Annotated in this window: 57 protein-coding genes and 4 tRNA genes (2 of these 61 only partly in view); 31 read left to right on the top strand and 30 right to left on the bottom strand. The window is 66.9% G+C overall.

The window, feature by feature from the left end:
* The 3 genes in view from AC5P8Y_RS01615 to AC5P8Y_RS01605 are tightly spaced (at most 10 nt apart) and all read right to left on the bottom strand, a layout consistent with a single transcriptional unit that may run on beyond the window.
* Positions 1-1,097, bottom strand: partial view of a PepSY-associated TM helix domain-containing protein gene (locus AC5P8Y_RS01615; protein ID WP_049402314.1) — the 5' portion only. The gene continues 463 nt to the left of window position 1, outside the view; 1,097 of the gene's 1,560 nt are visible here — the first part of the coding sequence; it begins with the start codon at positions 1,095-1,097; its stop codon lies off the left edge, out of view.
* 10 nt (positions 1,098-1,107) lie between these two features.
* Positions 1,108-1,371: a hypothetical protein gene (locus AC5P8Y_RS01610; RefSeq protein WP_033835141.1), complete on the bottom strand. Its 264-nt coding sequence runs from the start codon at positions 1,369-1,371 to the stop codon at positions 1,108-1,110.
* A complete protein-coding gene (locus AC5P8Y_RS01605; RefSeq protein ID WP_005410439.1) occupies positions 1,371-1,667 on the bottom strand; it encodes a hypothetical protein in 297 nt (98 codons plus the stop codon). The genes AC5P8Y_RS01610 and AC5P8Y_RS01605 overlap by 1 nt, the downstream gene beginning before the upstream one ends.
* A gap of 428 nt (positions 1,668-2,095) precedes the next feature.
* Here AC5P8Y_RS01605 and thrS point away from each other — a divergent pair, with 428 nt between their 5' ends.
* From thrS to AC5P8Y_RS01560, 9 genes are all read left to right on the top strand, one after another.
* Positions 2,096-3,997, top strand: coding sequence for a threonine--tRNA ligase (gene thrS / locus AC5P8Y_RS01600; RefSeq protein ID WP_005410438.1), 1,902 nt, complete (start codon positions 2,096-2,098; stop codon positions 3,995-3,997).
* A 48-nt stretch (positions 3,998-4,045) separates the two neighbouring features.
* Entirely contained in the window at positions 4,046-4,588 is a 543-nt protein-coding gene (gene infC / locus AC5P8Y_RS01595; RefSeq protein WP_005410437.1) for a translation initiation factor IF-3, read from the top strand.
* Positions 4,589-4,852: 264 nt separating this feature from the next.
* Positions 4,853-5,050, top strand: coding sequence for a 50S ribosomal protein L35 (gene rpmI, locus AC5P8Y_RS01590; RefSeq protein WP_005410436.1), 198 nt, complete (start codon positions 4,853-4,855; stop codon positions 5,048-5,050).
* Between the two features lie 11 nt (positions 5,051-5,061).
* On the top strand, positions 5,062-5,421 hold the full coding sequence (gene rplT / locus AC5P8Y_RS01585) for a 50S ribosomal protein L20 (RefSeq protein WP_005410435.1): 360 nt from the start codon (positions 5,062-5,064) through the stop codon (positions 5,419-5,421).
* Positions 5,422-5,613: 192 nt separating this feature from the next.
* Entirely contained in the window at positions 5,614-6,609 is a 996-nt protein-coding gene (locus tag AC5P8Y_RS01580; RefSeq protein WP_005410434.1) for a phenylalanine--tRNA ligase subunit alpha, read from the top strand.
* A 120-nt stretch (positions 6,610-6,729) separates the two neighbouring features.
* Entirely contained in the window at positions 6,730-9,111 is a 2,382-nt protein-coding gene (gene pheT, locus AC5P8Y_RS01575) for a phenylalanine--tRNA ligase subunit beta (RefSeq protein WP_005410433.1), read from the top strand.
* A 27-nt stretch (positions 9,112-9,138) separates the two neighbouring features.
* Positions 9,139-9,438: an integration host factor subunit alpha gene (locus AC5P8Y_RS01570; protein ID WP_005410432.1), complete on the top strand. Its 300-nt coding sequence runs from the start codon at positions 9,139-9,141 to the stop codon at positions 9,436-9,438.
* Positions 9,419-9,775, top strand: a complete 357-nt coding sequence (locus AC5P8Y_RS01565; protein ID WP_005410431.1) for a MerR family transcriptional regulator — start codon at positions 9,419-9,421, stop codon at positions 9,773-9,775. The genes AC5P8Y_RS01570 and AC5P8Y_RS01565 overlap by 20 nt, the downstream gene beginning before the upstream one ends.
* A gap of 68 nt (positions 9,776-9,843) precedes the next feature.
* A tRNA-Pro gene (locus tag AC5P8Y_RS01560) sits at positions 9,844-9,920 on the top strand.
* A 65-nt stretch (positions 9,921-9,985) separates the two neighbouring features.
* Here the strand turns inward: AC5P8Y_RS01560 and AC5P8Y_RS01555 are convergent.
* Genes AC5P8Y_RS01555 through AC5P8Y_RS01545 form a run of 3 tightly spaced genes read right to left on the bottom strand, consistent with a single transcriptional unit; the run spans position 9,986 to position 11,372 of the window.
* Positions 9,986-10,426 (bottom strand): GNAT family N-acetyltransferase, encoded by a 441-nt coding sequence (locus tag AC5P8Y_RS01555; protein ID WP_049402316.1) that lies wholly within the window; start codon positions 10,424-10,426, stop codon positions 9,986-9,988.
* Positions 10,423-10,866, bottom strand: coding sequence for a DUF6713 family protein (locus AC5P8Y_RS01550; RefSeq protein ID WP_495201829.1), 444 nt, complete (start codon positions 10,864-10,866; stop codon positions 10,423-10,425). Before AC5P8Y_RS01550 ends, AC5P8Y_RS01555 begins: the two co-directional genes overlap by 4 nt.
* Entirely contained in the window at positions 10,863-11,372 is a 510-nt protein-coding gene (locus AC5P8Y_RS01545; protein ID WP_005410428.1) for a DUF3011 domain-containing protein, read from the bottom strand. Before AC5P8Y_RS01545 ends, AC5P8Y_RS01550 begins: the two co-directional genes overlap by 4 nt.
* Positions 11,373-11,615: 243 nt before the next feature.
* On the opposite strand from AC5P8Y_RS01545, the gene AC5P8Y_RS01540 reads away from it, so the two are divergent.
* Positions 11,616-12,011, top strand: a complete 396-nt coding sequence (locus AC5P8Y_RS01540; RefSeq protein WP_033833235.1) for a hypothetical protein — start codon at positions 11,616-11,618, stop codon at positions 12,009-12,011.
* 24 nt (positions 12,012-12,035) lie between these two features.
* Here the strand turns inward: AC5P8Y_RS01540 and AC5P8Y_RS01535 are convergent, their stop codons facing one another.
* Complete coding sequence (locus tag AC5P8Y_RS01535) at positions 12,036-12,728, bottom strand: aspartate/glutamate racemase family protein (protein WP_111108819.1); 693 nt, start codon at positions 12,726-12,728, stop codon at positions 12,036-12,038.
* 85 nt (positions 12,729-12,813) lie between these two features.
* Between AC5P8Y_RS01535 and AC5P8Y_RS01530 the strand changes: the two genes are divergently transcribed.
* The 5 genes from AC5P8Y_RS01530 (at position 12,814) to AC5P8Y_RS01510 (ending at position 15,130) form a co-directional block, all read left to right on the top strand.
* On the top strand, positions 12,814-13,125 hold the full coding sequence (locus AC5P8Y_RS01530; RefSeq protein ID WP_049402320.1) for an ArsR/SmtB family transcription factor: 312 nt from the start codon (positions 12,814-12,816) through the stop codon (positions 13,123-13,125).
* Positions 13,125-13,475: an SRPBCC family protein gene (locus tag AC5P8Y_RS01525; protein WP_033833233.1), complete on the top strand. Its 351-nt coding sequence runs from the start codon at positions 13,125-13,127 to the stop codon at positions 13,473-13,475. Before AC5P8Y_RS01530 ends, AC5P8Y_RS01525 begins: the two co-directional genes overlap by 1 nt.
* Positions 13,476-13,512: 37 nt before the next feature.
* A complete protein-coding gene (locus AC5P8Y_RS01520) occupies positions 13,513-14,121 on the top strand; it encodes an ATP-dependent Clp protease proteolytic subunit (RefSeq protein WP_033833232.1) in 609 nt (202 codons plus the stop codon).
* Between the two features lie 99 nt (positions 14,122-14,220).
* Complete coding sequence (locus AC5P8Y_RS01515; RefSeq protein WP_049402321.1) at positions 14,221-14,862, top strand: LysE family translocator; 642 nt, start codon at positions 14,221-14,223, stop codon at positions 14,860-14,862.
* A gap of 94 nt (positions 14,863-14,956) precedes the next feature.
* Positions 14,957-15,130, top strand: a complete 174-nt coding sequence (locus AC5P8Y_RS01510; RefSeq protein ID WP_005410424.1) for a DUF1328 domain-containing protein — start codon at positions 14,957-14,959, stop codon at positions 15,128-15,130.
* 22 nt (positions 15,131-15,152) lie between these two features.
* Here AC5P8Y_RS01510 and AC5P8Y_RS01505 read toward each other — a convergent pair whose 3' ends face one another.
* From AC5P8Y_RS01505 to AC5P8Y_RS01490, 4 genes are all read right to left on the bottom strand, one after another.
* Entirely contained in the window at positions 15,153-15,485 is a 333-nt protein-coding gene (locus AC5P8Y_RS01505; protein ID WP_005410423.1) for an SMR family transporter, read from the bottom strand.
* Between the two features lie 13 nt (positions 15,486-15,498).
* A complete protein-coding gene (locus AC5P8Y_RS01500) occupies positions 15,499-16,071 on the bottom strand; it encodes a TetR/AcrR family transcriptional regulator (protein ID WP_033833229.1) in 573 nt (190 codons plus the stop codon).
* 88 nt (positions 16,072-16,159) lie between these two features.
* Positions 16,160-16,393 carry a DUF1653 domain-containing protein gene (locus AC5P8Y_RS01495; protein WP_005410421.1) on the bottom strand — a complete coding sequence of 78 codons (234 nt, stop codon included), beginning with the start codon at positions 16,391-16,393 and terminating at the stop codon, positions 16,160-16,162.
* 12 nt (positions 16,394-16,405) lie between these two features.
* Entirely contained in the window at positions 16,406-16,690 is a 285-nt protein-coding gene (locus AC5P8Y_RS01490) for a hypothetical protein (protein ID WP_005410420.1), read from the bottom strand.
* Between the two features lie 403 nt (positions 16,691-17,093).
* On the opposite strand from AC5P8Y_RS01490, the gene AC5P8Y_RS01485 reads away from it, so the two are divergent.
* The 3 genes from AC5P8Y_RS01485 to AC5P8Y_RS01475 all read left to right on the top strand — a co-directional run bounded on the left by AC5P8Y_RS01485 (position 17,094) and on the right by AC5P8Y_RS01475 (position 18,375).
* Positions 17,094-17,300, top strand: coding sequence for a hypothetical protein (locus AC5P8Y_RS01485; RefSeq protein ID WP_005410418.1), 207 nt, complete (start codon positions 17,094-17,096; stop codon positions 17,298-17,300).
* A gap of 130 nt (positions 17,301-17,430) precedes the next feature.
* On the top strand, positions 17,431-18,003 hold the full coding sequence (locus tag AC5P8Y_RS01480; protein ID WP_033833228.1) for a DUF3011 domain-containing protein: 573 nt from the start codon (positions 17,431-17,433) through the stop codon (positions 18,001-18,003).
* Between the two features lie 168 nt (positions 18,004-18,171).
* Positions 18,172-18,375: a hypothetical protein gene (locus AC5P8Y_RS01475; protein WP_005410416.1), complete on the top strand. Its 204-nt coding sequence runs from the start codon at positions 18,172-18,174 to the stop codon at positions 18,373-18,375.
* Between the two features lie 96 nt (positions 18,376-18,471).
* On the opposite strand, the gene dxs is transcribed toward AC5P8Y_RS01475, so the two are convergent.
* The 7 genes from dxs to AC5P8Y_RS01440 all read right to left on the bottom strand — a co-directional run bounded on the left by dxs (position 18,472) and on the right by AC5P8Y_RS01440 (position 25,137).
* Entirely contained in the window at positions 18,472-20,379 is a 1,908-nt protein-coding gene (gene dxs, locus AC5P8Y_RS01470) for a 1-deoxy-D-xylulose-5-phosphate synthase (RefSeq protein ID WP_012480865.1), read from the bottom strand.
* A gap of 105 nt (positions 20,380-20,484) precedes the next feature.
* Positions 20,485-21,150, bottom strand: coding sequence for an HNH endonuclease (locus AC5P8Y_RS01465; protein ID WP_005410414.1), 666 nt, complete (start codon positions 21,148-21,150; stop codon positions 20,485-20,487).
* A gap of 515 nt (positions 21,151-21,665) precedes the next feature.
* Complete coding sequence (locus AC5P8Y_RS01460) at positions 21,666-23,456, bottom strand: acyl-CoA dehydrogenase C-terminal domain-containing protein (RefSeq protein WP_049402547.1); 1,791 nt, start codon at positions 23,454-23,456, stop codon at positions 21,666-21,668.
* A gap of 65 nt (positions 23,457-23,521) precedes the next feature.
* Positions 23,522-23,998 carry an LEA/WHy family protein gene (locus AC5P8Y_RS01455; protein ID WP_033833225.1) on the bottom strand — a complete coding sequence of 159 codons (477 nt, stop codon included), beginning with the start codon at positions 23,996-23,998 and terminating at the stop codon, positions 23,522-23,524.
* A gap of 169 nt (positions 23,999-24,167) precedes the next feature.
* Positions 24,168-24,719 carry a lipocalin family protein gene (locus tag AC5P8Y_RS01450; protein ID WP_033833224.1) on the bottom strand — a complete coding sequence of 184 codons (552 nt, stop codon included), beginning with the start codon at positions 24,717-24,719 and terminating at the stop codon, positions 24,168-24,170.
* 193 nt (positions 24,720-24,912) lie between these two features.
* Positions 24,913-24,988 (bottom strand) — tRNA-Phe (locus AC5P8Y_RS01445).
* Positions 24,989-25,061: 73 nt separating this feature from the next.
* A tRNA-Phe gene (locus AC5P8Y_RS01440) sits at positions 25,062-25,137 on the bottom strand.
* Between the two features lie 336 nt (positions 25,138-25,473).
* Here AC5P8Y_RS01440 and curA point away from each other — a divergent pair.
* A complete protein-coding gene (curA, locus tag AC5P8Y_RS01435; protein WP_111188175.1) occupies positions 25,474-26,505 on the top strand; it encodes an NADPH-dependent curcumin/dihydrocurcumin reductase in 1,032 nt (343 codons plus the stop codon).
* 37 nt (positions 26,506-26,542) lie between these two features.
* Here the strand turns inward: curA and AC5P8Y_RS01430 are convergent, their stop codons facing one another.
* Positions 26,543-27,385, bottom strand: a complete 843-nt coding sequence (locus tag AC5P8Y_RS01430; protein WP_033833223.1) for a bifunctional transcriptional activator/DNA repair enzyme AdaA — start codon at positions 27,383-27,385, stop codon at positions 26,543-26,545.
* Between the two features lie 132 nt (positions 27,386-27,517).
* On the opposite strand from AC5P8Y_RS01430, the gene AC5P8Y_RS01425 reads away from it, so the two are divergent.
* The gene (locus AC5P8Y_RS01425) at positions 27,518-28,279 is read left to right on the top strand and encodes an SDR family oxidoreductase (protein WP_043035603.1); all 762 of its coding nucleotides are present in this window, start codon (positions 27,518-27,520) and stop codon (positions 28,277-28,279) included.
* 6 nt (positions 28,280-28,285) lie between these two features.
* Here the strand turns inward: AC5P8Y_RS01425 and AC5P8Y_RS01420 are convergent, their stop codons facing one another.
* Entirely contained in the window at positions 28,286-28,771 is a 486-nt protein-coding gene (locus AC5P8Y_RS01420; protein WP_043035605.1) for a hypothetical protein, read from the bottom strand.
* Positions 28,772-28,932: 161 nt separating this feature from the next.
* On the opposite strand from AC5P8Y_RS01420, the gene AC5P8Y_RS01415 reads away from it, so the two are divergent.
* Positions 28,933-29,103, top strand: coding sequence for a hypothetical protein (locus tag AC5P8Y_RS01415; protein ID WP_005410406.1), 171 nt, complete (start codon positions 28,933-28,935; stop codon positions 29,101-29,103).
* Positions 29,104-29,164: 61 nt separating this feature from the next.
* Here AC5P8Y_RS01415 and AC5P8Y_RS01410 read toward each other — a convergent pair.
* Positions 29,165-29,240, bottom strand: a tRNA-Ala gene (locus tag AC5P8Y_RS01410).
* A gap of 237 nt (positions 29,241-29,477) precedes the next feature.
* Between AC5P8Y_RS01410 and AC5P8Y_RS01405 the strand changes: the two genes are divergently transcribed.
* A complete protein-coding gene (locus tag AC5P8Y_RS01405) occupies positions 29,478-31,808 on the top strand; it encodes a TonB-dependent receptor (protein ID WP_111108814.1) in 2,331 nt (776 codons plus the stop codon).
* 88 nt (positions 31,809-31,896) lie between these two features.
* Here the strand turns inward: AC5P8Y_RS01405 and AC5P8Y_RS01400 are convergent, their stop codons facing one another.
* The 3 genes from AC5P8Y_RS01400 to rnd all read right to left on the bottom strand — a co-directional run bounded on the left by AC5P8Y_RS01400 (position 31,897) and on the right by rnd (position 35,592).
* The gene (locus AC5P8Y_RS01400) at positions 31,897-33,969 is read right to left on the bottom strand and encodes a DUF4034 domain-containing protein (RefSeq protein WP_111188176.1); all 2,073 of its coding nucleotides are present in this window, start codon (positions 33,967-33,969) and stop codon (positions 31,897-31,899) included.
* A 118-nt stretch (positions 33,970-34,087) separates the two neighbouring features.
* Positions 34,088-34,444 carry a hypothetical protein gene (locus tag AC5P8Y_RS01395; RefSeq protein ID WP_053091541.1) on the bottom strand — a complete coding sequence of 119 codons (357 nt, stop codon included), beginning with the start codon at positions 34,442-34,444 and terminating at the stop codon, positions 34,088-34,090.
* A 68-nt stretch (positions 34,445-34,512) separates the two neighbouring features.
* The gene (gene rnd / locus AC5P8Y_RS01390; RefSeq protein ID WP_005414035.1) at positions 34,513-35,592 is read right to left on the bottom strand and encodes a ribonuclease D; all 1,080 of its coding nucleotides are present in this window, start codon (positions 35,590-35,592) and stop codon (positions 34,513-34,515) included.
* A gap of 84 nt (positions 35,593-35,676) precedes the next feature.
* On the opposite strand from rnd, the gene AC5P8Y_RS01385 reads away from it, so the two are divergent.
* Both AC5P8Y_RS01385 and AC5P8Y_RS01380 read left to right on the top strand, forming a co-directional pair.
* Positions 35,677-37,569 (top strand): formylglycine-generating enzyme family protein, encoded by a 1,893-nt coding sequence (locus AC5P8Y_RS01385; RefSeq protein WP_111108812.1) that lies wholly within the window; start codon positions 35,677-35,679, stop codon positions 37,567-37,569.
* An 88-nt stretch (positions 37,570-37,657) separates the two neighbouring features.
* Positions 37,658-38,554, top strand: a complete 897-nt coding sequence (locus AC5P8Y_RS01380) for a M48 family metallopeptidase (RefSeq protein WP_005410400.1) — start codon at positions 37,658-37,660, stop codon at positions 38,552-38,554.
* Between the two features lie 531 nt (positions 38,555-39,085).
* Here the strand turns inward: AC5P8Y_RS01380 and xseA are convergent.
* Together xseA and queG are read right to left on the bottom strand one after the other, a co-directional pair.
* The gene (gene xseA, locus AC5P8Y_RS01375; protein WP_005410399.1) at positions 39,086-40,417 is read right to left on the bottom strand and encodes an exodeoxyribonuclease VII large subunit; all 1,332 of its coding nucleotides are present in this window, start codon (positions 40,415-40,417) and stop codon (positions 39,086-39,088) included.
* 44 nt (positions 40,418-40,461) lie between these two features.
* Positions 40,462-41,532, bottom strand: a complete 1,071-nt coding sequence (gene queG / locus AC5P8Y_RS01370) for a tRNA epoxyqueuosine(34) reductase QueG (protein WP_032966929.1) — start codon at positions 41,530-41,532, stop codon at positions 40,462-40,464.
* Positions 41,533-41,555: 23 nt separating this feature from the next.
* Here queG and AC5P8Y_RS01365 point away from each other — a divergent pair, with 23 nt between their 5' ends.
* The 6 genes from AC5P8Y_RS01365 to AC5P8Y_RS01340 all read left to right on the top strand — a co-directional run bounded on the left by AC5P8Y_RS01365 (position 41,556) and on the right by AC5P8Y_RS01340 (position 49,133).
* Positions 41,556-43,040, top strand: coding sequence for an NAD(P)H-hydrate dehydratase (locus AC5P8Y_RS01365; protein WP_111108390.1), 1,485 nt, complete (start codon positions 41,556-41,558; stop codon positions 43,038-43,040).
* A complete protein-coding gene (gene tsaE / locus AC5P8Y_RS01360) occupies positions 43,037-43,519 on the top strand; it encodes a tRNA (adenosine(37)-N6)-threonylcarbamoyltransferase complex ATPase subunit type 1 TsaE (RefSeq protein WP_099480753.1) in 483 nt (160 codons plus the stop codon). Before AC5P8Y_RS01365 ends, tsaE begins: the two co-directional genes overlap by 4 nt.
* 82 nt (positions 43,520-43,601) lie before the next feature.
* Positions 43,602-45,164, top strand: a complete 1,563-nt coding sequence (locus tag AC5P8Y_RS01355) for an N-acetylmuramoyl-L-alanine amidase (protein WP_111108391.1) — start codon at positions 43,602-43,604, stop codon at positions 45,162-45,164.
* Between the two features lie 165 nt (positions 45,165-45,329).
* Positions 45,330-47,234, top strand: a complete 1,905-nt coding sequence (gene mutL / locus AC5P8Y_RS01350; protein WP_111108392.1) for a DNA mismatch repair endonuclease MutL — start codon at positions 45,330-45,332, stop codon at positions 47,232-47,234.
* Between the two features lie 11 nt (positions 47,235-47,245).
* Positions 47,246-48,175, top strand: coding sequence for a DUF1684 domain-containing protein (locus AC5P8Y_RS01345; RefSeq protein ID WP_111108393.1), 930 nt, complete (start codon positions 47,246-47,248; stop codon positions 48,173-48,175).
* Position 48,176: 1 nt separating this feature from the next.
* Positions 48,177-49,133, top strand: coding sequence for a TraB/GumN family protein (locus AC5P8Y_RS01340; protein ID WP_111108394.1), 957 nt, complete (start codon positions 48,177-48,179; stop codon positions 49,131-49,133).
* Between the two features lie 72 nt (positions 49,134-49,205).
* Here the strand turns inward: AC5P8Y_RS01340 and phaR are convergent, their stop codons facing one another.
* From phaR to gluQRS, 3 genes are all read right to left on the bottom strand, one after another.
* A complete protein-coding gene (phaR, locus tag AC5P8Y_RS01335) occupies positions 49,206-49,733 on the bottom strand; it encodes a polyhydroxyalkanoate synthesis repressor PhaR (protein ID WP_005410391.1) in 528 nt (175 codons plus the stop codon).
* A 185-nt stretch (positions 49,734-49,918) separates the two neighbouring features.
* Complete coding sequence (gene phbB, locus AC5P8Y_RS01330; protein WP_005410389.1) at positions 49,919-50,659, bottom strand: acetoacetyl-CoA reductase; 741 nt, start codon at positions 50,657-50,659, stop codon at positions 49,919-49,921.
* On the bottom strand, positions 50,656-51,597 hold the full coding sequence (gene gluQRS, locus AC5P8Y_RS01325; protein ID WP_049453458.1) for a tRNA glutamyl-Q(34) synthetase GluQRS: 942 nt from the start codon (positions 51,595-51,597) through the stop codon (positions 50,656-50,658). Before gluQRS ends, phbB begins: the two co-directional genes overlap by 4 nt.
* A 93-nt stretch (positions 51,598-51,690) precedes the next feature.
* Between gluQRS and htpX the strand changes: the two genes are divergently transcribed.
* The gene (htpX, locus tag AC5P8Y_RS01320; RefSeq protein WP_005410387.1) at positions 51,691-52,557 is read left to right on the top strand and encodes a protease HtpX; all 867 of its coding nucleotides are present in this window, start codon (positions 51,691-51,693) and stop codon (positions 52,555-52,557) included.
* Positions 52,558-52,802: 245 nt separating this feature from the next.
* Here htpX and AC5P8Y_RS01315 read toward each other — a convergent pair whose 3' ends face one another.
* On the bottom strand, positions 52,803-53,446 hold the 3' portion of the coding sequence (locus AC5P8Y_RS01315; protein ID WP_005410386.1) for an inositol monophosphatase family protein. Its footprint extends 184 nt past the window's final position; the window shows 644 of its 828 coding nt (coding positions 185-828); its start codon lies beyond the right edge, outside the window — the gene reads right to left on this strand; it ends in the stop codon at positions 52,803-52,805.

The following is a 53,446-nucleotide window of genomic DNA, read 5'->3' as shown; positions in this document are numbered from 1 at the left end:
CACAGCAGGTTGCCCGAATAGAACAGGAACGCACCGCCAAGGCCGAGCAGGAAGTACAGCCAGACCACCACGCCGTTGCCGAATTCGCCGAAGTGCAGCGCGTAGGCGGCGCTGAGCGTGGCGTGGTTGGCGTCGCGCTGGCCCGGCAGCTGCGAGGCCAGAACGTCGCCGGTGGCCACGTCCAGCGCCACCGCGCCAAGCGGGCCGAGCGTGCCGGTGGATTCGCCGGTGATCTCGATGGTGGCATTGGCATCGCCGGCATTGGCCAGCTTCAGGTAGGCCGGCTCGAAGTTGGCCACGCCCTGTGCGCGGGCGACTTCAAGCGCGCGCGCATGCAGCACGCGCAGGCTGCCCGGCGGTGCCGGAATGCCACTGGCATCGCGCACGGGCGCGGTGTCCATCGCCGTCGGCACCGCCTGCAGCGCCTTGCCGTCGTAGATCAACGGGTTGAGCAGGGCCATCTGCACGAACACCAGGCAGAGCAGGGCACCAGTGACCGCGAACATCAGGTGGAAAGGCAGGCTGAGCACGCCGATCACGTTGTGCGCGTCCTGCCACAGCTGCTTCAGGTTGCGGCCCGGACGCAGCGCGAACAGGTCGCCGAGCAGCTTCGGCAGATGGATCACCAGGCCGCTGAGCAGTGCCATGCCGTACAGCAGGCTGACAATGCCCATCACGTAGATCCCGGCCACGGGCAGGCCGAGGCTGTAATGGAGCTCGTTGACCAGTTCGGCCAGTCCGGTCTGCGGTGGTGTGGGGCTGCCGGCGATCTGGCCGGGCCAGGCATAGCGCCAGCTGCCGTCATCGGCCTGCCAGTATGCAAGCGGCTGCGGGTGTTCGGCGCCGGGGAAGGTCATGCCGACGTGGCGGCGTGCCTCCGGATGCGCAGCCAGCACGTCTTCCAGCAGGTACTGCGCATCGTCCAGCCCGGCGGGCAGTGCGGTGGCGGCTCCCGGGGTCTGCCACAGTGGCAGGTCGTGATGGAACAGGGTCAGCGCACCTGCGTAGAAGGCCACGAACAGGCCGAAGCCCGCCACCAGGCCGACCCAGGTATGCAGGGTGGTGAACGTGCGCAGGGTCTGCGAACTGAACTTCATGGGAGAGGTCTCATTGCACCGCGCCGGTCAGGCGCAGCAGCCCGAGCATGGCGAAGCCGGCGGCGGCGCTGCCACCCAGCACCAGCCAGGCGCGCAGCGCGCTGCGGAAACTGAACGCCCACAGGGCGGCCAGCATCCACAGCGGGATGAAAGCGATCAGGGTCGGCACCAGCGCCCGCTGCCAGGGGCCGGGCGGTACCCATGCCAGCAGGCCGGTCGCGGCCGCGGCCAGGAAGAAGCCGGCCACGACGCCAGCGAAGGCGCGCGGCCACATCAGGGCGACTCCGTGCCGGGACGGTGCCAGGCGGCCAGCGCCGGCAACAGCATCGCGGCCAGCATCCAGGTGCACAACATCGCCACCAGGCCGGCGGCAAAGCCGAGCTCGGCCATCCACAGCCACAGCGCGGCGGCAGCGGCGACCAGGCCGATCTGGCGGCCCAGGCGGCCGGCGCGGCGCAGGCGCGGCCAGCGACAATGCGGCGAAGCGGCATAGAAGGCCAGCGCCGAGAACATCGCTGCCAGCATGCCCAGGCTGCAGAAGCCGAGCGTGGAAAGGCCGACGGTGATCATTGCGGGCGGCCGGCGCGGCAGCGGGCCGGCGAACGCGGGGCACGGGCGGGGCCGGCGGAAGCCGGTCGGAGCGGGTGGCGCATCACGGGGTCCTGGGGGAAAGCGGGCAGGCTGGCACGGAGCGGCCTGCGCCGACATGGTAATCATTGCAATTTCACGCCGCCAGCGAGGCACATTCAGCCGACCGTACGGTAGCCCTTGGGCTTTCCCGTGCGCTGGTTTAAGATCATCGTAGAACCCTGACTGGAACAAGGTGGCCCGCGCCCAGCGCCGGCCGAGCGTGCGACATGAGCACTACCACCGCCCACTGTTGACCTGCCCCCGAAGGCCCTGTGTTCCAGGCGCCCTCGCGGCGCTTTTTTATTGCCCGGGCGCCGCCCCGGAACGCTTTCCAGCCCGCCCAGCGGGCCCCGCACGAAGCCACTGCGATGATCAACATTACTCTTCCCGACGGCAGCCGCCGCGAGTTTGAAAACCCCGTCAGCGTCATGGAGGTCGCCCAGTCGATCGGCGCCGGCCTGGCCAAGGCCACCATCGCCGGTGCCGTGGATGGCGTGCTGGTCGATGCCAGCGACGTCATCGACCACGATGCCAGCCTGCGCATCATCACCGCCAAGGACGAGGAGGGCGTGGAAATCATCCGCCACTCCTGCGCCCACCTGGTCGGCCACGCCGTCAAGCAGCTCTACCCGGACGTGAAGATGGTGATCGGCCCGGTGATCGCCGAAGGCTTCTATTACGACATCTACTCCGAGCGCCCGTTCACCCCGGACGACATGGCCGCGATCGAGAAGCGCATGGGCGAGCTGATCGCCCAGGACTACGACGTCATCAAGAAGATGACCCCGCGCGCCGAAGTGATCGAGATCTTCAAGGCCCGTGGCGAGGACTACAAGCTGCGCCTGATCGAGGACATGTCCGACGACATCCAGGCGATGGGCATGTACTACCACCAGGAATACGTGGACATGTGCCGTGGCCCGCACGTGCCGAACACGCGCTTCCTGAAAGCCTTCAAGCTGACCCGCATCTCCGGCGCCTATTGGCGCGGCGACGCGCAGAACGAGCAGCTGCAGCGCATCTACGGCACCGCCTGGGCCGACAAGAAGCAGCTCGAGGCGTACATCAAGCGCATCGAAGAAGCCGAGATGCGCGACCACCGCCGCATCGGCAAGCAGCAGGACCTGTTCCACCTGCAGGAAGAAGCACCGGGCCTGGTGTTCTGGCACCCGAAGGGCTGGGCGCTGTGGCAGGTGGTCGAGCAGTACATGCGCAAGGTCTACCGCAACAGCGGCTATGGCGAAGTGCGCTGCCCGCAGATCCTGGACGTGAGCCTGTGGAAGAAGTCCGGTCACTGGGACAACTACCAGGACAACATGTTCTTCACCGAATCGGAGAAGCGCACATACGCGGTCAAGCCGATGAACTGCCCGGGCCACATCCAGGTGTTCAACCAGGGCCTGCACAGCTACCGCGACCTGCCGATCCGCTATGGTGAGTTCGGTTCCTGCCATCGCAACGAGCCGTCCGGCGCGCTGCACGGCATCCTGCGCGTGCGTGGCTTCACCCAGGACGACGGCCACGTGTTCTGCACGGAAAACCAGATCGAGTCGGAAGTGACTGCCTTCCACCAGCAGGCGCTGGCGGTCTACCAGCACTTCGGTTTCGACGAGATCCAGATCAAGATCGCGCTGCGCCCGGAATCGCGCCTGGGTGACGACGCCACCTGGGACAAGGCCGAAGGCGCGCTGCGCTCGGCGCTGACCGCCTGTGGCGTGGAATGGCAGGAGCTGCCGGGCGAGGGCGCCTTCTACGGCCCGAAGATCGAGTACCACCTGAAGGATGCCATCGGCCGTACCTGGCAGCTGGGCACCATGCAGGTGGACTTCATGATGCCGGGCCGCCTGGGCGCCGAGTACGTGGACGAGAACAGCCAGAAGAAGCACCCGGTCATGCTGCACCGCGCCATCGTCGGCTCGATGGAGCGCTTCCTGGGCATCCTGATCGAGCACCATGCCGGTCAGTTCCCGGCCTGGCTGGCGCCGACCCAGGTGGTGGTGGCCAACATCACCGACGCCCAGGCCGACTACGTCTCGGGCGTGACCAAAACCCTTGCGGAGCAAGGCTTCCGCGTCAGCTCGGATTTGCGTAACGAGAAGATCGGCTATAAAATCCGCGAGCATACGTTGCAGCGCGTGCCCTACCTGCTGGTCATCGGTGACCGCGAGAAGGAAAATGGGGCTGTGGCGGTGCGTACGCGTTCTGGCGAAGACCTGGGCAGCATGAGCCTGCAGGCCTTCATCGAGCGGCTCCACGCCGAGGGCGCGTAAGCAAAGGTCCGGTCCGGGCGCACAGGCACCCGGACCGGTTCGATACCCTTGGGAGAACGTAATATCAGCACCCCTGACAACAAACAGAACCGCAAGAATCAGGAAATCCGTGTGCCGCGCGTCCGCGTGATCGGCAGTGACGGAGAAATGATCGGCGTGTTGTCGCGCGACGAAGCGCTGTCCATGGCAGAAGATGAAGGCCTGGACCTGGTCGAGATCCAGCCGCAGGCCGATCCGCCGGTCTGCAAGATCATGGACTTCGGCAAGTTCAAGTTCGAAGCGCAGAAGAAGGCCAGCGAGGCCAAGAAGAAGACCAAGCAGGTCGAGATCAAGGAAGTGAAGTTCCGTCCGGTCACGGACGAGGGCGACTACCAGATCAAGCTGCGCAAGATGCGCGGGTTCCTCGAAGATGGTGACAAGATCAAGGTCAACATCCGTTTCCGTGGCCGTGAAATGAGCCACCAGGAACTGGGCCGCGAAATGGCCAACCGGATCGAGACCGATCTGGGCGAGGACATCGTCATTGAATCCCGTCCGCGCCTGGAAGGGCGTCAGATGGTCATGATGATCGCGCCGAAGAAGAAGACCTGAGGCCTGACGGGCCGCCTTCCGGGGCGCCTGGCTGAAGGGTTCAGGTAAGGGGACGCCGCTGGCGTCCCTTTGCTTTTGCAGGACGCCGGTGAATCGCCGGTAAAGGGTTGCAGGGGCTGGTGGCAGGGCGGTTTTGCCTGTATCATGCCCGGCTCGACCCACCCAGGACGGGTCGTACGCCGATCATGGCAGGACGGAAAGAGCGGCCCAGGCCGCCGCCAGATCAGTCAGAAACCAGGGTCATATCCCATCAAGGACATTGCAATGCCCAAGATCAAGACCAACCGGGCAGCGGCCAAGCGTTTCCGCAAGACCGCCTCGGGCAAGTACAAGTGCGGCCACGCCAACCGTAGCCACATCCTCACGAAGAAAGCGACCAAGCGTAAGCGTAATCTGCGTCAGACGGGCCATGTCCGTGCAGAAGACGCAGGCCGTCTGGACCGCATGCTCCCTTACCTCTGAGGAACTGAAAAATGGCACGAGTTAAGCGTGGCGTACAGGCGCGTCGCCGCCACAAGAAAATCCTGGATCTCGCCAAGGGCTATTACAACGCCCGCCGCAAGGTCTTCCGCGTCGCCAAGCAGGCGGTCATCAAGGCACAGCAGTACGCCTACATCGGCCGTAAGCAGAAGAAGCGCAACTTCCGCTCGCTGTGGATCACCCGTATCAATGCGGCTGCCCGCATCAACGGCCTGAGCTACAGCCGCTTCATGAACGGTCTGCTGAAGGCCGGCATCACCCTGGATCGCAAGGTCCTGGCTGACATCGCCGTGCACGACGCAGCCGGTTTTGCTGCGCTGGCCGAAAAGGCCAAGGGCGCGCTGGCGGCATAAGTCCTTCCCGATGCCGTAACCGTTCACTCGGACGGTGTCAGGTCAAGGCAATGCATGGGGAAGGGCGCAAGTCCTTCCCCATTCTTTTTTGGGTCCCGGCGAGGCCACGACGGCAGCGCGGGGACGGCGGTGGCGACAGGGGTCGGCCCTTCGCGCATCGCGATGGCAGATCGACTGGAGTTCCAGCCCCCCATGAGCGACATCCAATCCCTCACCACCCAGGCGCTGGCCGATGTGGCCGCCGCACAGAGCCCCGACGTGCTGGAGCAGCTGCGCGTGGCCCTGCTTGGCAAGAGCGGCAGCATCACCTCGCAGCTCAAGCAGCTCGGTGCCCTGCCGGCCGACGAGCGCAAGGCCGCCGGTGAAGCGATCAACCAGGCCCGCGACGTGCTGACCCGCGCGCTGGGCGAGCGCAAGGCGCTGCTGGAAGACGCGGCACTGGATGCGCGCCTGGCCGCCGAAGCCATCGACATCACCCTGCCGGGCCGCAATGGCGACCGTGCCGGCCTGCACCCGATCACCCGCACCCTGGAGCGCATCACCGGCATCTTCGGCCGGCTGGGCTACGAGCTGTCGGAGGGGCCGGAGATCGAGGACGACTGGCACAACTTCGAGGCGCTGAACTTCCCGCCGCACCACCCGGCGCGCGCCATGCATGACACCTTCTACTTCGGCGACGGCCGCCTCCTGCGTACGCATACCTCCGGTGTGCAGGTGCGCTACATGGGCGACCACGCGCCGCCGCTGCGCATGATCGCCGCCGGCAAGGTCTACCGCAGCGACAGCGACCAGACCCACTCGCCGATGTTCCACCAGGTGGAAGGCCTGCTGGTGGACGAGCATTCGACCTTCGCCGACCTGAAGGGCACGTTGGCCGAGTTCGTGCGCGCGTTCTTCGAGCGCGACTTCGAGATGCGTTTCCGTCCCAGCTATTTCCCGTTCGTTGAACCGGGCGCGGAAGTGGACATCGCCTGGCAGCAGCCCGATGGCAGCACCCGCTGGCTGGAAGTGCTCGGCTGCGGCATGGTCCATCCGAACGTGCTGCGCAATGTCGGCATCGATCCGGAGCGCTACACCGGCTTCGCCTTCGGCATGGGCGTGGAGCGTTTCGCGATGCTGCGCTACGGCGTCAACGACCTGCGCGCGTTCTTCGAGAACGATGTGCGGTTCCTGAAGCAGTTCGCGTAAGCCGCAACCGTGTAGAGCCGAGCCCTGCTCGGCTGCTTTCTGGATGGACGCCTGCTTGCGCATGCGCTGGGCGACCCCAAAAACCGCAACGGGAGGCACGCCTCCCACCAGGGTGACACCATGAAATTCTCCGAAAACTGGCTGCGCAGCCACGTCCCGACCTCCGCCTCGCGCGATGAGCTGAGCGCGGTGCTGACCGCCATCGGCCTGGAAGTGGAAGAAGTAACCGCGCTTGGCGAAGGCCTCGATCACGTGGTCGTGGCACGCATCGTTGAAGCCGTGCGCCATCCGGAAGCCGACCGCCTGCAGGTGTGCAGGGTCGATGCCGGGCAGGGCGAACTGCTGCAGATCGTGTGTGGCGCACCGAACGCACGCCCGGGCCTGGTCGCGCCGCTGGCGATGGTTGGTGCGCAGATCGGCGAGCTGAAGATCAAACCGGCCAAGCTGCGTGGCGTCGAGTCCAACGGCATGCTGTGCTCGGCCAAGGAGCTGGGCCTGGACAGCGATGCGTCCGGCCTGCTGGAACTGCCGGACGATGCCCCGATCGGCCAGACCCTGGTCGAGTACCTGGGCCTGCCGGACGCCAGCATCGAGATCAAGCTGACCCCGAACCGCGCCGACTGCTTCAGCCTGCGCGGCATCGCCTACGACGTCGCTGCGGCCACCCGCAGTGAAGTGTTGGACTTCGCTGCCGACGCCATTCCGGCAGTCGGCAGCCGTGAGTTGAGCATCCAGCTCGACGCCGGCGCCGAAGCGCCGCGTTACCTGGGCCGTGTCATCGAAGGCGTCAATGCTGCCGCCAGGACCCCGCTGTGGATGGCCGAGCGCCTGCGCCGCAGCGGCGTGCGTCCGGTCTCGCTGCTGGTCGACATCACCCAGTACGTGATGCTGGAGCTGGGCCAGCCGATGCACGCGTACGACCTGGGCACCCTGCAGGGCAGCATCGCCGTGCGCCGTTCGCGCGCGGGCGAGACGCTGAAGCTGCTGGACGGCCGCGATGCTGCGCTGGACGACAGCTTCCTGGTGGTCACCGATGCTGACCGTGCGGTCGGCCTGGCCGGCCTGATGGGCGGCTTCGACACCCGCGTCACCGACGCGACCACCGCCGTGTTCCTGGAAGCCGCGCACTTCGCGCCGGCCGCGATCATGGGCCGTGGCCGCAAGCTGGGCCTGCACACCGATGCCGGCCATCGCTTCGAGCGCGGCGTCGATCCGGCGCTGCCGCGCACCGCGATCGAGTACGCCACCCGCCTGGTGCTGGACCTGGCCGGCGGTACCCCGGCACCGGTCACCGAGGCCGTGCGTGAAGCCGATCTGCCGCAGCCGGCGACCATCGTGCTGCGCCGCGCCCGCATCACCCGCGTGCTCGGCATCAGCATCGACGATGCCGAAGTCGAGCGCATCCTGCGCGCGCTTGGCATGGACGTGGTTGCCACCGCCGAGGGCTGGCAGGTCACGGCGCCGAGCCGCCGCTTCGACATCGCCATCGAAGAAGACCTGATCGAAGAGCTGGCCCGCATCCACGGTTACGAGCAGATCCCGACCACGCTGCCGGGCGGTGCCTCGCGCGTGGCGATGCCGAGCGAGACGCAGCTGGACGCGCTGAGCGTGCGCCGCCAGCTGATCGCCCGTGACCAGCAGGAAACCGTCAACTTCGCCTTCGTCGACGACGCGCTGCTGACCCAGTGGCAGCTGCGCGACGGTCTGGTGCCGCTGGCCAACCCGCTGTCGGCGGAACTGGCGGTGATGCGTCCGTCGCTGCTGCCGGGCCTGGTCGCCACGCTTGGCCGCAATGCCGCGCGCCAGCTGGGCCGCGTGCGCCTGTTCGAGATCGGCCGTGTGTTTGCCCAGCAGAGCGGAGACGGCCAACCGGCGCCGCTGGAAACCCCGCGCGTGGCCGCTGCGGTCTGCGGTGAGGCGCAGGCGGTGCAGTGGGGCCTGCCGACCCGCAAGGTCGATTTCCATGACCTGAAGGGCGACCTGGAATCGCTGGCGGCTGCCAGTGGCGCGCAGCTGGAGTTCCGTCCGTCGGCCCGCGCCTACGGCCACCCGGCGCGTTCGGCCGAGGTGTTCCGCGATGGCGTGGCCATCGGCTGGATCGGCCAGATCCATCCGCGCCTGGCGCGGGCGATGGAGATCGAAGCCGACGTGTACGCCTTCGAGCTGGACCTGGAGCCGCTGACCGCCCGTCGCCTGCCGCGTGCCGGCGAGCTGTCGCGCTTCCCGGCGGTGCGCCGCGACCTAGCGTTCCTGGTGCCTGAGCAGGTGGCCTGGGCCGACCTGGCGGCGACCGTCCGCCAGGCCGCCGGCCCGCTGCTGCGCGACCTGAACCTGTTCGACCGCTATGTTGGCCAGGGCGTCGAGCCGGGCTTCAAGAGTCTCGCTATGGGCTTGATTTTGCAGGACAAGTCGCGCACTCTGACGGACCGCGACGTGGATGCGGTGGTGGCCGAGGCGGTCACTGCCATCGAGCGTGAACACCACGCCCGGATCCGCGGCTGAGCGGGCAGCACTCGGGGGTAGCAGGCAATGGCATTGACCAAGGCGGAGATGGCGGAAAAGCTGTTCGACGAAGTCGGTCTGAACAAGCGTGAAGCCAAGGAATTCGTCGACGCGTTTTTCGATGTGCTGCGTGAAGCATTGGAACAGGGACGTCAGGTGAAGCTGTCGGGCTTCGGTAATTTCGATCTGCGGCGCAAGAACCAGCGCCCGGGTCGCAACCCCAAGACCGGCGAGGAAATTCCGATTTCCGCCCGTACGGTGGTCACCTTCCGTCCGGGCCAGAAGCTCAAGGAGAGGGTGGAGGCTTATGCTGGATCCGGGCAGTAACCGCGAACTACCGCCGATCCCGGCCAAGCGCTACTTCACCATTGGTGAGGTCAGCGAGCTGTGCGACGTCAAGCCGCACGTCCTGCGCTACTGGGAAACCGAGTTTCCCAGCCTTGAGCCGGCCAAGCGCCGAGGCAATCGCCGCTACTACCAGCGCCATGACGTGCTGATGGTGCGGCAGATCCGCAGCCTGCTGTACGAACAGGGCTACACCATCGGTGGTGCACGCCTGCGCCTGGATGGCCCCGATGCCCGCGAGGAATCGGCGCTGAGCAACCAGATCATCAAGCAGGTGCGCATGGAGCTGGAAGAAGTGCTGCAGTTGTTGCGCCGCTGATCCCATTTCCATCGTAATCCGCTATACTTCACGGCCCGCCGCACTGGCGGGCACATCGCAGCATCAGTCGGGGCGTAGCGCAGCCTGGTAGCGCATCTGCCTGGGGGGCAGAGGGTCGTCGGTTCGAATCCGGCCGTCCCGACCACTGTGATGAATCAAGGAGCCTGCGCAGCAATGCGCGGGCTTTTTTGTGCGTTCTGCAGATGCTGATCAGTCTTCCGCGAAGCGGTAGATGAGTTCCGGATCGCCTTCATCCAGGCCATGCACGATGCCGCTGCCCACGAAGCCGGCGGCAGCGAGCAGGCGTTGCATGCCCGTGTTGGAGGCATTGGTCGAGGTGAACAGCTTGCCGCCACCGCGCCACGTGATCGCGTGCCGCAGCAGGATGGCGCCGATACCCTGGCTGCGCTGTTCGCGCGCCACCCTCAACATTTCAATGAAGGCTTCGCCAAAGAAGTGGTGATGGATGACCAGGTAGCCGACGATCTTGCCGCCCTGCTCGGCGACCTGCACGACGCCGTGCGCCAGCCAGTCGGCAATCTGCATGATCCGCCGTGGATCAGTGGCTGTCACGCTGTCGAGCGCGATCAAGGCATCTGCGTCCTGCGGAATGCCGTCGCGCAGGTGCGGAGAAGAGGACGTCCGGTTCATCGCGGGCGCAGCTTCAGCAACAGGCCGCCACCCGACACAAAGCCGGCGAGCAGGACGGCAATCGACAGCGGCAGGTGGAATTCACTGCGACCGAACAGGGCAAAGGCCAGATGGATCAGTGCCGTGCCAATGCCGAGCCCCCCGCAAGCCAGTGCATAGCTGCGCGCCGTGGATGTGCCCAGCACGATCTGGCGATAACCCCAAAGCGCGGCGCCGACTGCGAACAGGTTGAACAGCAGGAAGCCCTGGATGCCACCGGGGACATGGAACATGGCCCATTCCTGCCAGAATGCAGCGTCGATCTGATGCAGGATCAACGCCAGCGGCGTCGCCAGATACCATCGTTCCATGTCGTGCTCCCTGCCGTGCAGGCCATAGTCTATCGACGCCGCCTGGCACGCACGCCTGCTCGATGCAGCCAGCGCGCGGCCGGCAGTCAATACACCCGGAACTCGGCACGGCAGCCGTCGCTGACCCACACCCCACGGCGGTCCCAGCCCCAGTTGCGGTCCTCGATGCAGGCTGTCACCGATTTCTGCCTGACCAGCCGTACCTCATGGCGCACGCGAATCCGGCACTCCTTGTCCTTGTTCTCGTAGGACTCGCAGACCAGGCGTTCGCCCTCGTTGTCGCGATCACGGCTGCGGCCACGTCCCGGCCAGCGGCCGTGTTCGTCGGCAACGAACTCGGCGCGGCAGCCGTCGGTCACCCACAGCATGCGCCGGCTCTGGCCCCAGTTCTGGTCTTCCACGCAACGGGTCACCGACAGCTGCCTGGCCAGGCGCATCGGTCCCTCGATGGGGCATTGCTCGGTCTTGTTGAACTGGGATTCGCAGCGCAGCGCTGGAATGTGATCAGTGTCGTAGTCCTGGGCGGCCACGGCGGTGGCGGCCAGCAGCAGGGCAAGGGCGGCGCCGGTGATCGGCAGCAGCGGGCGAAGGGTCATGGGGGAGCCTCGGGCGGGGATTCGGGCGGCAAGAATGACCCAGCACGGGGCCGTCGGAACGCATCGTTCCGGAAGCGGCTCAGGAGGGATTTAGTAGTGCGCACCAGCCCATGCAGAGGCTTACATCCCGTATCATCGCTGCACATCCGATCGCATCGGTTTACACCTTCTTACATGTCTTCCACGCCTGTCGGCGCAGCCTGTGGCTGCCGTCACTGGTGTGCGGGCGGCCTGCGGGGGAGGATGCGCGGACCACGACGACCACAGGGGGTTGCGTTGATCAGCAGTACCGTCATTCATCGCTCGGCCGACGCAGGTGGCGCCGAGGTGCGGGTCCTGGACACTACGTTCAAGGGCAAGCATGTGTTCGTTGCCTGGGGGCTGCGCGGGCCGGAACTGACCCGCAGCGCGGACCCGGCTGCCACTGTGGCTGCGCGCAAGGCATTGCATGCTGTTGCCGGGCATAGTGAAGGGCCGCGCAGCCCGGAAGTGTTCATCGCCAACCAGTCGGCGGTGGCGATCACGATCTATCGGCTGCTTACCGAAGCACGCTCCGGTGACGCCATCTTTTTCCTGTGCGATTCACCGGCGGTGGTCGAGTGGCTGATCACCGCGCTGGAGGTGCAGGGCGCGGACTGATTCCGCGCTCCTGCGCGCATTGATTCAAGCCAGGGCCGTGTCCACGGCGGCCCGCGCATGCAGGGCGGTGGTATCGAACAGCGGCACTGCACTGTCCTCCGAACGTACCAGCAGCATGATCTCGGTGCAGCCAAGAATGATTGCTTCGGCACCGCGCGCCACCAGTCGCGCGATCACGCCGGCATAGACCTGCCGTGAGTGCTCGCTGACCACACCAGCGATCAACTCCTGGTAGATGATGTCGTGCACGCTGCGACGATCATCGGCTTCGGGTACCAGCACCTCCAGTCCGAAGCGATCCTGCAGCCGGCCGCGGTAGAAGTCCTGTTCCATGGTGAAGGCGGTGCCGAGCAGGCCCACCTTGCGTGCGCCTGCCTGCACGATGGCCTGGGCGGTGGGGTCGGCGATATGCAGCAGCGGCAGTGGGCAGGCCGCCTCGATGCGATCGGTCAGCTTGTGCATGGTATTGGTGCAGATCAGCAGCAGGTCGGCGCCGCCCGCCTGCAGGCGCCGCGCGCCATCGACCATGTGGTCACCCAGGGTGTCCCAGTCGCCCTCGTGCTGCAGCTGCTTGATGCCGGCGAAATCCACCGACCACAGCAGCAGCTGTGCCGAGTGCGCACCGCCGAGCCGCCGCCGTACCTCCTCGTTGATGAGCCGGTAGTACTGGGCCGAGCTTTCCCAGCTCATGCCGCCGATCAGGCCGAGAGTCTTCATGCACAGCTCCATGCCAGGAGTTGCTATTGCAGCACAGGCAGCGGGTGAGTTGCACTACACATTAGTGTTTGCTAATGTGTTGATCATGATCGAAAACGCCCTGTTCAAGGCGCTGGCCGACCCCACCCGGCGCCATATCTTCGAAAAGCTGGCCCAGGGGGGGCAGCATGCCAGCGCGCTGCGCGAGGGCATGGCGATCAGCCAGTCTGCGATGTCCCAGCACCTGGCGGTGCTGCGCGATGCTGGGCTGGTGAGCGAACAGCGCCAAGGGCGCTTCGTCCACTACGAGGTCGATCCGCGCGGACTGGCCAACATCGGCAACTGGCTGCAGCGCTACCGGGCCTACTGGCCCGCGCGTATGGATGCCTTGCAGGATCTGCTGAAGGAGATGGACTGATGGACGATGTTCTGAACGAAGCGGCTCCTGCGTTGGTGATGGAGCAGTGGCTGCCAGCGCCACCGGAACAGGTCTGGCGCGCACTGTTCGACCCGGCGCTGCGTGAGCGTTGGTTGCCTGCGGCCGATCTTGCCGATTCGCAGCCCTGCTTGTGCGAGGAGGGGCGGGAGCTGGGGTTCCACCTGCGAGATGCGCAGCCCCCGCATCTGCACAGCCTGGTGTGTTTCCGGCTGCGCGCGGATGACGGTGGGGGGACGGTGCTGACCATTGTGCATCGGCTCAGCGACCTGCGCGCGCTGCTGCCGTTGGCCGCCAACGATGAGCATCGCACGGTGATGCGCGCGGCTTGAACGGGCGCCAGGGTCGAACGCTACAGGGAGCAGGCACATGCGGGACAGAATGCAGCTGGTACCAATGGTGGTGGAGCGCAGCGAGCGCGGTGAGCGCTCCTATGACATCTACTCGCGGCTCCTGCGTGAGCGCATCATCTTTCTCAACGGCGAAGTCGATGACACTGTGTCGGCGCTGGTCTGCGCGCAGCTGCTGTTCCTGGAATCGGAAAACCCGGAGAAGCCGATCCATCTGTACATCAACTCGCCGGGTGGGGTGATCTCCAGCGGCTTGGCGATGTACGACACCATGCAGTACATCTCGGCCCCGGTGCATACGCTGTGCATGGGCACTGCGCGGTCGATGGGTTCTTTTCTGCTGATGGCCGGCGAGCCGGGACACCGTGCGGCGTTGGCCAATGCCAGCCTGCATGTGCACCAGCCGCTGGGCGGGGTGCAGGGCCAGGCTTCGGACATCTTCATCCACGCCGAGGAAATGCAGCGCACCAAGCAGCGCATCACCCGGCTGTATGCGCAGCATTGCGGACGCAGTGTCGTGGAGGTCGAGCAGACCCTGGATCGCGATCGTTTCATGAGTGCCGAGCAGGCATGCGAATGGGGATTGATCGACCAGGTACTGGTACGGCGCGACGCACTCGCGGCCTGAGCCTGCCTCTGTAACCACCACATCCATGCTGCGCTGTGTGTGCCGCGGCAGGCCCGGCGCACTCTATGCTGGTTGGATCTTCTGAAGTGGATGTGCGCTATGGCCCTGCATACCTGGTGGTGGTTCCTCGCCACGGTGTTCGTTCTGTGTGGTACGCCGGGGCCGAACATGCTGCATATCCTCGGCCGCAGCGTCGGGCTGGGGTTCCGTGGTAGTGTGCCGGCGATGGCCGGCTGCCTGCTGGCGATGCTGCTGGTGCTGGTGGCCTCCGCAGCAGGCCTGAGTGCGCTGCTGCATTCCTCGCCGATGCTGTTCGAGGTGCTGCGTTATCTGGGCGTGGCCTATCTGGCCTGGCTGGGCCTGAAGGCATGGCGTGACAGTTGCCGGCCGGCACCGCCGGTGACGGTCGATGCTACGCCGCCGGTTGCGGCCTCGCTGGGCGCGTGGAAGGTGTTCCGTGGTGGCCTTCTGGTGGGCCTGAGCAATCCCAAGCTGCTGCTGTTCGCGGCGGCGTTCCTGCCGCAGTTCGTCGACCCATCACGCGGCCAGGCGCTGCAGTACAGCGTGCTGGTGGCCACCTTCGCCGCGTGCGAACTGTTCTGGTACGTGATGTATGCGGCCGGTGGCCATGGCCTTCGCCGCTGGTTGGCCAAGCCGTTTGCGCGACGCTGGTTCGAGCGCCTGGTGGGCAGCGTGTTCCTGGCGTTTGCCGTCGCGCTGCTGCGCTTCCGTCCGCGCTGATTCACGCCGCGCACGCGGCCTGTTCACGATTGCCGCATCGGCCACGGCCTAGCCTGACCATCCAGTACGCAGTCCCCGCGGGGAAAGGTTTGACATGATCAAGTGGGCCATCATCTTCGCCGTCATCGGTGTGATCGCAGGCGTGCTCGGCTTCGGTGGCATTGCCGGTGCCGCGGTCGGTATCGCCAAGTTCCTGTTCTGGGCCGGCATCATCATCGCCGTGGTGCTGTTCCTGCTCGGCATGACCGTAGCGAAGAAGGTCAGCTAGCGTTGATCGCGCAGCAGTGTGCTCAGTGCGCACTGCTGCGCGAGAACAGGTTGATCACCAGTACGCCGGCGCAGATCAGGCCGATGCCGATCAACGCCGGTGCATCCAGGCGCTGCTTGAACACCACCAGCCCGATCAGTGAGATCAGCACGATGCCGACGCCGGACCAGATTGCGTAGGCGATGCCGGTCGGGATCGACTTCATGGTCATCGACAGCAGGTAGAAGCACAGCCCGTAGCCGACCAGTGCGCCCAGTGTCGGCGCCAGCCGGCTCATGCCGTCGGATGCCTTCAGCAGTGACGTGGCAATCACTTCCAGCACGATGGCGGCGGCAAGGTAGAGGTAGGGATTCATCGAGCGCTCCAGCTCACTGCAGGTCGCACAGTTTCAGGGCCTGTTCGGCCATGGCCAATGCATTGGCACGTTCTTCCTCGTCCAGCGGACGCCCGTAGGCCGTGGCCCAGTAGCCATCGGCAGCGCAGCGCGCCGCGTACAGCCGCGGGTCGCCGGCTTCGCCAGGGAACTCGGCCAGCATCGCGCGCTTCCAGTTGCGCCAGTGCGCAAGCAGGCCCGGTTCCATCAGGTTGCCCAAGGTCAGGCCGATGTCGTTGTCCTGCTCCTGCTGCAGCAGATGCTCGAAGTTGGCCTGCACATAGGCGCGGCTGAAACGGCCATGGCCTTCGGGGTTTTCCTGCAGCAGGGCGCGCACGCGCGCTTCGAATTCTCCAATCAGCGCTCCGATGGCTTCATCCACCAGCACCTGCTTGCTGCTGAAATGATGGAACAACGCACCCTTGCTGACACCGGCGGCCTGCGCGACGTCCTGCACGGTCAGCGCGGCCAGGCCGTTACGGCCGATCACTTCAATGGTGGCCTGCAGCAGTGACTGGCGCACGCTGTCGGGCGCCTTGCGGCGCGAACGGGAGGGGGATGCGGACATGGCGGGAAGAAACCGACTGGACGGTACGATTGTAACGCAGGCCCGCCGCGTTACCGCGCGCTGCCGGCCATGGCCGGCAGCGGAACCCTCATGCGTCGACGCGGGCGAAACGCGGTTGCGGTCCGTGCTCGCCGGGCACCTGCTCGACGAACATGGCGTACGGGCGTACCCACAGGCCACCTTCGCCATACAGCGCGCGGTACAGCACCATCGGCTGCAGGGTCTCGCTGCTGCGGACGATGTCGAGCACTTCGTACTCGCCGCCCTTGAAGTGGCGGTAGCGGCCTGGGGCCAGGGTGGGGAGCGGACTCAGCTCAGCCATGGGTGGCGCGACTCACTTGCGCGCCGGGCTGGCCGGCTTCGCGCAGTAGGCATCGATGGCTTCGGCAGTGTTGGCCAGGCCCTGTGCCTGCGCCAGTTCCCACGGACGTTCGCAACGCTGGCTGTGCTCGCACCACTGGTAGCCGGCCGAACCGATGCAACCGTGGGCATCGCGGTCGCCACCGACCTTCGGCGTGGCGGGCGAAGTGGCCGCCGTATCGGCACGCGCAGCGGCCTGATGCTGGTTGGCACAGGCGGACAGCACCAGCAGGGCTGGAATCAGAAGAAGCGCTTTCATCGGGCGGGCTCCGTGCCTAAAGCGACAGTGTCTGTCGCAAATAGCCCTGCAGCAAGCGCTCAGTGCATGGCGGCGCGGATCAGTTCCTCGATCAGCACGAGGTAGCTGGCCACGAAATAGAACTTCAGCAGCGTCCAACGCTGCTGCGAGAAGAAGGTGCGCATGTGGAAGGGGCCCCTGTTGATGACGGTAGTGTGAAGCCCGGCTGACTCCGTGACAAGAATCACGGAATGAACAGGCTAAACGGACTCAGGGATGTGAGGGCAGGCAAGGGCTGACCAGAGGGCGTGGCATTTTCGTACAAATCTGATGGGCCACCCCTGAGGTGATCGCTAGCCTGAAGGTGTACCGGCACGTGGACCGTCCGCCTGCCGTCGCATCCTTCCATCCACAGGAGCCCCTCATGGTCATTACCGTTCAACGCAACGCCCGGCACTGGTCCGTGCTGGATCCGCAGGTGCATGACGCAACCCGATATGCGCGGGGCGCCGAGGCTTTCGATGTCGCCGCGGCGCGGGCCCTCGAGCACCACCGTCGCACCGGCCAGCGCAGCACGGTGCGGGTCGAGGCGCTCGGCAGCGCGGTGGATGCCCTGCACGTAGGAGACTGACGCCGGTCGTTGCGTGCAGTCAGCTACGGTTGCGTTGTTTGAATGGGGAAAAACCGGCGTCACGCGCCCCCCTGTGCGCCGTGCCGGGAATCCCGGATGCTTGCGCCATCGTATTCATCTGGAGATCTCGATGGGCAAGGCACTCACCTGGCGTACCCTGGCCTGCACCCTGCTGCCGATGCTGGCGGCGGCGGGTGGCGCCCAGGCGCAGAGCTATGGCTACGGCTATGACGATGACCGCTACGGTGGCCGCGAAGGCAGCGGCATCGTGCGCTGCGAGTCGATCAAGAACCGTAGCAACGAGTGCCGTCTGGAGGGCCGCGCGCGGATGATCCGCCAGTTGTCCGGCTCGCCGTGCGTGGAAGGTGAGACCTGGGGCCAGTCGCGCTATGGCGTCTGGGTGACCCAGGGCTGCCGCGCCGAGTTCGTCGGCGAGTACCGTCGTGGCGGTGGCTGGGGCAATGGGGGTGGCTGGGGCAATGGGGGTGGCTGGGGCAACGGCAACGGTTGGGGCGGCGGTGAGGTGATCACCTGTCATTCCAATGGGCACCGCCAGGAGTACTGCGACGCCCGCATCCGCCGCGGCGTGCGCCTGGTTCGCCAGGATTCGCGCAGTGCCTGCATCGAGGGCCAGACCTGGGGCTGGGATCGTCGTGGCATCTGGGTCAGCGACGGCTGCCGGGCACAGTTCCAGGTGAACTGAGCGTGCCCCTCTAAAATCAGAAAAATCTGATACAGCTCACATTTTGAACTGTCGTATCTTCTGCGATCAGGGCATCTCTGTGTGTCCCTGATCTGTTGCGACGATGCCTGCCGTGATCGGCAGGAATGTCCCGCTACCGTCGATACGCTGCCTCAAGGAGTGAGCCGCATGTTGATCCGCCTGCAATGCGAACAGCGCCAATGGCGCGTGCTGCATCCGGACCGGCCGGAGCCGATCGATTTCCGCGACGGTGCCCGCGCCTTCGACTTCGCTGAAACCCTGGCGCGCCTGCACTTTGTCGATACCGGGCAGCGCGCCGCGGTGCGCGTGGAAGCCAGCGGCGCCTTCGTTGAAGCGGTCAGCTACGGCTGAGGGCGGGGGTGTCAGGCCAGATCCTGTTTCCGGGCCCCCGCTATCCACGCAAGGTAGATCCACGCCATGCGCGGATCCACTGGGTGGCAATCGGCCTCAGCCCGCCGCGCTCAGCGGCGGGGTACCGGTGACCAGCTGCGGCCAACGCTTGAGCACGGCCGCACGGATGCCCGCGGCGTCGATGCCTGCTTCGGCCAGCAGGTCCTCGCGGCTGGCATGGTGCTGGTAGCTGTCGGGCAGGCCCAGGTGCAGGATCGGGCGCAGCACGCCTTCGGCATTGAGCAGCTCGCCGACGCCTGAACCGGCGCCACCGGCCACCACGTTGTCTTCGATCGTCACCAGGCCCTCGTGCTGGGCGGCGACAGCCAGCACCAGCTCGCGGTCCAGCGGCTTGATGAAACGCATGTTGACCACGCTCAGGCCGAGTTCGCGGCCGACCTGCTCGGCGGCGGCCACGGTGCTGCCGAAGGCGAGCAGGGCAATGCGGCTGCCCTGCAGGCGCAGTTCGCCCTTGCCGATCGGCAGGGTGGACAGGTCGGTGCCGGCTGCAACGCCGGTGCCGGTGCCGCGCGGGTAGCGCACGGCGGCCGGGCCCGGGTGCTGCAGGCCGGTGCTGAGCATCTGCCGGCACTCGGCTTCGTTGGACGGTGCCATCACCACCAGGTTGGGCACGCAGCGCAGGAAGCTCAGGTCGAGGTTGCCGGCATGGGTCGCACCGTCCGGGCCGACCACGCCGGCGCGATCGATCGCGAACAGCACGTCCAGGTCCTGGATCGCCACGTCATGTACCAGCTGGTCGTACGCGCGCTGCAGGAAGGTCGAGTAGATCGCCACCACCGGCTTGCCACCCTGGGTGGCCATGCCGGCGGCGAGGGTGACCGCATGCTGTTCGGCAATCGCCACGTCGAAATAGCGCTGCGGGTATTCCTTGCTGAAACGCACCAGGCCGGAGCCTTCGCGCATCGCCGGGGTGATGCCGTACAGGCGGGGCTCGGCGGCGGCGGCATCGCACAGCCAGTCGCTGAACACATCGGTATAGGTCGGCTTCTTGGCACCGGCCTTGGCCACCAGGCCCTTGTCCGGATCGAACGGGCCCACGGCGTGGTAACCGATCTGGTCGCCTTCGGCCGGCTCGTAGCCCTTGCCCTTGGTGGTCATCACGTGCAGCAGCTTCGGGCCCTTGGAGGCGCGCAGCGTCTTCAGCGTGGACAGCAGGGCGGGCATGTCGTGGCCGTCGATCGGGCCGGTGTAGTGGAAGCCCATCTCCTCGAACATCGTGGACGGCACGAACATGCCCTTCCAGTGTTCTTCCCAGCGCTTCACGAAACGCGCCGGGTTGTTCTTCTTGTCACCGAGGATCTTCTTGCCGCCTTCGCGCAGCGCATTGAGCGTGCGGCTGCCGGTGGCACGGCCGAGCATCTTGGTCAGGCCGCCGACCGCCTCGGAGATCGACATGTTGTTGTCGTTGAGGATCACCAGCAGGTTCGGTTCCGGGTCCATGCCGCCGGCGTGCATCAGCGCTTCGAAGGCCATGCCGGCGGTCATCGCACCGTCACCGATCACCGCCACGATCTTGCGGTCGTCGCCTTCGGACTGGCGGGCAATGGCCATGCCGAGTGCCGCCGAGATCGAGGTGGAGGAGTGGCCGACGCCAAAGGTGTCGTATTCGCTCTCCTCGCGCTTCGGGAATGGCGCGACGCCGTCCTTCTGCTTGACGGTGTGGATCTGGTCGCGGCGCCCGGTCAGGATCTTGTGCGGGTAGGTCTGGTGACCGACGTCCCAGACCAGCTGGTCGACCGGAGTCTGGTACAGGTAGTGCAGGGCCACGGTGAGTTCGATCACGCCCAGGCCGGCGGCGAAGTGGCCACCGCTCTTGCCCACCGATTCGATGAGGTAGGCGCGCAGTTCGTCGGCAACCGCCCTCAGTTCGGATTCGTCGAACGTGCGCAGGTCATCCGGCGTCTGGATGCGCGCGAGGCGGGGATAGCGGGCAGAGTCGATCATCATGTTCGCACTTTTTCTGAATGCCCATTTTCGCCCTCAAACGGGGGTGGGGCAAGCAAACGCCGCCGTCCGTGACAGGACGGTGAGGGTTGCATTTTCAGGCGTTCAGGTGCTCAGTTTCGATCGCTTGGGCAATTGCGCCTTCAGGAAGGCCATCTGGTCGGCCAGGATGTTGCGGTTGGACAGGATCAGGTGCTCGATCCAGCTGGGCCGGTAGGGCACGGCCAGCAGCGGCATTCCGGCCTGCTGCGGGGTGCGGTCGCTCTTGCGCGAGTTGCAGTGGAAACAGGCGGTGACCACATTTTCCCAGCAGTCCAGGCCGCCCTTGGACAGTGGCACGACGTGGTCGCGGGTGAGCGTGGGGCGGTTGAACTGCTGGCCGCAGTACATGCACAGGTGGGCGTCGCGGGCGAACAGGGCCGGGTTGGTCAGGTTCGGCGTGGGGTCGATCGCGCGGGAGCGGGCATGGCCGCGCGCGGCGATGATCGGGTGCAGGTCCATGCCGCTCTGCAGGCCGCTGAAGCGATTGGTGCCGCCGTGGATGTGCAGGCAGGGATCGCCCAGCGTCCAGGCCACCGCTTCGCGGGCGTAGAGGCACGCCGCATCCTGCCAGGTGATCCAGTCCAGTACGCGTCCGTGGGCATCAAGCGAGAGCAGCCGGACCGAACCGGGGCGATGCAGCGTCGTGGCGTTGGGCGATGCTTCGGCGCCCGGAGCAGAAAACGGAGCTCCGGCTTCGATCAGACCCAAGCGTGTAGTGTCTGTCTCCATCGGGAGAACAGCTTATACCTGAATGTTGACGATTTGTGTATCGCCTGTCGGCGATACGCAAATCGCAACGATTCAGGTCCGCGCATTCCGCATCCCAGCCCGCCGATGGCGGGTTGGGATGCCCACGCATTCCTCCTATCCCCTGCGCCGTCGGCGCGCCCCCCTTAACAAAGGGGGGCTTTTCCCCAGATGGATTTCGGTGGTTTTCATCCACGCATGGCATGGATCCACTGGCCACCGGAGATCTGTCGAAGGCGGGGTGGGTCCGGTTGCGGGGGCGTGAGCCGCATGGATGCGGCGATCGAGGCTACATGGGTGAGGGCGCTTTGCTTGCGAAGCACTGCTTCGCAAGCGCCCGAACGCACAGTCGCCAGCGGCTGGGCCGGATCGCGGAGCGGGGTTTACGGCGTGTCCTGCCAGCCCACACCGCCCCGCCATCCACCGGGATCCAGCTGTTGCTATTGCGGTTGCCGGCCAGCGGCCGGCGCTACCGCGGGTGCCGGGCGGCAGCCGGCTCAGGCGCCGAAGCGCTCGTCGTCCATCGTCATCAGCGGGGCGGCGCCGGACTGGATCGCGGCGGCGTGGCTGAGCGTGCGCGGTAGCACGCGGGCGAAGTAGAAGCGAGCGGTTTCGCGCTTGCCCTGGGCGAAGGCGGCGCCGTGCGCGCTGGCGTCGGCGGCGGCCACGCTGCGGGCCCACCAGTAGGCCAGTACCACGTAGCCCGAATAGAACAGGTAGTCGTAGCTGGCCGCACCCAGTTCGTCTGGATTGCCGGCCGCGCGCTGCAGCACGTCCAGGGTCAGCTTGCCCCATTCGGCGGCCTTGGCGCGCAGCGGGCCGATGAACTCGGCCAGCGATTCGTTGCCTTCATGCTCCTTGGCGAAGGCTTCGATCTCGGCCAGCATCAGCTTCAGGCCGGCGCCCTGGCTGGAGGCGGTCTTGCGGCCGATCAGGTCCAGCGCCTGGATGCCGGTGGTGCCTTCATACAGCGTGGTGATGCGCGCATCGCGGGCCAGCTGCTCCATGCCGTGTTCGCGGATATAGCCGTGGCCACCGAAGCACTGCAGGGCGTTGTAGGTGTTCTCGATGCCCCATTCGGTCTGGCAGGCCTTGGAGATCGGGGTCAGGAAGCTCACCAGGGTATCGGCGCGCTCGCGCTCGGCGGCGTCCTCGGCGTGATGGGCAACGTCGATCAGGGTGGCGGCGTGCAGGGCCAGCAGGCGGCTGCCCTCGACCAGCGACTTCACCGTCAGCAGCATGCGGCGCACATCCGGGTGCACCAGGATCGGGTCGGCCGGCTTGTCCGGGAATTTCGCACCGCTCAGGGCGCGCGACTGCAGGCGTTCACGGCTGTACTTCAGTGCGTTCTGGTAAGCGCGCTCGGAAAGACCGATGCCCTGCAGGCCGACGCCCAGGCGCGCGGTGTTCATCATGGTGAACATGGCCTGCAGGCCCTTGTGCGGCTGGCCGACCAGGTAACCCTGCGCACCGTCGAAGTTCATCACGCAGGTGACCGAACCCTTGATGCCCATCTTGTGCTCGATCGAGCCGCAGCGCAGTGCGTTGCGCTCGCCGACAGTGCCCTCGCGGTCGACCTTGAACTTGGGCGTGACGAACAGCGAGATGCCCTTGGCGCCCGGAGGGGCGTCGGGCAGCTTGGCCAGCACCAGGTGCACGATGTTTTCGGTCAGGTCGTGCTCGCCGGCGGTGATGAAGATCTTGGTGCCGGTGATCGAGTAGCTGCCATCGGCGTTCGGCTCGGCCTTGGTCTTCAGCAGGCCCAGGTCGGTACCGCAGTGCGGCTCGGTCAGGCACATGGTGCCGGTCCAGCGGCCCTCGATCAGCGGCTTGAGGAAGGCCTCGTGCTGCCAGGCCTCGCCGTGCTGCTTCAGCGCTTCGATGGCGCCGTGCGAGAGCAGCGGGAAGTTGCCCCACGCCAGGTTGGCGGCGTTGATCATTTCGTTGAGCGGCACGCCAAGGGTGTGCGGCAGGCCCTGGCCACCCAGTTCCGGCGAGGCGGTCAGGCCGGTCCAGCCGCCATCGACGAACTGGTCGTAGGCCTGCTTGAAGCCGGGCGGGGTGGTCACTTCACCGGTGGCCTGGTCGAGCACGCAGCCGATCTCATCGCCAACGCTGTTGAGCGGGGCCAGCACGGTGGCGCTGAAACGGCCAGCTTCTTCCAGCACGGCATCGACCACGTCGGCGGTGGCGTCGGTGAAGCCCAGGCGGGCGAACAGGGGTTCGACCTTGAGCACGTCGTGCAGGGCGAAACGGAGGTCGGAAAGCGGGGCGGTGTAGCTGCTCATCGGTACGTCTCGATTTGATCAGGGCAGGGGAGAGCGGCGCCAGGCGCCGCGACGGAAGGTGGAAATCAGCGCAGCACGCCCGGCAGGCCCGGGGCCTGGTTGAGGGTGCTGCGGCTGCTGATATCGAAGCTGCGCTGCTTCTTTTCCTGCGGCGTGGCCGCGACCGTTCCCTTCAGGCCATAGGCCAGGGTGCGGTTGCCGGCCAGTGCATCGGCCACCACCAGGCGTGCGGCCGAACTGGGCACCAGGTCGACATTGATGACATCCGCGGAGGTGCCGCCGATGGAGATACCGGGCTTGGCCTGCAGGGTGCCGGCCTCGGCATCGCCGACGCTCAGCGCCAGCGACACATCATCGAAAGTCATCGGCATCGAGCTGAAGTTCTGCAGGCGCAGCGCCACGGTCCAGTTGCCGTCGGCGCGCACGGTCAGCTGCTGCAGGCTGGCCGCCGGTTCCGAAACACGCTTGACGATGCCGTTGCCACAGGCGGCAAGGGCGAGGGTGCACAGGACGATCAAGGCGATACGGAAACGGTGGAGCATGGGCGCAGGTCCTCTGGAGGCGGTGCGTTGGAATAAGCATACTACGGCGTATGGTCGTTTGGATCGCCTGTGGCGAGCCGTCGCAGAGGGTAGCGCGTGAAGATGGCGGCGGGGCGTGCGCAGCGCTGGATCTTCGGGCGCACGGTGCGCGTACGGATTGAACTGCGGCTCAATCGGCGGGCGTATCGCGAAGCGGGGCCATCAGGCGCAGCGGGCGCAGGTCGTAGCCCATGGCTTCGGCTTTTTCCTTCAACTGCTCGAACCGGGCGCGGTCCATTTCCGGCAGGCGCGAGAGGATCCACAGGTATTTCCGGTCCGGTTCACCAACCAGGGCCCACTGGTAGTCCGGGTCCAGCGCCAGCACCCAGTAGTCGGCCCAGACCAGTGGCACCCAGCTCAGCCAGTCCGGAACGAAGCGCACCTGCAGTTGGCCGGGATGGCCAGCCACCGGGCGTGCAACGCCTTCGGCGATTACGCGTTCTCCGTCGGCGTTGCGGCAGGCATTGGTGACACTGATGCGGCCATCGCGGCGCAGCCCGTAGTTGGCGGTGATCTCGCCGACGCACTGCTTCTGGAATGACACCGGCAGGTGAGCGATCTCGTGCCATTGGCCTGCATAGCGGTCGATGTCCAGCGTGTCGACTGCACGCACCGGTTCGGCGGCGATCACCGGGGCGGCGGCCAGCAGCAGGCAGGCGAGCAGGGTGGGGCGCAATTGCATCGGCAGGCTCCGGCAGGAATCTGCAGCGTAGGTGCCGCGGCGGGTACCGGTGTAAATGTTTCGTCAACCAGACGGCGGTGGCCCGGCATGGATCGAGGCCATGGAAGGGGCCAGCGCCAGGTAGATCCACGCCATGCGTGGATGGCAGGCCGCACGCAAAAAAAAGACCTGCATTTCTGCAGGTCTCTGAAGATGGTGGCCGAAGACGGAATCGAACCGCCGACACGGGGATTTTCAATCCCCTGCTCTACCAACTGAGCTACTCGGCCAAATTGTGTGGCAACCGTGATCAAACCCGGTTTCCGGAAAAAAAAGACCCGCATTTCTGCAGGCCTTCGAAAGTGGTGGCCGAAGACGGAATCGAACCGCCGACACGGGGATTTTCAATCCCCTGCTCTACCAACTGAGCTACTCGGCCACATGTTTCGTTGCAGCGAGGTCGCTGCCAAGGACGCGTATATTACGGAGGTCGGCTGCCTTCGGCAAGCGTTTTGCCAAGATTTCTTCACATTGCCGTCTGTGGGCTCGCAAGTGCTTGATCCTCCGTTGTGGGGCGGGGGCGTGGTCAGTCGATCATCGTCTGCGGTGGAAATCAGCAGATCGCCGCGATCGCCAAAGCTGCAAGGGCAAGGGCTGCGCCGGACCCGCGCCGCGCCGGTCCATGGAACGCTGTTTTCATGGCCGTCGCCGGCAATCGTTGCGGCGTAGTGTCGGCATTCCTTTCCTGATGCTGGCAACAGCAGAGCCGGTCACCATGTCCGATTCCCTCGCTACCTCCACCTCCCGTATCGTGCTGGCCTCGCGTCCGCAGGGCGCACCAGGCGCGGCCAACTTCCGCCTGGAACAGGCTGCGCTGCCGGCATTGGGGGATGGCGAAGTGCTGCTGCGCAACCGCTACCTGTCGCTGGACCCGTACATGCGTGGACGCATGGACGAGGGCCCCTCGTATGCCGCGCCGGTGGCGGTGGGCGCGGTGATGGAGGGCCAGACCGTGGCCGAAGTGCTGCGATCCAACGCCGAAGGTGTGGCGGTCGGAGATCTGCTGCTGGCGCCGGGTGGCTGGCAGACCCACGCAGTGCTGCCGGCCAAGGCGCTGGGGCGTCGGCTGGATCCGGCCGGCCTGCCGCTGAGTACCGCGCTGGGGGTATATGGCATGCCCGGCTTCACCGCCTATTCCAGCATGCACGAAATCGCCCGTTTGAAGCCGGGTGAGTCGCTGGTGGTGGCTGCCGCGACCGGGCCGGTGGGCGCGACCGTCGCCCAGCTGGCCAAGCTGCAGGGCGCGCGCGTGGTCGCCATCGCCGGTGGCGAAGCCAAGCGTGCCTACCTGCAGACGCTGGGCGTGGACGTGGCGCTGGATCATCGCGCGGCTGATTTTGCCGATCAACTGCGTGCGGCAGTGCCTGCCGGCATCGACGTGTACTTCGAGAATGTCGGTGGCCATGTGCTGGATGCAGTGCTGCCGCTGCTCAACGACTTCGCCCGCATTCCGGTGTGCGGCACCATCGCCACCTACAACGAGCGGGGCATCGAGCAGCCCGGCCCGGACCGGTTGCCCGCACTGTTCAGCCAGATCCTGCGCCAGCGCCTGACCGTGCGTGGTTTCATCGTGCACGACTTCAACCACCTGTGGTCGGACTTCGACCGCGAGATGCGGCAGTGGCTGCGCGAAGGTCGCATCCAGTACCGCGAGGATGTGGTGGAAGGACTGGAGAATGCGCCGGAGGCGTTCTTTGGGCTGTTGCAGGGGCGCAACTTCGGCAAGCTGGTGGTGAAGCTGGATTGAGGGCTTGGCGGCGTGCCGACCAAGGTCGGCACCTGCTTCAGGCAGTCGTGGCCTTTTCCCGGCGCAGCAGTTCGCGCTTGCGCGCTACGCCCCACGCATAGCCGGACAGGTCGCCGTCGCGGCGTACGACCCGGTGGCAGGGCACCGCCACCGCCAGCGGGTTGCTCGCGCATGCGCGGGCCACCGCACGGCTCGAGCGCGGGGCGCCGATGCGCGCGGCGACATCCGCATATGACGCGGTCTGCCCGCGCGGAATCTGCTGCAGTGCCTGCCACACCCGTTGCTGGAACGCGGTGCCGCGGATATCCAGCGGCAGCGTGGCGCCGCGCGAAGGATCCTCGACCAGGCCCACCACCTGTGCCACCAGTTGCTCATAGCCCTGGTCGGCACCGACCAGTTCGGCCTGGCGGAAGCGTTGCTGCAATGACTGCAGCAGCGTCTCCGGATCGTCGCCGAGCAGGATCGCAACCACGCCGGTGGCACTGCTGGCCACCAGCACGCTGCCCAGTGAGCTTTCGGCAAGCGCGAAGTGGATGACTTCGCCGCGACCACCTGCGCGCCATTGCTTGGGCGTCATGCCCAGCAACTTCGGTGCGTTCTCGTAGAAGCGCCCACTGGAACCGAAGCCGGCATCGTGGAAGGCATCGGTGATGCGCTCCTGTTGTTCCAGTCCGGTGCGCAGGCGGTCGGCGCGCAGCGCGGCGGCGTATTGCTTGGGGGTCAGCCCGGTGGCCTGCTTGAACAGACGATGCAGGCGGGTCGGGCTGCAGCCGGCGATGTCGGCCAGCTCCTGCAGCGAAGGCTCGTCGAGGCTCGCCTGAAGGTGGCGGCAGACCCGTTCGACGCGGGCATCGAAGGCGGTGGTGGCGGTACTGTCCATGGCCGGATTCTGGCACGTGCCGGTGCTGCGGAAACTCCGTTTCCTGCACCGACGGGCCAGGCCCGGAAACGGAGTGTCGGCAGGGGAGATGCGCGGCATCGTGGCGGCCACTTCACAACCGGTACTGCCACCATGCGCCTGAACAACAAGATCGCCCTCATCACCGGAGCCAGCGCCGGCATCGGCCGCGCCAGCGCGCTGCGCTTCGCCGCCGAAGGGGCGAAGCTGGTGCTCAACGCTCGGCGGCCGGAGCCGCTGCAGGCGCTGGCCGAGCAGATTCGCGCCGCCGGTGGCGAAGCCGTGGCGCATGCCGCTGACGTGGCTGACCCGGGCACGGCACAAGCGCTGGTCGATCTGGCCCAGCAGTCCTTCGGCGGCCTGGACATTGCCCTCAACAATGCCGGCATGCTCGGCCCGGGCGTGCCGGCGGCGGAGTTCCCGGTGGACGCCTGGCGCGAGGTGATGGCGACCAATCTGGATGCGGCCTTCCATGCGGCACGCGCGCAGTTGCCGGCACTGTTGGCGCGCGGCGGCGGCTCGCTGGTGTTCGTTGGCACTTTTGTCGGCCACACCGTGGGCTTCCCCGGCATGGCGGCCTATGCGTCGAGCAAGGCCGGGGTGATCGGCCTGAGCCAGGTTATCGCCGCCGAATACGGTGCGCGCGGCGTGCGCAGCAACGTGCTGTTGCCCGGTGGCACCGATACCGAGATGGGCCGGCAGGCGGCACCGACCGGCGATGCGCGCGACTTCGTGCGCTCGCTGCACGCACTGAAGCGCATGGCCGAGCCGGAGGAGATCGCCAACGCGGCGCTGTTCCTGGCCAGCGATGAAAGCAGTTTCGTTACCGGAACCGCGATGCGCGTGGAGGGTGGAGTGTCGATCACACGGACCTGAGCGGGGTCAGGAGCGTGGCGCGTAGCGGATACCGCTGCTGGCCATGAAGCCCTTCGGATCGAAACGGGCCCAGGCTTCGCCCCAGTCGAACCGGGCGTGGCCGCCGGCCAGCTTGCGACCCAGCGCCGCACCCAGCGTGCGGCGCATGAAGGTGACTTCGGCATCGATCGCGGCCTGGGTCGGCCAGCCGTCTTCCAACGTTGCACCGGGTAGATCGACGCCCATCGTCACCATGTCGAGCTGTTGCCCGTGAAAGCACAGGCTGATGCCAGCGGGCGCACCGCCCAGGCTGAGCTGGTGCAGGCTGAGCCAGACGTAGCCGGTGCCGACATCGCGCTCGCCATGCATCAGCGTGACGAAGGCGACACGTGCCTCATCCCGTGACAGGGTGGGGCCGATCAGAGTCGGCAGATTGCCGAGCTGGATGCTGCCGTCGGTCGCATCAATGATCATCGGCACGGCGTGTGCTGCGTGCTGGGCAGAAGAGGGCATGGCGTACCGGTGGGCGTTGGCCCTCGGATTCTGGCTGCGCGGGGGCAATGGCGGCAAGCCAGTGCCTGCACATGACGTTGGCGCAGGACTGACCTGTGGATTACCCGCCAGCCTCTAGCGTGGTGCACAGCGTTGGCCTGCCGCCGACGAGGGAGTTTTCGATGAACGAGCGAGACAAGGATCAGGACCCGAAGCAGGGCGTCCAGGAAAGCCGCCAGGACAGGAAACAGGACGATGTGGCCAAGCAGCGGCCCGGGCAGCGCGACCAACAGGTGCGCGATGCGCACTCACGCGGCCCGCAGCGCAAGGACGGCGACCAGGAGCCGGCCTGAGTTGCCGGCGCTGAAAAGAAAAACCCGCAGATCACGAAGATCTACGGGTTCTTCTGAATAGTGGTGGAGCCAAGGAGGATCGAACTCCTGACCTCGTCATTGCGAACGACGCGCTCTCCCAGCTGAGCTATGGCCCCACGGCAGGGCTTCAGTCTAGCCAAGCGCCTGCCGCTTGCCAAGCCGATCAAAGGAATTTCGTGTCGAGACGCGAGGCACATCAGCGGGTGACTGTGCCGAAACCGCTTGTTTCGCCGGGTTTGGGCGCCGCGCAACGAAATCGTAACAATTTGGGGGATAATGGCGGCTTGCGCAGTTCTCCTCCTTTTTGCCGCCCGGCCCGCGCAGGCCGGACGGACGCCTCCTCAGAGCATTTCATGCCCTCCCATTCCGATTCCCGCCGCCTGTCGGGTCTGTCGTCTTCCCTTGTTTCCTTCCGCCGCCACCCGCTGGCTCTGGCCTGTGCCGGCCTGGCCCTGGTCGGCAGCTTCGGTGCCGCCGCGCAGGACAGCGCGCCGACCCCAACCGGGCTGGACACCATCACCGTGACCGCCGAACACCGCGAGCAGAACCTGCAGGAAGTGCCGGTCTCGGTGGGCGTGGTGCAGGGCGAGCGCATGCGCGACTTCACCGCCGGCGGCGATGACACCCTGCTGGCGCTGTCCGGCCGCGTGCCGAGCCTGTATGCGGAAACCACCACCGGCCGCATCTTCCCGCGCTTCTACATCCGCGGCCTGGGCAACATCGACTTCTACCTGGGTGCCTCGCAGCCGGTGTCGATCATCCAGGACGACGTGGTGCTGGAGCACGTGGTGCTGAAGTCCAACCCGGTCTATGACGTGGACCAGGTGGAAGTGCTGCGCGGCCCGCAGGGTTCGCTGTTCGGCCGCAACACCACCGCCGGCATCGTCAAGTTCGACACCCTGAAGCCGACCCAGGATTACACCGGCCGCGTCAGTGCCAGCTATGCGACCTATAACAGCGTGTCGATCGACGGCGGCTTCGGCGGCCCGATCAACGACATCGCCTCGTTCCGCGTGTCGGCCCTGTACCAGCACCGCGACGACTACGTCGACAACACCTACCGCGGCCCGAGCGCCGACGGCACGGTCAGCCCGAAGAAGAACGCCATGGGCGGCTTCGATGACCGCAACGTACGCGCGCAGCTGCTGCTGACCCCGAGCGACCAGTTCTCGATCCTGGCCTCGGCCCACGCCCGTGATTACGAGGGCACCTCGACCCTGTTCCTGCGCGGTGCGCTGACCAAGGGCTCGAACAAGACCGACGTGCCGCGCGACAAGGTCGCCTACGACGAAGCCGACAACAACCCGCAGGCCTACAAGACCTACGGCGGTTCGGTGAAGGCGCGTTATGACTTCGGCGCGATCGACTTCACCTCGATCACCGCCTACGAAACCACCTCCGGCTACAGCCGCGGCGACACCGACGGCGGCGCCGCGGTGAACTTCCCGGTGAACGGCGTGCCGAACGGTTACGGCCAGTCGATGGGCCGCATCCGTGACCTGGACCAGTGGACCCAGGAATTCCGCCTGGCCAGCCATGATGACAGCGCCCTGCAGTGGCAGGCCGGTGCGTTCTACTTCAATGGCAGCGACACCACCGACTTCTACCAGCGCGCGTGGTTCCTGCAGGGCGCGGCCCGCAACCCGAACAACTGGGTGCGCCTGCGCAACAAGAACACCTCGTGGGCCGGTTTCGGCCAGATCAGCTACGCCTTCACCGACAAGTTCACCGTCACCGCCGGCCTGCGCCAGACCAAGGACGAGAAGCACACCCGCCTGCTGAAGACCGCTGACACTGCCGCTGGCGTGGTCACCTACAAGGGCCGCACCGACGTCAGGATGTCCGACACCACCCCGAGCTGGGATCTGAGCGCGATGTATCAGATCACGCCGGACGTGAGCGTCTACGCCAAGGTCGCGCGTGGCTTCCGTGGCCCGACCATCCAGGGGCGTTCGGCGGTGTTCAACGCCGATTTCACCACCGCCGATTCCGAGACCATCCTGTCCTGGGAAGCGGGCGTGAAGAGCAGCCTGTGGGACAACCGCCTGCGCCTGAACGCCACCGCGTTCACCTACACCGTCAACGACATCCAGCTCAACGGCAACGATTCGGACGGCAACGGCGTGCTGTTCAACGCCGACAAGGCCAAGGCTTACGGCTTTGAAGCCGACATGGAGCTGCGCCCGATCCCGAACCTGACCCTGAGCGCCGGCCTGAGCCTGCTGCACAGCGAGATCAAGGACAAGCGCGTGTATGCGCAGGTCTGCGGCCTCAACGGCCAGGTGGTGTGCACGGTGAATGACCCGACCATCAAGGTCGGTGCCAACACCTTCGCCCAGATCGACGGCAACCCGCTGCCGAACGCGCCGAAGTACAACGTCAACCTGGCCGCCCGCTACGACTTCCCGGTCAGCGACGCGGGCACCATGTTCGTATCCACCGACTGGAACAAGCAGGGTTACACCAGCTTCGTGCTGTACGACAGCAAGGAGTTCAACTCCAAGGGCGATTTCGAGGGTGGCCTGAAGATCGGCTACTCGGGCAACTACGGTGCCTACGAAGTGGCGCTGTTCGCGCGCAACATCACCAATGAGAAGAACCTCAAGGGTGTGATCGAGAACTACATGGCCGCGGTCTACAACGAACCGCGTACCGTCGGTGTCTCGCTGAACATGAACTGGTAATGCGCTGTCGCGGTGGCGGGTCGTCCCGCCATCGCGCTGCTGGAATGAGAAGGGCGGCCCGGATTACCGGGCCGCCCTTTTCGTTGCTTCAGACCGCAGTGAGGTTGCTGTCCTGGCTGCGCTGGCCGAAGGTCAGGGCCCAGGTGGCGCTGTCCACCTGCTGCCGGTCCTGTTCCTGCTGCTTGCGTGCGCGGCTGGCACCGAACCAGCGGCCTTCGCCGTTGATCAGCGGTGCCATGCGTACCACGTCCACATACTCCGAATCGATCTCGCTGGCACGCTGCAGCCAGGTCAGGGCGAGGAATGCATTGGCCGGGACGCCGCTACCGAAGTGGTAGATGTCGGCCAGATAGCTGGCAGCCCACAGCTTGTCGTCGTCGTCGCCGCGCCACCACAGCGGAATCAAGGCGCGTTCGACCGCTTCGCGCTTGTGCGCGTCGTTCCGGCCATCGAATGCCAGGCAGGCCAGGTTGCGGCAGGTTGGGCCCCACACGCGCTCGCCGGCCTCGGCCTCATCCAGGCAGCGCAGGTACAGCTCGCGCGCACGCTCTTCATTCTCCGCGCCGCCTGCGGCGACGAGGCGCACGGCCAGGTTGTAGGTGGCGATCAGGTCGCCGCCTTCCACCGCACGCTCCTGCCAGAAGGCGGCCTTTTCCGCATCGGCGAACTGCGGTTGGTCGCGGCCGCCGAGGCGGCCCTTGTACAGGTCGCACAGTGCCGACATCGCGCCGGCGTCGCCATCGTCCGCCATGCGCTGCAGCAGCGACAGGCCTGCGGCTTGCGAAACATCACAGAACAGATTGGCGGCGAACGTCACCGCCGAGGTGTCGTCCTGCTGCGCAAGCTTCAACGCGCGCTGCAGCAGGACACTGGCGCGTGTCGGGTCGGTGGCCTGGCCGAGCAGGCCATGCTCGATGGCGGTGGCGGCCCACAGCAGGCCGATCGCCGAATCGCCTTCGCGCGCGGCATAGTCCACCACCTGTGCGAACAGTGCTCCGGCGCCGTCGACATTGGCGAACCAGGCGCAGGCCTCCAGGTTGCCGAGCCCCTCATGCAGGACCACATCGCGGTCCAATGTCCATGCCTGCTGCAGATCTTCAAGCACCGCCTGCATGTGGTCCGGATCCCACTGCACGACGCCTTCGCTGTCTTCAACGCGGCCAAGACGGTAGCGCAGCCCGGCGCGCTGGGCCAGCACCTGCGCGCGCAGGTGGCGGTCCAGGTGCCAGTCGAGGATCTGCGTGTAGGCGCGCTCGTGCGCGGCCACGGCGTCGGCATCCTCGCGGTGGGGCAGATCGCCCATCCAGTCCTGCTCCTTGTGCCACCGCAGCGCGTTGCTCTGCGCCAGTTCCAGGCCACGGCACCAGCTGCCCTCGATGAAGTTCTCCATCGCCTCATGGCTGCCGCCCCAGCGCGGGTACAGGAAGTACAGGGTGTCTTCCTGCGTGGCCAGATCGTCCGGGCGCTGCTCCAGCACCAGGCGCATCCAGTACGCCAGTGGTGCGTCGAAATCGTCCTGGCTGCGCTCGCGCAGCAACGGGGGCAGCGTATCCGGCAGCGTCTGCAACGGCGTGCCGAAGCGCGACAGCAGCTGCAATGCCTTTGGCCAGGCTTGAGGGTAGTGCTCGGCCAGCGTGGCGTCATCGGATGCGGCGGGTTCCCCGGCCTGCAGCGCACGCAGCCAGTTCGGTTCGCGCAGGTAGCTGGTGATGCGCTTGATGCCATCCAGCGCCAACGCAGGTCGTGGCGACAGCGGCATCGCCTGCAGGTAGGCGTGCACGGCATGGTCGCGGGCCAGCTGCGCCGCCAGCCACTGGCTGTCTTCGACCAGTGCGGCCACGTCGGCGCTGCGCAGTTCGCCGGCAGCGTCCTGCCAGCAGGCGCCCAGGCAAAGCCAGGCGTAGTAGCTGCCGGGGGCGGCCGAGGCCCACTGCTGGGCCTGTTGCAGGCGGGCTTCCAGCGTCAGCGTGGCGTCGTGCAGGTTGCGCAGCCGCCAGCGGATGCCGGGCAGCGCATTCTCTCCCTGCAGCCAGGCCAGCTCATGTGGAGCAAGCAACGCATCGAGTTCGGCATAGCGCCGTTCCTGCAGCGCAGTGCGCGCCTGCACGCGCCAGGCAAGGTCTTCGGGGGAAAGCCCGTCTTTTGCAAATCCGTTTGTCATTGCTGCAATCCAGCGAGTACGAGGCTGGACATTAGAAGCGCGGTCGTTAGCGGCGGCAAGCAGGACATGCGGCTGCCGTGTCGATGGCATTCAGCAGGAGGCTTGAAGGTGAATCCCGTCACCCGGTACAGGCGTTCGCGTTGCGGATCGTCCATGTGCAGCGGAAAGGCAAGCAGCAGCTCGGGCCGGTAGGCGAGTGTGCCCTGGCCCTGTCTCTACGCCTCGATTCCGGGAAATAGCCGAGCATCAGGGCGTGCGGATGCAGCCAGGGTTCGAACTTGTCCTGCTCGCTGGCAGCGGGGGCCGGTTCGATCAGGCGTGCCGAAAGCGCGAGGTAGTGAACCGAACGGGCCAGGTCCAGCCCGCCCGTCAGTGCCGCGTAGGCGTTGAGCTGGCTGCTGTGATCCATGCAGGGGTGCTGCTGGCCAGCAGCAGCGAGCCGATCATCCATCGTGACATGCAGGAAGAGGGCCATGCAGGCACGCAGCAATGTCCTTGTCGAGCATTGGCAGGGCCGCCCCGTGAGGCGGCCGATGCGGGTTGCTAGTTCCCCGGCAGCAGCGCCTGCAGGCGCGACTCCAGTTCCTGCTGGCGCCAGCCGGCCAGTGCGGCGGGCCATTGGCGACGTTCCAGATAGCTTTCCAGGTGCTTGCGCGAGGCAAGGATGCCATCTGGCAGTCCCAGCTCGCGGCTGCGTTCGGCCACGGCATCCTGCAGCTTCTTCAGCGCCTGCTTGTTGCTGTCGTTGGCCGGCAGCGCCAGCGGCGCGTCGGCTTCGTCGGCCAGCGGCGTGGACAGCGCCTGCCACACGGCGCCGGCCAGCTTGCGCGGTGCCTTTGGGAACTGCTCGAACAGCTTGCCCAGCGCTGCCTCGTCGGCCGGAGGCGTGCGCGCCAGAGTGGCGGCCAGTTCGTTGTCCAGGATCCAGCTTCGCGGGCGGTCGCTGCTGCGTGCCTGCACATCACGCCAGCGCAGCAGGCGCAACAGGCGGTGCTGTGCGGCGGCATCAAGGAACTGTGCCGAGCGCATCGCCAGGTGCGGCCAGCGATCTTCATCGTTGGCGACGCTGGCCAGCAGGCGCTCGCCATCGTCGTGCAACCACTGCTGGCGGCCCAGCGCCTGCAGCCTGGCATCAATGGCGTCGTGCAGTGCGAACAGGTGCTCGACATCGTCGGCGGCGTACTGCAGCTGCGACTCGGACAGCGGGCGGCGCATCCAGTCCGAGCGGGTCTCGCCCTTGGCCAGCGCCACTCCGGTGATCTCCGCCACCAGCTTCTGGTAGCCCATGCCGCCGCCGATGCCGGCCAGCGACGCCCCGATCTGGGTGTCGAACAGCGGTCGCGGCAGCACGCCGCAGGCCCACTTGAAGGCAACCAGGTCTTCGCTGGCGCTGTGCATTACCTTGGTGATGGATTCATCGGCCAGCCAATGCGCAAGCGCCTCGGTCATGCCGGGAATCAGCGGGTCGATGAGCAGGATGTCCTGCCCGACCGCCATCTGCACCAGGGCCAGCTGCGGCCAGAAGGTGCGTTCACGGATGAATTCGGTGTCCAGGCCGATGCGCGTCGGGCGCTGCTGGAAGTACGCATCCAGCTCGGCGGGGGTGGTGATCCAGGTTGCCACGGGTCAGGGCCTACTACTCGGGTTTGCTCAGGCAGGGGAGAATAGCCTAACGTCGGTCCGCGTCTGTGCCGAAGGAGGCTCTGCTTGCGTTTTCCGTTGTCGCCCGTGCTGTGCACCGCCCTGGCCGTGGCCCTGGCCGGCTGCACGCCGTCGCCGTCCGCGCCGGCGGAACGGGCCGCCAGCGAAGAGGCGCGCGCGGCCGAGGGCGCCGACACCGGCGCCAATGCCAGTTCGCAGGCCGGGCAGGGCAGCGTGACCATCGCCGGTGAAGATGCCGCCGAGGACGTACAGCAGTGGACGCCGCCACGGGTGGACCGCCAGGGCCGCAGCCTGGCCCAGTTGCGGCACGCCGCCGAGCAGGCGTTCGCTGAAGGCCGGCTCTATGAAGATGCGGATGCCGCCATTCCGCTGTGGCTGGCGGTGCAGGAAGAAGACCCGGATGACCGCCAGGCCCGGCTGGGCCTGCAGCGTGCCCGCCAGCGACTGCAGCAGCTGGCCGATGCGCTGCTGGTGCGGCCGCTGAAGCAGCGCGAGGCGCTGGCCGAGGCCAGCCGCCAGGCACTGGTGTTGCTGACCCTGTCGCCGAAGGACGAGCGGGTGCGTGCGCTGCAGGCGCGGGTGGAGCTGGCGCAACGGGTGGTGGCCTACAACCGTGCTGGCGAGGAGGACCTGCGCTCGGACCGTATCGGTGAGGATGGCGACGGTGCCATCGGCAACTTCCGTGAGGCGCTGGCGCTGGATGAAGACAACAGCCGCGCACGGCAGGGCCTGGCCGCAGCCGAGAGCGGGTTGATCCGCCGTGCCGAACAGGCTGCTCGGGCGCGCGATTTCGCCAGTGCGGGTACCTGGCTGGCCGAAGCCAGCAAAGTGCGCGATTCGTCGCCGACGATCGCCGACGCCTTCGAACGCATCGAGCAGATCCGCGCCGCCACGCTGCTGCAGCTGCGTGATGACGGACTGCGTGACCTTGCCACGCCACAAGGCCTGAAGCCGGCGCGCGAGAAGCTGGCCGAGGCGCTTCGCATCGCTCTGCCGGGTGATGCAGTGGTGGGCCAGCTTCGCGAGCGCATCGACCTGGCCACCCATTACGGGAGCTTCCGGCCGGGACAGGTGTTCAGTGATGCGATGCGCGATGGCGGGCGCGGACCGCAGATGGTGGTGGTGCCCCACGGTGGCTTCCAGATGGGTGCAGGCGACGCCGAGCCGGGCGCGAGTGATGCCGAGCGTCCGTCGCACTACGTGCGCTTCGATCGCGGCTTTGCCATGGCGATCACCGAGATCACCGTCAGCGATTTCGAGCGCTACGTGAAAGCCTCCAATGCGCGCCCGCGCGCGACCCGGCGTGGCCATTCGGTGGTCTACGACGAACGCAGCGGCAATTTCATCCGCCGCAGCGGCGTGGACTGGCGTTCCGACTACGACGGCGGTCGCGCGCTGGGCAACTCGCCGGTGATGCACGTCAGTGTGCGTGATGCCGAGAATTATGCGGCGTGGCTGTCCGAGCAGACCGGCCGCAGCTACCGGCTGCCCAGCGAAGCCGAGTTCGAGTACGCGCTGCGCGCTGGCAGCAGTGGCCGCTATCCGTGGGGCGATGCCGGCGTGCCGCCGCCAGGCAGCGGCAACTTCACCGGCAGCAAGGACGTTTCGCCTTCGGGACGGCACTGGCACAACGCGTTTATCGGGTACGGCGATGGCTGGTGGGGGCCGGCGCCGGTGGCCAGCTTCCAGGCCAATGCCTTCGGTCTGCACGATATGGGCGGCAACCTCAGCGAATGGGTGGCCGATTGCTGGCATGCCAGCTACCGCCGCGCACCGTCCGATGGCGTCGCCTGGTTCAACCCGGGCTGCCGGTCGCGGGTGATCCGCGGTGGCAACTGGGCCAATGCCCCCGAGCAGACCCGCGCGGCCTGGCGGCAGTCCCAGGATTCGGATACCACCAGCGCCCGCATCGGCTTCCGCCTGGTGCGCGGCATCTGAGCGGCACCCGGCTTCACCCGCTGCGGGCAGCGGCGCACTAAGATTGCGCCGTGCCCGCCAGCCGGCGGGGCCAGCAGGAAGTCCCCCGATGCGCAACGATCCCTTCTCCCGCTCGTCGCAAGGCCCACAGCGGCGTGGCCTGTTCGGCAACATCCGCTGGTGGGTGCTGCTGCTGGCCGCCGCCTATGCGCTGTTCTACTGGTTCTCCAACCGCACGGTCGATCCGTACACCGGCGAGAAGGTGATGATCGACAGCAGCCTGGACGCGCGCCAGGAAACCGCGCTGGGGCTGCAGGCCTACCAGCAGATCCTGTCGCAGGAACGGCCGATGGACCCCAATGCACCGATCGCGCGCGATGTGCGCGATATCGCCCAGCGCCTGATTGCCAAGGTCGATGTGGTGGAGACCGCGCTGGCGCAGGAGCACGGCGTGCAGCCGGCGCATTTCGCGCGGGATTTCCAGTGGGAAGTGAATGTGATCCCGTCCGACCAGGCCAATGCGTTCTGCCTGCCGGGCGGCAAGATGGCGGTCTACACCGGGTTGGTGCCGGTAGCACGCACCCGCGATGCGATGGCGGTGGTGATGGGGCATGAGATCGCCCATGCGCTGCTGCGCCATGGTGCACAGCGCATGGCCCAGCAGAAGCTGACCCAGATCGGGCAGGTGGCCGGCGCCGCCAGCGGCATGGATGCGCAGCAGCAACAGATGATGATGTCGGCGATGGGCTATGGCTACCTGCTGCCGTATGCGCGCAGCCACGAGACACAGGCAGATGAGGTGGGGCTGATGCTGGCCGCAGCGGCGTGCTTCGATCCCCGCGAGGCGGTGCCGCTGTGGCAGCGCATGGGCCAGGCCAGCGGCGGCCAGTCGCCACCGGAGTTCGCCTCGACCCATCCGAATCCGGGCACCCGCATACAGAACCTGCAGGCGCTGATGCCGAAGGCGCTCGAGTACCGGCAGAAGTTCTGCGAGCAGGCAAAGTAGGGGGGGGGCGGCAGGGCTTGCAGCCCTGCACCTGCCGAAGCAACAGCAACAGCAACAGCAACAGCGTGCATTCCGTGGGATGGCGGGGTGGGTCCGGTTGCGGGGGACGCTGCAAGTACGTCCATGTAAGCTCGGTCGCCGCATCCATGCGGCTCACGCCCCCTCAACCGGACCCACCCCGCCTTCGACAGATTCTCGCGATCTGTCGGAATGGCGTGGGGTCAGATCCGTTTTCCTACGGAAAACGGATCTGACCCCGAATTGATTCGATATCTGACAGAGATTCATCCACGCATGGCGTGGATCTACCGACCGTCATCGGGAAACTGTCGAGGGTGGGGCGGTGTGGCTGTGCAGGACCGTTGGCGCCATGGATGGCGCCATCGAGCCCCCAAGGATGGGTTTACGGCGTGTCCTGCACAGCCACACCGCCCCGCCAAACCATCAGCAATCCAGAGCCGCTTTGGCTGTTGCTTCGGCCGTTGCTTGAAGCCTCTGCAGGTGCAGGGCGCAGCCCTGCCGAACACCCATTTACTTGACCTGCACGTCGATCACGCCGTCGCCAACGCGGGCCTGCAGCGCGTCACCGGGCTGCACCTGGTCGACCTTTCGTACCAGCGTGCCATCGTCAGTGCGGGTCAGGATGCTGTAGCCACGGGCCACGGTGGCCAACGGGCTCACCGCTTCCAGTGAACGCGCCAGTCCGCGCAGTCGCAGTGCATCGCGCTCCAGCAGGCGCTGCATCGCTGCCTGCGGCCGCCCGCGCAGGGCGGCGAGGCGGCGCTGCATCGCGTCGAGCTGACGTTGCGGATGGTGCCCGCGCAGTACCGCGGCCGCATGGCGCAGGCGTGCGGCACGGCGCTCCTGCTGCTGGTTGAAGACCGCATGCAGGCGCCGGCCCAGATCGAGCTGGCGACGGCGCAACAGGTCCAGCCGCGCCTGCGGGCTCTGTGCGTTCAGGCGCAGCAGGGCGCGGTCGGCACGCTGCATCGCCTGCTGCATCGCATGCCGTTGCAGCTGCACCATGCGCGCGGCCGTACGGCGCAGGCGCAGGGCCAGTTCGCGCTGGTCCGGTACCAGCAGCTCGGCTGCCACCGACGGCGTTGGTGCGCGCAGGTCGGCGGCAAAATCGCTGAGGCTGAAGTCGGTTTCATGGCCCACCGCCGACACTACCGGGGTGCGGCTGGCGGCGATCGCGCGGGCCAGTGCTTCATCGTTGAAGGCCCACAGGTCTTCCAGTGAACCGCCGCCACGGGTCAGCAGGATCACGTCGTAGCGGCCACTGGCATCGGCGGCCTGCAGCAGGCGGGTGATCTGTGCAGCGGCGCTGCTGCCCTGCACCAAGGTCGGCAGCAGGTCCACTTCCAGCAGCGGGAAGCGGCGGCCGAGTACGCTCAGCACGTCGCGCACGGCCGCGCCGGTGGGTGATGTGATCACCGCCAGGCGCTGCACGTGCGCCGGCAGCGGCCGTTTGCGTGCCGGGTCGAACAGGCCTTCGGCCTCCAGGCGTGCCTTCAGCTCTTCGAACGCGCGGCGCAGCGCGCCTTCGCCGGCTTCCTCCATGTGGTCCAGCACCATCTGGTACTCGCCACGGGCGTCGTACAGCGTCACCTTGCCGCGCACCAGCACGCGCATGCCTTCGCGCGGCACGAACTTCAGGTACTGCGCCTTCATCCGGAACATCGCCGCGCGCAGCTGCGCACGCGCGTCCTTCAGGGTGAAATACAGGTGCCCGGAGGCAGGACGCGCCACGCTGCCCAGTTCGGCCTCGACCCAGATCGCCGGGAAGCTGCCTTCCAGCAGGTCGCGGGCCAGGGTGTTGAGCTGGCTGGGGGTGAGGATGTCGTTGTTGCGTGGCTGCATGGGAACGGCGTGCTGCGGGCGGAACGGGGGCTCAGGATCGCACGTCAGCGCACCGTGTGCTGGCCCAGCGCCCACTGCACGTGTTCACGCACCAGCGGCGAGGGATCATCGACGCGGGTATGCAACGCGGCCAACGCTTCGGCCGAGGACGGTGCATTGCCCAGTGCCACGGCGATGTTGCGCAGCCAGCGTTCATGGCCGCTGCGCCGGATCGGGCTGCCTTCGGTACGGCGCAGGAATTCAGCTTCGTCCCAGGCAAACAGCTGGTCCAGACGGGCAGTGTCGAGGTTGTTGCGCGCGCGGAAATCGGCTTCGTCGGTACGCTTGGCGAACTTGTTCCAGGGGCAGACCAGCTGGCAGTCGTCACAGCCGTAGATGCGGTTGCCGATCAACGGCCGCATGTCTTCGGGGATGGCACCGTCGTGCTCGATGGTCAGGTAGGAAATACAGCGCCGCGCGTCCAGCCGCTGCGGGCCGGTGATGGCCTGGGTCGGGCAGACATCGATGCAGCGCGTGCAGGTGCCGCAGTGTGCCGTGGCCGGTGCATCGATCGGCAGCGGGATATCGATGTAGATCTCGCCGATGAAGAACCAGGAGCCGCCATGGCGGTCGATCAGGCAGGTGTGCTTGCCGATCCAGCCCAGGCCGGCATTGCGCGCCAGTGCGCGTTCCAGCACGGGCGCCGAATCGACGAACACGCGGTAGCCCAGCGGTGCCACTTCATCGTTGATCTGCGTGGCCAGCTTCTGCAGGCGGTTGCGCATCAGCTTGTGGTAGTCGCGGCCCAAGGCGTAACGGGCCACGTAGGCGCGGCCCGGGTCGGCCAGGGTTGCCCAGGCTTCGGTGTCGTCCTTGTGGCTGTAGTCCATGCCCACCGAGATCACCCGTACGGTGCCGGGCAGCAGCTCGGCCGGGCGCGCGCGCAGGGTGCCGTGGCGCGCCATCCAGTCCATCGTGCCGTACAGGCCCTGGCCCAGCCAGTCGGCCAGGTGCGCCTCATCCTCGCCCAGCTCGATGCCGGCGATACCGCAGCGCTGGAAGCCATGCGCACGCGCCAGTTCGCGGATGCGCTGCACGGCCTGGGCCGGATCGACAGGGACGGGGGCGGGGGACATGTGCACCAGTATAAAATCCCCGCATGGCCAACCTTGCCGATCTTTTCGATTCCGCTGCCGCGCGTGTGCTTGATGCGCAGGCCTCGGCGCTGGCCGCCGAGGGTGGTTGGGGCCTGATGGCGCAGGCCGGCCAGGCCGCCTGGCAGTGCCTGCTGCAGCATTGGCCGCAGGCGCAGCGGATCGGCGTGGTGGTCGGAGCAGGCAACAACGGTGGCGACGGCCTGGTGCTGGCCCGCCATGCACGGAAGGCCGGGCGCGCGGTGACGGTGATCGCCTTGCCGGGCAAGCCACCGGCGACGTCGCTGGCGCAGCGTGCAGCATCGGAATTCACGTCCGACGGCGGCACCATCACCGATTTCGACGGCGCGCCGCCCGAGGCCGATATCTGGGTTGATGCCCTGTTCGGTCTGGGCTTCGACCGTGCGCCGGAAGGTGTGGCGCAGGCGCTGATCACCGCCCTCAACGCGCAGACGGCACCGGTTCTGGCGCTGGACGTCCCCAGTGGCGTCGATGCCGACCGGGGCGCCGTACCGGGCGAGGCGGTGAAGGCTGCTTTGACCCTGCAGTTCATCGTGCCGCATCGCGGGCTGTATACCGGCGATGCGCTGGATCATTGCGGGCGGAAGGTGTTGGCGCCGCTGCAGCTACCCACGGCCGCATGGCAGGGCGTGTCACCCGCCGCAGAGCACTGGACCCAGGCTCGCTTGCCGGCACTGCTGCCGCCGCGTCGTACCAATACCCACAAGGGCGAATCCGGGCACGTGCTGTGCGTCGGCGGCAACCATGGCAGCGGCGGTGCCATCGCCATGGCGGCCGAGGCCGCGCTGCGTGCCGGCGCCGGATTGCTGAGCCTAGGCACCCGCCGCGATCACGTCGGCCCGTTGCTGGCTCGGCTTCCCGAGGCGATGACCCATGCGCTTGAAGATGGCGATGTGCTGCCGGCGCTGCTGGACAAGGCCAGGGTGGTGGCGATCGGCCCCGGCCTGGGCCAGGACGAATGGGCACGCGCACTGTTTGCGCAGGTGCTGGACAGCGACAAACCGCTGGTGGTTGATGCCGATGCACTGAATCTGCTGGCGCAGGATCCGCGCGCGCTGCCGGAGGCGATCCTTACGCCACATCCGGGCGAGGCCGCGCGTCTGCTCGACTGCAGTACCGCTGACATCCAGGCCGATCGCTACCGCTGTGCGCAGGCGTTGGCCGAGCGATTCCACGCCGTGGTGGTGCTGAAGGGCGCGGGCAGCATCGTGACGGCGCCCGGGCAGGTGCCACGGCTGATTGCTGCAGGCAACCCCGGCATGGCCGTGGGGGGCATGGGCGACCTGCTCACCGGCATCATTGCCAGCCTGCGCGCGCAGGGCCTGGCCGCCTTCGACGCTGCCGCCGCTGGCGCGCTGCTGCACGCGCTCGCCGGCGACGCTGCGGCCGCCGACGGCGCGCGCGGCATGCTTCCCACTGATCTGCTGGTGCCGCTGCGGCAACTGGCCAACCCGGAACGCTCTTCATGACTGAATTCTTCCTTGCCGACAGCGATGCCACCGAACTGCTCGGGCAGTGGCTGGCGGCGACCCGACCGCCGCAGGCGCTGATCGAACTGCGCGGCGACCTGGGCGCCGGCAAATCCACCACCGCACGCGCACTGCTGCGCGCGCTGGGCGTGCAGGGCGCGATCCGCAGCCCGACCTACACCCTGGTCGAGCGCTATCCGCTGGCCACCGGTGGCGAGGCCTGGCACCTGGACCTGTACCGGATCGGCCAGGCCGGCGAACTCGATTTCCTGGGCCTGGACGAGGGCAGCGCGGTGTTGTGGCTGGTGGAATGGCCGGAACGCGGCGCTGGCGCGCTGCCGCCGACCGACCTGGTGGTGGCGTTGGAGATCGAGGGGCAGGGGCGCCGCGTCCGTCTCACCGCAGCCAGCGACGTCGGACATGAGTGGCTGAAGCGGCTTCCCCAAGGGGGCGACTTGCAGGCCATTTCTGTCGGCTGACGAGAACAAAGACCGGCAGGTTACGGATTATTAAGGAAAAAGGTGTTGCATTCCGTTCAGCGCGGTGATTGAATCCTGAGCCATGCGCCCGGGGAACCGTCTCATCGCTATCTGTGCCGCCGTCGGATTGGGTCTGGCGAGCGTCAGCGCGTGGGCCGGTGAAGTCCGCCAGGTCCTGCTGAACACCGGCGCCACCGGCACCCGTGCCGAGATCTCGCTGGTCGGCAGTGGCGGCTACAAGACGCTTTCTCTGGCCGGTCCGAACCGTCTGGTGGTCGACTTCCCTGACTCCAGCGCCATACGCAACCTGAAGATGCCGGCTGCGCAGGGTGTGGTCACGGCGGTGCGTACCGGACAGCCGGTGCCGGGCACCTTCCGTGTCGTTTTCGACCTCGCTGAATCGGTGGCGCCGTTCCGCCCGCAGATGCAGCGCGAGGGCAATGAATCCAAGCTGGTGATCGAATGGCCGGGCGATGGCCCGGCCGTGGCCGCCAGCCGTCCTGCAGTAACGCCGGCGGTGCAGCCGCAGGCACCGGTGGCCACGCCCGCGCCGACCCCGGCTGAAAGCGCACAGTCGCGTTCCGATGCCGCACGTGCGACCGCGCTGCTGACCGCGCAGGTGCGGCAGCAGGCCAGTGCCACTGCCGCCGCACCGGCCACGCCGACCCCGGCGCCGTCCACCGCGCCGGCCCAGGTTGCGGCGGCCGGTACCGTGGCCAGCAGCTCACCTTCTTCCTCGCCGGCCGCGATCCTGGCCGGCCAGCGCACCGCCGCCGTGGTGACCACGCCGCCGGCTACCGTGCCTGCACCGGCGCCGGCGCCGGTGGAACCGCCGCGCCCGGCCATGCCCAGCGATGCCTCGCGCATCCGCATGCAGGCCGGCATGCGTCATCTGGTGGTCGCCATCGATCCCGGCCACGGTGGCCAGGATCCCGGCGCGATCGGCCCGACCGGCAAGCGCGAAAAGGATGTCACCCTGGCGGTGGCGCGTGAGCTGGCCCGTCAGGTCAATGCGACGCCGGGCCTGAAGGCCTATCTGACCCGCGACAGCGACGTGTTCATCCCGCTGCCGATGCGTGCGCAGAAGGCACGTGCAAACAAGGCCGACATCTTCATTTCGATCCATGCCGACGCGGCCGAAAACCGTTCGGCCACTGGTTCGTCGGTATACGTGCTGTCGACCAAGGGCGCCTCTTCGCAGCGCGCCCGCTGGCTGGCGGACAAGGAAAACGCGGCCGACCTGGTGGGTGGCGTGCGCCTGCAGCAGACCGAAGGCACGCTTGCCAACGTGCTGCTGGACCTTGCCCAGAGCGGTTACATGAAGGCATCTGAAGATGCCGCCGGCCACGTGCTGGGCGGCCTGAAGCGGATCGGCAACAACCACAAGCCGAACATCGAACGTGCGAACTTCGCCGTGCTGCGCACCTCGGACATGCCGGCGATGCTGGTGGAAACCGCGTTCATCTCCAACCCGGACGAAGAGCGCCGCCTGATCGACCCGGCCTACCAGCGCAAGATCGCCGGCGCCGTGCTCGATGGCGTGCACACCTTCTTCAGCCGCCAGCCACCGCCGGGCACGCTGTACGCAGCCCGTGCCCAGGCCGAGATCGACGCTGCCGGGACCATGGCCGGCGGCAGCAAATAACCCGCCGAAGGCAGGTTACTGCTTTCTGTAGAGTCGACTGTCAGTCGACTACGCGCGCAGCGCGGGGTTTTCGCCGCCCGGCGGAGGGCAGTCGACTGACAGTCGACTCTACATGCGCAGCCTCCGCTATCATCAACCCATGAAGTCTGCTGCCCATCCTCTCCCATGAGCGCGCCCGGACCGCGCCCGATCCGGCCGTTGCCGGAAATCCTGATCAACCAGATCGCCGCCGGGGAAGTGGTCGAACGTCCTGCGTCGGTGGTCAAGGAGCTGGTCGAGAACGCGATCGATGCCGGTGCCAGCCGCGTTGATATCGATCTTGAAGAGGGTGGTGTCCGCCTGATCCGCATCCGCGACAATGGCAGTGGCATCGCGCCGGAACAGCTGCCGCTGGCGGTCTCGCGCCACGCCACCAGCAAGATCGCCGATCTGGACGACCTCGAATCGGTGGCCACGCTCGGTTTCCGTGGCGAAGCGCTGCCGTCGATCGCCTCGGTCAGCCGCTTTACCCTGTCCTCGCGTCGCGCACATGACGAACACGGTTCGGCACTGCAGATCGAAGGCGGCAAGATCGGCGAAGTGACGCCACGTGCGCATGCACCCGGCACCACCGTGGAAGTGCGCGAGCTGTTCTACAACGTACCGGCGCGGCGCAAGTTCCTGCGCGCCGAGCGTACCGAACTGGGGCATATCGAAGAGTGGTTGCGTTCGCTGGCGCTTGCGCGACCGGATGTCGAACTACGCGTGTCGCACAACGGCAAGGCCTCGCGCCGCTACAAGCCGGGCGATCTGTATTCCGATGCGCGCCTGGCCGAAACGCTGGGCGAGGATTTCGCCAACCAGGCCGTGCGCGTCGACCACAGTGGTGCCGGCCTGCGCCTGCACGGCTGGATCGCGCAGCCGCATTATTCGCGCGCCAGCGCCGACCAGCAGTACCTGTACGTCAACGGCCGTTCGGTGCGCGACCGCAGCGTCGCCCATGCGGTGAAGATGGCTTACGGCGATGTGCTGTACCACGGCCGCCAGCCAGCCTATGTGCTGTTCCTCGAGCTCGACCCGACCCGCGTTGACGTCAACGTGCACCCGGCCAAGCACGAGGTTCGCTTCCGTGATTCGCGGCTGGTGCACGATTTTGTCTACCGCACGCTGAAGGACGCGCTGGCTGATACCCGCGCCGGCATGTCGGCGCAGGAGATCGGTGCGGGTCCGGTGCATCCGGTGGACGCCGCTGCTGCACCGATGGCATCGAGTGCGGGCGCATCGGGTTTCGGGCTGGCGCGTGGACCTGCGCCCGGTGCCGGCTCGGGTGGCGGTGGTGGTGGTTTTTCCGGCTGGCGCCCGCAGCAGCCCCTTGGACTGCAGGTGGCCGATGCACCGGCGGCCTATGCCGCGCTGTATGCCGCGCCGGCCGGTGCCGAACGCGGTGCTGCGCTGCCGCCGATGCCGGCCGAGAACGGACTGCCGGTGACCAGTGCCGACGCCGGCGTACCGCCGCTGGGCTACGCGATCGCGCAGCTGCACGGCATCTACATCCTGGCCGAGAACGCAGAAGGCCTGATCGTGGTCGACATGCATGCCGCGCACGAGCGCATCGGCTACGAGCGCCTGAAGAACGCGCACGATGGTATCGGCCTGCAGTCGCAGCCGCTGCTGGTGCCGATCACACTCGCCGTGGGCGAGCGCGAAGCCGACACCGCCGAAAGTGAAGCCGACACGTTGGCGGCACTCGGCTTCGAGGTGACCCGTGCCGGTCCCGGATCGCTGCACGTGCGCAGTATTCCAGCGCTGTTGGCGCATGCCGAACCGGAGGGGCTGCTGCGCGATGTGCTGACCGACCTGCGCGAGCACGGCCAGAGCCGCCGCGTGGCGAGCGCACGTGACGAACTGCTGTCGACCATGGCCTGTCACGGTGCGGTGCGTGCCAACCGGCGCCTGACCGTGCCGGAAATGAACGCGCTGCTGCGCGACATGGAAATCACCGAACGGTCTGGCCAGTGCAACCACGGCCGGCCGACCTGGGCCCGTTTTTCGCTGGCGGAGATCGACCGCTGGTTCCTGCGCGGACGTTGAGGGGAGCATCGATGCGTTATCGGGGAATGGGCGGCCTGCTGGCCGCCTTGCTGTTGGCCGCGTGCAGTCCGGCAACACCGCCGGCGCCGAAGGTTACCGAAGATCCGGCCTATGCGGCCGCGCAGCAGCAATGGCGGGTGGCCCGCTACCAGGACCTGACCCGGCCCGATGGCTGGACGGCCCTGGTCGGCCTGCACTGGCTGCAGAACAAATCGCACTTCGTCGGCAGTGGCGCCACCAACGGCATCCGCCTGTCGGTCGGCCCGGACAAGCTGGGCCTGCTGCGTCGCGAGGGCAGCCAGTGGTGGTTCACGCCCGAAACCGGTGTGGATGTCAGCCATGATGGCCAGCCGGTGCGCGGCCGTATCCGCATCGACACCGACAAGGATCCGCAGCCAACCCTGTTGGCCTTCGACGGTGGCAAGGGCCAGCTCAGCATCATCCGGCGCGGTCCGCGCGATGCGCTGCGGGTCAAGCATGCCGATGCGCCGGCGCGCCGTGATTTCGCCGGGCTGGAGTACTGGCCGGGTGGCCCGGACTGGCAGGTGCAGGCACGCTTCATCCCGCATCCGGCGGGCAAGACCCTTCCCATTGTCGACATCACCGGCCTGACCACCGAGATGCCCAATGCGGGTGCGGTCGAATTCGAACGCGACGGCCGCACATGGCGGCTGGAGGCGATCGGAGCCACCGGGCAGCCGCTGTTCCTGATCTTTGCCGACCGCACCAGTGGCCGCGGCAGTTATCCGGCCGGGCGCTATCTGGATACCGATGCGCCGGCAGCCGACGGCACGCTACGCATCGATTTCAATCATGCCTACAACCCGCCGTGTGCATTCACCGCGTATGCCACGTGCCCGCTGGCGCCGCCGGAAAACCGGCTGGACGTGCGCATGGAAGCGGGCGAGAAGGCCTACCACCTGTCTGAAGGAGAGGGCTGAGATGCCGTTGAAGGGACTGTTCCGTGCAACGCTGCTGATGGCAGCGTTTGCAATCGCACCGCTGGCACCGGCGCGCAATGCACCGGCCACCGACGCCGCTGCCATGGCGGCGGCCAAGCCGCCGGTGCCGCTGCTGTGGAAGGTGACCGGCCCGGGTGATTCACGCGTATACCTGCTTGGATCATTCCACCTGTTGAAACCGCAGGACTACCCGCTGTCGCCCGATGTCGAGCAGGCCTTCGAGGCCTCGCAGCGGGTCGTGTTCGAACTGTCGCCGGAGGACATGCAGTCGCCGCAGCTGGCCAGCCGCATGGTGCAGGCTGCAGTGCGCACCGATGGCAGCGAGCTCAAGCGCGATCTCGACGCGGCCACTTGGCAGAAGCTGCAGGCGTTCGCATCCGAGAACAAGCTTCCGTTGGCACAGATGCAGGGCATGAAGCCCTGGTTCGTCGGCCTGAGCATTTCGGTCGGGCAGATGCAGAAGATGGGCCTGGACCCGGCGCTGGGCCTGGACCGTCATTTCATGGAGCGCGCGCAGAAGACCGGCCGCAGGACCGCTGGGTTGGAAGACATCGATACCCAGATCGGCATGCTCGACGGCATGACCGTGCAGGAGCAGCGACAGATGCTGTCCGAGGCGCTGGATCAGGCGGGCAAGGGCGATGAGCAGGCGCGCCAGCTGCATGATGCCTGGCGGCGAGGCGATGAGCGCGTGTTGTGGACGAAGATGGCCGCGGAAATGCGCCAGCAGTACCCGCAGCTTTACCAGCGCATCAACACCGGGCGCAACGATGCGTGGGTACCGAAGCTGCTGCCGTACCTGCAGGCCGGGCAGGGTGGCACGCTGGTGGTGGTCGGTACGCTGCACCTTCTGGGCGGTGACGGCGTGGTCGAGAAGCTGAAGGCGAAGGGCTACAAGGTCGAACGCGTATGCACGGGGTGCAAAGCGAAACGTTGATGCTCCCCCGGGGCACAAAACAAAGCGGCGCGCCATTGGGCGCGCCGTTTTCGTATCCGCCGGTACATCGGCTCAGCGGCGGGTCTTGCCGCCGGTGCCGGTACCGGGTTCGTTGGGCTTGTTGCCGGTGCCGGTACCGGTGCCACCCGGTCGCGGACCACCGAAACCGGTGCCCATGCTGCGCTGGAATTCCTGCCACAGCTCCAGGTTGCGCTCGGTCAGCTGGTTCATCATCGCCCACGGGGTCTGGCCCAGCAGGTTGCCCATCTGCTGGCGGAACTGCTGCTGCTGGTCGAGGAAGACCTGCATGCTGCGCTCCAGGTAGTTGCCCATGAAGCCCTGCAGGGAATCGCCGTAGAAGCGGATCAGTTGGCTCAGCAGCTGGGTGGACAGCATCGGTTCGCCGTCCTGTTCCTGGTCGGCGATGATCTGCAGCAGGACCGAACGGGTGAGGTCGTCGCCGCTCTTGGCGTCACGGACTTCGAAGTCTTCACCGTCCAGGATCAGCTGGCGCACGTCCTCGATGGTGATGTAGCTGGAGATCTCGGTGTCGTAGAGACGGCGGTTCGGATACTTCTTGATGATGCGGGTCGCAGCCATTGAAGCGGTCACTCGTCACAGTAGATGCGAAGCATGGCGCAGTGCAGCAGCCGTTGCAACCGCCTCAGCCCCCGCCAGGCTTGGCTTTCACAGGGGATCATGTTGCGCAACAAGGGTTTGCGTGCTGCGCAGCATGACCATCGGCAGGGGCGGCGGGTGTGCGCCGCCGAGGCCGCCGGCGCGGCTTACCAACCCATATGGTGGCCGCCATTGATGTCCAGGTTGCTGCCGGTGATCCACGAGGCTTCCTCCGCCACCAGGAAGGACACCCCGTAAGCGATTTCCTCCGGCTTGCCGAGGCGCCCGGTGGGAATGTCGGCGACGATCTTGGCGCGCACTTCCTCCGGCACCGCCATCACCATGTCGGTCGCGACGTAGCCGGGCGAAATGGTGTTGACGGTAATGCCGAAGCCGGCGTTCTCGCGCGCCAGCGAGATGGTGAAACCGTGCATGCCGGCCTTGGCCGCCGCGTAGTTGGCCTGGCCGTACTGGCCCTTCAGGCCGTTGATCGAGCTGATCTGGATGACCCGGCCCCAGCCGCGGCGGCGCATGCCCTCGATGACCGGGCGGGTGACGTTGAACACCGAATTGAGGTTGGTGTTGATCACATCGTGCCACTGGTCCGCGCGCATGCGATGGAACGTGGTGTCGCGGGTGATGCCCGCGTTGTTGACCAGGATCTCGACCGGGCCCAGCTCGGCCTCGACGGCGCGCACCAGCGCTTCGGCGCTGCCTGGATCGGAGACATCGCCCGGGAAGATCGACACGCTGTAGCCGCGTTCGGTCATTGCCTGCTGCCAGGCGCGGGCCTTGGCCTCGTCGCGGTAGTTGGTGGCGACCCGGTGGCCCTGGTCGGCCAGGCGTTGGCAGATGGCGGTGCCGATGCCGCCGGTTCCGCCGGTGACCAGTGCGACGCGAGATGTCATGGAGTGTTGTCCGGGTGTCGGGTGGGGGAAGGGGGATTCTGCAACATCGGCGCGGAAAGTGCGCCGGCTGGCAACAGGATGTCGGTCCGCGGCAGTCGTGCCGGGTCGAAGGCCTGCCGAGCGGTGGCCAGCAGCGTATCCAGGTCGTGCGCAGGTTCCAGCGCCCCAGGTGCCTGGCCGAGCAGCTTCCAGAGCTGGCGCAGCACGGGCAGCGGGTGCGAACTGTCCACCGGCAGCGCCGCCAGCGACTTGGACAGTTTGTGGCCCGGCGCATCCAGCAGCAGCGGCAGGTGCCAGTAGCGCGGCACCGCCAGCCCCAATGCCTGCTGCAGCAGGATCTGCCGCGCGGTGGAGTCGAGCAGGTCGGCGCCGCGCACCACTTCGGTCACTCCTTGTGCGGCGTCATCGACCACCACCGCCAACTGGTAGGCCCAGCAGCCATCGGCGCGGCGCAGCACGAAGTCGCCGACCTCGGCGTGCACGTCCTGCTGCTGCGGGCCGCGCAGGCCATCGTCGAAGTACACGATGCTGCCCGGTGGCACGCGGAAGCGGACGGCAGGGTCCGGTCGAGGTTGCCGGGCGACGCAACGATGGTGGATGCCGCCGTTGGCGGCCAGGTCGCTGCGGCTGCAGTGGCAGACAAAGGCCAGGTCGCTGGCCAGCAGCACGTCCAGCGCGGCCTGGTAGGCCTCGCCGCGGGTGCTCTGCCAGAGGATCGGGCCATCGTGGACCAGGCCGAACGCGGCCAGCGCCCGCAGCTGTGACTCGGCGACGCCGGGCACGGTGCGTGGTGGATCGACGTCTTCGATGCGCAGCCGCCACAAGCCGCCGTTATGTCGCGCGAGCAGCCAGCTGCCGAAGGCGGCGAGCAGGGATCCGGGATGGAGCAGGCCGGTCGGCGAGGGCGCGAAACGACCGCAGGGAATGGGGGAGGTCATGCTGGCTGAATCGTCGGTCAGGTTGGCGCTTGAATTCAAGCTGACCACACCGCAAATTGACCGGTATCGACCCCTTCCGAGCCGGATTTTCCCATGTTTACCCGCATTGCCCTGTTCCTGGCGACCAACTTCGCGGTCCTGATTCTCGCCAGCATCGTGATGTCGTTGCTCGGGGTCAATCCAAGCCAGATGAGCGGCCTGCTGGTCATGGCCGCGATCTTCGGCTTCGGTGGCTCCTTCATCTCGCTGCTGCTCTCCAAGTGGATGGCCAAGCGCTCCACCGGTGCGGTGGTGATCACTGAGCCGCGCAACCAGACCGAGCGCTGGCTGCTGGCCACCGTCGAGCGCCAGGCCAAGGCGGCCGGTATCGGCATGCCCGAAGTAGCGGTGTACGAAGGCCCGGAGATCAACGCCTTCGCCACTGGTGCCAACCGCAACAACGCGCTGGTGGCGGTGTCCACCGGCCTGCTGCACAACATGAGCGAAGACGAGGCCGAAGCGGTGCTGGGCCACGAGATCGCCCACGTCGCCAACGGTGACATGATCACCATGGCGCTGCTGCAGGGCGTGCTGAACACCTTCGTGATCGTGCTGGCCCGCGTGGTCGGCGGCATCATCGACAGCGCGCTGTCGGGTAACCGCGAAGGCGGCGGCCGTGGCTTCGCCTATTACATCATCGTGTTCGTGCTGGAGATGGTGTTCGGCCTGTTCGCCACCATGATCTCGATGTGGTTCTCGCGCCACCGCGAGTTCCGCGCCGACGCCGGCGGTGCCTCGCTGGCCGGCCGCCAGAAGATGATCGCCGCGTTGGAGCGGCTGCAGCTGAACCACGGCCAGAGCACGCTGCCGACCCAGATTGCCGCCTTCGGTATTGCCGGTTCGACGGCGAAGAAGCTGTTCATGAGCCATCCGCCGCTGGAAGAGCGCATCGCCGCGCTGCGGGCGTCGACGGTGGCGTAAGTCTCGGTACTTCTACGGTAGTGCAGGAACGCCTGGCCCCGCGCCGGGCGTTTTTGTTTGCGCGGTGCATTGCTGATGCCGGATCGTGCCCGGGGGATCGTTTCCGCGCCTGCGGGGAGGTGTCACTTTCTTTGCTCGCAAAGAAAGTGACACCCCTCCGCGGTCGCGGAAATGACTCTCCGTGCGCACAAACGAAAACGGCACCCTCGCAGGCGCCGTCTCCATGAACCGCATTACGCGAAACCTCAGAACTTCGCGTCGAACTCCGCCGCGTAGCCAGTGTTCACCAGCACCTTCTGCAGCGACTCGGCCACCTTCAGGTTGCCGGCAACGATCTGGTGGGTCTCCGGGCCACGGTTGTCCATCCGGCCCAGGGTCGCGCCCTTGAAGTCGCAGACCTTGCCACCCGCCTCGCGGACCAGCAGCAGCCCGGCAGCGATGTCCCACGCCTTCACGCCGGCTTCGAAATAGGCGTCGGCGCGGCCGCAGGCCACGTAGGCCAGGTCCAGCGCGGCCGAACCGGTGCGGCGGATGTCCTCAGCCTGGACCAGCAGGGTATCGACCGACTTCAGCTGCGCGCTGGCGCGGCTGCGTTCGCGCGGGGCGAAGCCGGTGTGGATCATCGTGCCTTCCAGATCCTTGCGGTCGGCCACGCGGATGCGGCGGTCGTTCAGCACGGCGCCGGCGCCACGGCTGGCGGTGAACAGTTCATTGCGCAGCGGATCGAAGATGACGGCATCGGTCGGCTCGCCGTTCTCGACCAGGGCGATCGACACGCAGTAGTGCGGCACGCCGCGCAGGTAGTTGCTGGTGCCATCCAGCGGGTCGATGACCCACATCTGGCGGCGCTCGCCCTGCACGCCACCTTCTTCACCGAAGATGCCGTAAT

The organism is Stenotrophomonas sp. YJH_SMC_12-1 (assembly GCF_059370935.1).
The sequence above is the reverse complement of the archived record's forward strand: the minus strand, read 5'-3'. Positions and strand labels throughout refer to the sequence as shown.

What these genes read in the sequence shown, in the direction of transcription:
- AC5P8Y_RS01610 (WP_033835141.1), bottom strand. Translation starts at nt 1,371, where the DNA reads ATGTGGCCGCGCGCCTTCGCTGGCGTCGTGGCCGGCTTCTTCCTGGCC.
- AC5P8Y_RS01605 (WP_005410439.1), bottom strand. Translation starts at nt 1,667, where the DNA reads ATGATCACCGTCGGCCTTTCCACGCTCGGCTTCTGCAGCCTGGGCATG.
- thrS (WP_005410438.1), top strand. Translation starts at nt 2,096, where the DNA reads ATGATCAACATTACTCTTCCCGACGGCAGCCGCCGCGAGTTTGAAAAC.
- rpmI (WP_005410436.1), top strand. Translation starts at nt 4,853, where the DNA reads ATGCCCAAGATCAAGACCAACCGGGCAGCGGCCAAGCGTTTCCGCAAG.
- rplT (WP_005410435.1), top strand. Translation starts at nt 5,062, where the DNA reads ATGGCACGAGTTAAGCGTGGCGTACAGGCGCGTCGCCGCCACAAGAAA.
- AC5P8Y_RS01580 (WP_005410434.1), top strand. Translation starts at nt 5,614, where the DNA reads ATGAGCGACATCCAATCCCTCACCACCCAGGCGCTGGCCGATGTGGCC.
- pheT (WP_005410433.1), top strand. Translation starts at nt 6,730, where the DNA reads ATGAAATTCTCCGAAAACTGGCTGCGCAGCCACGTCCCGACCTCCGCC.
- AC5P8Y_RS01570 (WP_005410432.1), top strand. Translation starts at nt 9,139, where the DNA reads ATGGCATTGACCAAGGCGGAGATGGCGGAAAAGCTGTTCGACGAAGTC.
- AC5P8Y_RS01565 (WP_005410431.1), top strand. Translation starts at nt 9,419, where the DNA reads ATGCTGGATCCGGGCAGTAACCGCGAACTACCGCCGATCCCGGCCAAG.
- AC5P8Y_RS01555 (WP_049402316.1), bottom strand. Translation starts at nt 10,426, where the DNA reads ATGAACCGGACGTCCTCTTCTCCGCACCTGCGCGACGGCATTCCGCAG.
- AC5P8Y_RS01545 (WP_005410428.1), bottom strand. Translation starts at nt 11,372, where the DNA reads ATGACCCTTCGCCCGCTGCTGCCGATCACCGGCGCCGCCCTTGCCCTG.
- AC5P8Y_RS01540 (WP_033833235.1), top strand. Translation starts at nt 11,616, where the DNA reads ATGCGCGGACCACGACGACCACAGGGGGTTGCGTTGATCAGCAGTACC.
- AC5P8Y_RS01535 (WP_111108819.1), bottom strand. Translation starts at nt 12,728, where the DNA reads ATGAAGACTCTCGGCCTGATCGGCGGCATGAGCTGGGAAAGCTCGGCC.
- AC5P8Y_RS01530 (WP_049402320.1), top strand. Translation starts at nt 12,814, where the DNA reads ATGATCGAAAACGCCCTGTTCAAGGCGCTGGCCGACCCCACCCGGCGC.
- AC5P8Y_RS01525 (WP_033833233.1), top strand. Translation starts at nt 13,125, where the DNA reads ATGGACGATGTTCTGAACGAAGCGGCTCCTGCGTTGGTGATGGAGCAG.
- AC5P8Y_RS01520 (WP_033833232.1), top strand. Translation starts at nt 13,513, where the DNA reads ATGCGGGACAGAATGCAGCTGGTACCAATGGTGGTGGAGCGCAGCGAG.
- AC5P8Y_RS01515 (WP_049402321.1), top strand. Translation starts at nt 14,221, where the DNA reads ATGGCCCTGCATACCTGGTGGTGGTTCCTCGCCACGGTGTTCGTTCTG.
- AC5P8Y_RS01510 (WP_005410424.1), top strand. Translation starts at nt 14,957, where the DNA reads ATGATCAAGTGGGCCATCATCTTCGCCGTCATCGGTGTGATCGCAGGC.
- AC5P8Y_RS01505 (WP_005410423.1), bottom strand. Translation starts at nt 15,485, where the DNA reads ATGAATCCCTACCTCTACCTTGCCGCCGCCATCGTGCTGGAAGTGATT.
- AC5P8Y_RS01500 (WP_033833229.1), bottom strand. Translation starts at nt 16,071, where the DNA reads ATGTCCGCATCCCCCTCCCGTTCGCGCCGCAAGGCGCCCGACAGCGTG.
- AC5P8Y_RS01495 (WP_005410421.1), bottom strand. Translation starts at nt 16,393, where the DNA reads ATGGCTGAGCTGAGTCCGCTCCCCACCCTGGCCCCAGGCCGCTACCGC.
- AC5P8Y_RS01490 (WP_005410420.1), bottom strand. Translation starts at nt 16,690, where the DNA reads ATGAAAGCGCTTCTTCTGATTCCAGCCCTGCTGGTGCTGTCCGCCTGT.
- AC5P8Y_RS01485 (WP_005410418.1), top strand. Translation starts at nt 17,094, where the DNA reads ATGGTCATTACCGTTCAACGCAACGCCCGGCACTGGTCCGTGCTGGAT.
- AC5P8Y_RS01480 (WP_033833228.1), top strand. Translation starts at nt 17,431, where the DNA reads ATGGGCAAGGCACTCACCTGGCGTACCCTGGCCTGCACCCTGCTGCCG.
- AC5P8Y_RS01475 (WP_005410416.1), top strand. Translation starts at nt 18,172, where the DNA reads ATGTTGATCCGCCTGCAATGCGAACAGCGCCAATGGCGCGTGCTGCAT.
- dxs (WP_012480865.1), bottom strand. Translation starts at nt 20,379, where the DNA reads ATGATCGACTCTGCCCGCTATCCCCGCCTCGCGCGCATCCAGACGCCG.
- AC5P8Y_RS01465 (WP_005410414.1), bottom strand. Translation starts at nt 21,150, where the DNA reads ATGGAGACAGACACTACACGCTTGGGTCTGATCGAAGCCGGAGCTCCG.
- AC5P8Y_RS01460 (WP_049402547.1), bottom strand. Translation starts at nt 23,456, where the DNA reads ATGAGCAGCTACACCGCCCCGCTTTCCGACCTCCGTTTCGCCCTGCAC.
- AC5P8Y_RS01455 (WP_033833225.1), bottom strand. Translation starts at nt 23,998, where the DNA reads ATGCTCCACCGTTTCCGTATCGCCTTGATCGTCCTGTGCACCCTCGCC.
- AC5P8Y_RS01450 (WP_033833224.1), bottom strand. Translation starts at nt 24,719, where the DNA reads ATGCAATTGCGCCCCACCCTGCTCGCCTGCCTGCTGCTGGCCGCCGCC.
- curA (WP_111188175.1), top strand. Translation starts at nt 25,474, where the DNA reads ATGTCCGATTCCCTCGCTACCTCCACCTCCCGTATCGTGCTGGCCTCG.
- AC5P8Y_RS01430 (WP_033833223.1), bottom strand. Translation starts at nt 27,385, where the DNA reads ATGGACAGTACCGCCACCACCGCCTTCGATGCCCGCGTCGAACGGGTC.
- AC5P8Y_RS01425 (WP_043035603.1), top strand. Translation starts at nt 27,518, where the DNA reads ATGCGCCTGAACAACAAGATCGCCCTCATCACCGGAGCCAGCGCCGGC.
- AC5P8Y_RS01420 (WP_043035605.1), bottom strand. Translation starts at nt 28,771, where the DNA reads ATGCCCTCTTCTGCCCAGCACGCAGCACACGCCGTGCCGATGATCATT.
- AC5P8Y_RS01415 (WP_005410406.1), top strand. Translation starts at nt 28,933, where the DNA reads ATGAACGAGCGAGACAAGGATCAGGACCCGAAGCAGGGCGTCCAGGAA.
- AC5P8Y_RS01405 (WP_111108814.1), top strand. Translation starts at nt 29,478, where the DNA reads ATGCCCTCCCATTCCGATTCCCGCCGCCTGTCGGGTCTGTCGTCTTCC.
- AC5P8Y_RS01400 (WP_111188176.1), bottom strand. Translation starts at nt 33,969, where the DNA reads ATGACAAACGGATTTGCAAAAGACGGGCTTTCCCCCGAAGACCTTGCC.
- AC5P8Y_RS01395 (WP_053091541.1), bottom strand. Translation starts at nt 34,444, where the DNA reads ATGGCCCTCTTCCTGCATGTCACGATGGATGATCGGCTCGCTGCTGCT.
- AC5P8Y_RS01380 (WP_005410400.1), top strand. Translation starts at nt 37,658, where the DNA reads ATGCGCAACGATCCCTTCTCCCGCTCGTCGCAAGGCCCACAGCGGCGT.
- xseA (WP_005410399.1), bottom strand. Translation starts at nt 40,417, where the DNA reads ATGCAGCCACGCAACAACGACATCCTCACCCCCAGCCAGCTCAACACC.
- queG (WP_032966929.1), bottom strand. Translation starts at nt 41,532, where the DNA reads ATGTCCCCCGCCCCCGTCCCTGTCGATCCGGCCCAGGCCGTGCAGCGC.
- AC5P8Y_RS01365 (WP_111108390.1), top strand. Translation starts at nt 41,556, where the DNA reads ATGGCCAACCTTGCCGATCTTTTCGATTCCGCTGCCGCGCGTGTGCTT.
- tsaE (WP_099480753.1), top strand. Translation starts at nt 43,037, where the DNA reads ATGACTGAATTCTTCCTTGCCGACAGCGATGCCACCGAACTGCTCGGG.
- AC5P8Y_RS01355 (WP_111108391.1), top strand. Translation starts at nt 43,602, where the DNA reads ATGCGCCCGGGGAACCGTCTCATCGCTATCTGTGCCGCCGTCGGATTG.
- mutL (WP_111108392.1), top strand. Translation starts at nt 45,330, where the DNA reads ATGAGCGCGCCCGGACCGCGCCCGATCCGGCCGTTGCCGGAAATCCTG.
- AC5P8Y_RS01345 (WP_111108393.1), top strand. Translation starts at nt 47,246, where the DNA reads ATGCGTTATCGGGGAATGGGCGGCCTGCTGGCCGCCTTGCTGTTGGCC.
- AC5P8Y_RS01340 (WP_111108394.1), top strand. Translation starts at nt 48,177, where the DNA reads ATGCCGTTGAAGGGACTGTTCCGTGCAACGCTGCTGATGGCAGCGTTT.
- phaR (WP_005410391.1), bottom strand. Translation starts at nt 49,733, where the DNA reads ATGGCTGCGACCCGCATCATCAAGAAGTATCCGAACCGCCGTCTCTAC.
- phbB (WP_005410389.1), bottom strand. Translation starts at nt 50,659, where the DNA reads ATGACATCTCGCGTCGCACTGGTCACCGGCGGAACCGGCGGCATCGGC.
- gluQRS (WP_049453458.1), bottom strand. Translation starts at nt 51,597, where the DNA reads ATGACCTCCCCCATTCCCTGCGGTCGTTTCGCGCCCTCGCCGACCGGC.
- htpX (WP_005410387.1), top strand. Translation starts at nt 51,691, where the DNA reads ATGTTTACCCGCATTGCCCTGTTCCTGGCGACCAACTTCGCGGTCCTG.